Source organism: Dactylosporangium sp. NPDC049140 (assembly GCF_040648435.1).
In genome coordinates, this window is sequence record NZ_JBEZDS010000061.1 from 1 (window position 1) to 56,521 (window position 56,521).

Annotated in this window: 55 protein-coding genes (1 of these 55 cut by a window edge); 33 read left to right on the forward strand and 22 right to left on the reverse strand. The window is 73.0% G+C overall.

The window, feature by feature from the left end:
- Positions 1-582 (reverse strand): Glu/Leu/Phe/Val dehydrogenase dimerization domain-containing protein (locus tag AB0B76_RS51095; RefSeq protein WP_360391103.1); only part of this gene is annotated, 582 nt, incomplete at its 3' end.
- Positions 583-660: 78 nt separating this feature from the next.
- On the opposite strand from AB0B76_RS51095, the gene AB0B76_RS51100 reads away from it, so the two are divergent.
- Positions 661-1,119 carry an Lrp/AsnC family transcriptional regulator gene (locus AB0B76_RS51100; RefSeq protein WP_360391106.1) on the forward strand — a complete coding sequence of 153 codons (459 nt, stop codon included), beginning with the start codon at positions 661-663 and terminating at the stop codon, positions 1,117-1,119.
- Positions 1,120-1,138: 19 nt separating this feature from the next.
- The gene (locus tag AB0B76_RS51105) at positions 1,139-1,891 is read left to right on the forward strand and encodes an aminotransferase class IV (RefSeq protein ID WP_360391109.1); all 753 of its coding nucleotides are present in this window, start codon (positions 1,139-1,141) and stop codon (positions 1,889-1,891) included.
- On the opposite strand, the gene AB0B76_RS51110 is transcribed toward AB0B76_RS51105, so the two are convergent.
- Complete coding sequence (locus AB0B76_RS51110) at positions 1,888-2,469, reverse strand: XRE family transcriptional regulator (protein ID WP_360391112.1); 582 nt, start codon at positions 2,467-2,469, stop codon at positions 1,888-1,890. The genes AB0B76_RS51105 and AB0B76_RS51110 overlap by 4 nt on opposite strands.
- A 47-nt stretch (positions 2,470-2,516) precedes the next feature.
- Here AB0B76_RS51110 and AB0B76_RS51115 point away from each other — a divergent pair, with 47 nt between their 5' ends.
- A complete protein-coding gene (locus tag AB0B76_RS51115) occupies positions 2,517-3,380 on the forward strand; it encodes a class I SAM-dependent methyltransferase (RefSeq protein WP_360391115.1) in 864 nt (287 codons plus the stop codon).
- A 143-nt stretch (positions 3,381-3,523) separates the two neighbouring features.
- Here the strand turns inward: AB0B76_RS51115 and AB0B76_RS51120 are convergent, their stop codons facing one another.
- Positions 3,524-4,960, reverse strand: coding sequence for an IS1380 family transposase (locus AB0B76_RS51120; RefSeq protein ID WP_360391118.1), 1,437 nt, complete (start codon positions 4,958-4,960; stop codon positions 3,524-3,526).
- Between the two features lie 107 nt (positions 4,961-5,067).
- Here AB0B76_RS51120 and AB0B76_RS51125 point away from each other — a divergent pair, with 107 nt between their 5' ends.
- Entirely contained in the window at positions 5,068-5,622 is a 555-nt protein-coding gene (locus AB0B76_RS51125; protein ID WP_360391121.1) for a hypothetical protein, read from the forward strand.
- 144 nt (positions 5,623-5,766) lie between these two features.
- On the opposite strand, the gene AB0B76_RS51130 is transcribed toward AB0B76_RS51125, so the two are convergent.
- The gene (locus AB0B76_RS51130; RefSeq protein ID WP_360391124.1) at positions 5,767-6,516 is read right to left on the reverse strand and encodes a hypothetical protein; all 750 of its coding nucleotides are present in this window, start codon (positions 6,514-6,516) and stop codon (positions 5,767-5,769) included.
- 657 nt (positions 6,517-7,173) lie between these two features.
- Between AB0B76_RS51130 and AB0B76_RS51135 the strand changes: the two genes are divergently transcribed.
- The 5 genes from AB0B76_RS51135 (at position 7,174) to AB0B76_RS51155 (ending at position 11,388) form a co-directional block, all read left to right on the forward strand.
- Positions 7,174-7,461, forward strand: a complete 288-nt coding sequence (locus tag AB0B76_RS51135; RefSeq protein ID WP_360391127.1) for a hypothetical protein — start codon at positions 7,174-7,176, stop codon at positions 7,459-7,461.
- A gap of 21 nt (positions 7,462-7,482) precedes the next feature.
- A complete protein-coding gene (locus AB0B76_RS51140; RefSeq protein ID WP_360391273.1) occupies positions 7,483-8,937 on the forward strand; it encodes a tannase/feruloyl esterase family alpha/beta hydrolase in 1,455 nt (484 codons plus the stop codon).
- A 68-nt stretch (positions 8,938-9,005) separates the two neighbouring features.
- The gene (locus AB0B76_RS51145) at positions 9,006-9,569 is read left to right on the forward strand and encodes an AAA family ATPase (protein ID WP_360391130.1); all 564 of its coding nucleotides are present in this window, start codon (positions 9,006-9,008) and stop codon (positions 9,567-9,569) included.
- A gap of 95 nt (positions 9,570-9,664) precedes the next feature.
- The gene (locus AB0B76_RS51150; protein WP_360391133.1) at positions 9,665-10,780 is read left to right on the forward strand and encodes a histidine kinase; all 1,116 of its coding nucleotides are present in this window, start codon (positions 9,665-9,667) and stop codon (positions 10,778-10,780) included.
- Positions 10,744-11,388, forward strand: coding sequence for a response regulator transcription factor (locus AB0B76_RS51155; RefSeq protein ID WP_360391136.1), 645 nt, complete (start codon positions 10,744-10,746; stop codon positions 11,386-11,388). Before AB0B76_RS51150 ends, AB0B76_RS51155 begins: the two co-directional genes overlap by 37 nt.
- Positions 11,389-11,406: 18 nt before the next feature.
- Here the strand turns inward: AB0B76_RS51155 and AB0B76_RS51160 are convergent, their stop codons facing one another.
- Positions 11,407-12,429: a LacI family DNA-binding transcriptional regulator gene (locus tag AB0B76_RS51160; RefSeq protein WP_360391139.1), complete on the reverse strand. Its 1,023-nt coding sequence runs from the start codon at positions 12,427-12,429 to the stop codon at positions 11,407-11,409.
- 165 nt (positions 12,430-12,594) lie between these two features.
- Between AB0B76_RS51160 and AB0B76_RS51165 the strand changes: the two genes are divergently transcribed.
- Genes AB0B76_RS51165 through AB0B76_RS51195 form a run of 7 tightly spaced genes read left to right on the forward strand, consistent with a single transcriptional unit; the run spans position 12,595 to position 24,247 of the window.
- Positions 12,595-14,406 carry a beta-L-arabinofuranosidase domain-containing protein gene (locus AB0B76_RS51165; RefSeq protein ID WP_360391142.1) on the forward strand — a complete coding sequence of 604 codons (1,812 nt, stop codon included), beginning with the start codon at positions 12,595-12,597 and terminating at the stop codon, positions 14,404-14,406.
- Between the two features lie 25 nt (positions 14,407-14,431).
- On the forward strand, positions 14,432-17,734 hold the full coding sequence (locus tag AB0B76_RS51170) for a discoidin domain-containing protein (RefSeq protein ID WP_360391145.1): 3,303 nt from the start codon (positions 14,432-14,434) through the stop codon (positions 17,732-17,734).
- 2 nt (positions 17,735-17,736) lie between these two features.
- Positions 17,737-18,783, forward strand: a complete 1,047-nt coding sequence (locus tag AB0B76_RS51175) for a LacI family DNA-binding transcriptional regulator (protein WP_360391148.1) — start codon at positions 17,737-17,739, stop codon at positions 18,781-18,783.
- A gap of 22 nt (positions 18,784-18,805) precedes the next feature.
- On the forward strand, positions 18,806-20,071 hold the full coding sequence (locus AB0B76_RS51180) for a sugar ABC transporter substrate-binding protein (protein WP_360391151.1): 1,266 nt from the start codon (positions 18,806-18,808) through the stop codon (positions 20,069-20,071).
- A gap of 8 nt (positions 20,072-20,079) precedes the next feature.
- Positions 20,080-21,006, forward strand: coding sequence for a sugar ABC transporter permease (locus AB0B76_RS51185; RefSeq protein ID WP_360391154.1), 927 nt, complete (start codon positions 20,080-20,082; stop codon positions 21,004-21,006).
- A gap of 1 nt (position 21,007) precedes the next feature.
- Positions 21,008-21,787 (forward strand): carbohydrate ABC transporter permease, encoded by a 780-nt coding sequence (locus tag AB0B76_RS51190; protein WP_360391156.1) that lies wholly within the window; start codon positions 21,008-21,010, stop codon positions 21,785-21,787.
- 21 nt (positions 21,788-21,808) lie between these two features.
- Positions 21,809-24,247: a beta-L-arabinofuranosidase domain-containing protein gene (locus tag AB0B76_RS51195; RefSeq protein ID WP_360391159.1), complete on the forward strand. Its 2,439-nt coding sequence runs from the start codon at positions 21,809-21,811 to the stop codon at positions 24,245-24,247.
- A gap of 323 nt (positions 24,248-24,570) precedes the next feature.
- Here the strand turns inward: AB0B76_RS51195 and AB0B76_RS51200 are convergent, their stop codons facing one another.
- Positions 24,571-25,107, reverse strand: a complete 537-nt coding sequence (locus AB0B76_RS51200) for a CGNR zinc finger domain-containing protein (protein ID WP_360391162.1) — start codon at positions 25,105-25,107, stop codon at positions 24,571-24,573.
- 115 nt (positions 25,108-25,222) lie between these two features.
- Between AB0B76_RS51200 and AB0B76_RS51205 the strand changes: the two genes are divergently transcribed.
- Positions 25,223-26,770, forward strand: a complete 1,548-nt coding sequence (locus AB0B76_RS51205; protein WP_360391164.1) for an aminotransferase class I/II-fold pyridoxal phosphate-dependent enzyme — start codon at positions 25,223-25,225, stop codon at positions 26,768-26,770.
- A gap of 69 nt (positions 26,771-26,839) precedes the next feature.
- Here the strand turns inward: AB0B76_RS51205 and AB0B76_RS51210 are convergent, their stop codons facing one another.
- Complete coding sequence (locus tag AB0B76_RS51210; RefSeq protein ID WP_360391167.1) at positions 26,840-27,277, reverse strand: GNAT family N-acetyltransferase; 438 nt, start codon at positions 27,275-27,277, stop codon at positions 26,840-26,842.
- Between the two features lie 31 nt (positions 27,278-27,308).
- Between AB0B76_RS51210 and AB0B76_RS51215 the strand changes: the two genes are divergently transcribed.
- The gene (locus AB0B76_RS51215) at positions 27,309-27,635 is read left to right on the forward strand and encodes a hypothetical protein (RefSeq protein ID WP_360391169.1); all 327 of its coding nucleotides are present in this window, start codon (positions 27,309-27,311) and stop codon (positions 27,633-27,635) included.
- Between the two features lie 8 nt (positions 27,636-27,643).
- Here AB0B76_RS51215 and trxA read toward each other — a convergent pair whose 3' ends face one another.
- Together trxA and AB0B76_RS51225 are read right to left on the reverse strand one after the other, a co-directional pair.
- The gene (gene trxA / locus AB0B76_RS51220; RefSeq protein ID WP_360391172.1) at positions 27,644-28,084 is read right to left on the reverse strand and encodes a thioredoxin; all 441 of its coding nucleotides are present in this window, start codon (positions 28,082-28,084) and stop codon (positions 27,644-27,646) included.
- A 46-nt stretch (positions 28,085-28,130) separates the two neighbouring features.
- Positions 28,131-29,216 carry a hypothetical protein gene (locus AB0B76_RS51225; RefSeq protein ID WP_360391175.1) on the reverse strand — a complete coding sequence of 362 codons (1,086 nt, stop codon included), beginning with the start codon at positions 29,214-29,216 and terminating at the stop codon, positions 28,131-28,133.
- A gap of 126 nt (positions 29,217-29,342) precedes the next feature.
- Here AB0B76_RS51225 and lexA point away from each other — a divergent pair, with 126 nt between their 5' ends.
- Complete coding sequence (gene lexA, locus AB0B76_RS51230; RefSeq protein WP_360391178.1) at positions 29,343-29,951, forward strand: transcriptional repressor LexA; 609 nt, start codon at positions 29,343-29,345, stop codon at positions 29,949-29,951.
- Here lexA and AB0B76_RS51235 read toward each other — a convergent pair.
- Positions 29,937-31,262, reverse strand: coding sequence for a prolyl oligopeptidase family serine peptidase (locus tag AB0B76_RS51235; protein ID WP_360391181.1), 1,326 nt, complete (start codon positions 31,260-31,262; stop codon positions 29,937-29,939). The two genes, lexA and AB0B76_RS51235, sit on opposite strands and share 15 nt — an antisense overlap.
- Positions 31,263-31,405: 143 nt before the next feature.
- Here AB0B76_RS51235 and AB0B76_RS51240 point away from each other — a divergent pair, with 143 nt between their 5' ends.
- Positions 31,406-32,302, forward strand: a complete 897-nt coding sequence (locus AB0B76_RS51240) for a hypothetical protein (protein WP_360391184.1) — start codon at positions 31,406-31,408, stop codon at positions 32,300-32,302.
- Between the two features lie 154 nt (positions 32,303-32,456).
- Here AB0B76_RS51240 and deoC read toward each other — a convergent pair whose 3' ends face one another.
- From deoC to AB0B76_RS51255, 3 genes are read right to left on the reverse strand one after another with little or no spacing between them, the layout of a single operon-like run.
- Positions 32,457-33,155 (reverse strand): deoxyribose-phosphate aldolase, encoded by a 699-nt coding sequence (gene deoC, locus AB0B76_RS51245; protein ID WP_360391187.1) that lies wholly within the window; start codon positions 33,153-33,155, stop codon positions 32,457-32,459.
- Positions 33,152-33,880 (reverse strand): GntR family transcriptional regulator, encoded by a 729-nt coding sequence (locus tag AB0B76_RS51250; RefSeq protein ID WP_360391190.1) that lies wholly within the window; start codon positions 33,878-33,880, stop codon positions 33,152-33,154. Before AB0B76_RS51250 ends, deoC begins: the two co-directional genes overlap by 4 nt.
- A 39-nt stretch (positions 33,881-33,919) precedes the next feature.
- The gene (locus AB0B76_RS51255) at positions 33,920-35,959 is read right to left on the reverse strand and encodes an MMPL family transporter (protein ID WP_360391193.1); all 2,040 of its coding nucleotides are present in this window, start codon (positions 35,957-35,959) and stop codon (positions 33,920-33,922) included.
- Between the two features lie 134 nt (positions 35,960-36,093).
- Here AB0B76_RS51255 and AB0B76_RS51260 point away from each other — a divergent pair, with 134 nt between their 5' ends.
- Entirely contained in the window at positions 36,094-37,230 is a 1,137-nt protein-coding gene (locus AB0B76_RS51260; protein ID WP_360391196.1) for a sensor histidine kinase, read from the forward strand.
- Positions 37,227-37,904, forward strand: coding sequence for a response regulator transcription factor (locus AB0B76_RS51265; protein WP_360391199.1), 678 nt, complete (start codon positions 37,227-37,229; stop codon positions 37,902-37,904). The genes AB0B76_RS51260 and AB0B76_RS51265 overlap by 4 nt, the downstream gene beginning before the upstream one ends.
- A gap of 41 nt (positions 37,905-37,945) precedes the next feature.
- Here the strand turns inward: AB0B76_RS51265 and AB0B76_RS51270 are convergent, their stop codons facing one another.
- The 4 genes from AB0B76_RS51270 to AB0B76_RS51285 form a co-directional block, all read right to left on the reverse strand.
- Positions 37,946-38,569: a hypothetical protein gene (locus AB0B76_RS51270; RefSeq protein ID WP_360391202.1), complete on the reverse strand. Its 624-nt coding sequence runs from the start codon at positions 38,567-38,569 to the stop codon at positions 37,946-37,948.
- 4 nt (positions 38,570-38,573) lie between these two features.
- Positions 38,574-39,815, reverse strand: a complete 1,242-nt coding sequence (locus AB0B76_RS51275; protein ID WP_360391205.1) for a hypothetical protein — start codon at positions 39,813-39,815, stop codon at positions 38,574-38,576.
- A gap of 119 nt (positions 39,816-39,934) precedes the next feature.
- Positions 39,935-40,681 (reverse strand): LLM class flavin-dependent oxidoreductase, encoded by a 747-nt coding sequence (locus AB0B76_RS51280; protein ID WP_360391208.1) that lies wholly within the window; start codon positions 40,679-40,681, stop codon positions 39,935-39,937.
- Complete coding sequence (locus AB0B76_RS51285; RefSeq protein ID WP_360391211.1) at positions 40,678-41,421, reverse strand: SDR family NAD(P)-dependent oxidoreductase; 744 nt, start codon at positions 41,419-41,421, stop codon at positions 40,678-40,680. The genes AB0B76_RS51280 and AB0B76_RS51285 overlap by 4 nt, the downstream gene beginning before the upstream one ends.
- Before the next feature lie 40 nt (positions 41,422-41,461).
- Here AB0B76_RS51285 and AB0B76_RS51290 point away from each other — a divergent pair, with 40 nt between their 5' ends.
- Positions 41,462-42,916 carry a phenylacetate--CoA ligase family protein gene (locus AB0B76_RS51290; RefSeq protein WP_360391214.1) on the forward strand — a complete coding sequence of 485 codons (1,455 nt, stop codon included), beginning with the start codon at positions 41,462-41,464 and terminating at the stop codon, positions 42,914-42,916.
- A 4-nt stretch (positions 42,917-42,920) separates the two neighbouring features.
- Here the strand turns inward: AB0B76_RS51290 and AB0B76_RS51295 are convergent, their stop codons facing one another.
- A complete protein-coding gene (locus tag AB0B76_RS51295) occupies positions 42,921-44,204 on the reverse strand; it encodes a serine hydrolase domain-containing protein (RefSeq protein WP_360391217.1) in 1,284 nt (427 codons plus the stop codon).
- 94 nt (positions 44,205-44,298) lie between these two features.
- Between AB0B76_RS51295 and AB0B76_RS51300 the strand changes: the two genes are divergently transcribed.
- From AB0B76_RS51300 to AB0B76_RS51320, 5 genes are read left to right on the forward strand one after another with little or no spacing between them, the layout of a single operon-like run.
- Positions 44,299-44,697: a hypothetical protein gene (locus AB0B76_RS51300; protein ID WP_360391220.1), complete on the forward strand. Its 399-nt coding sequence runs from the start codon at positions 44,299-44,301 to the stop codon at positions 44,695-44,697.
- A 45-nt stretch (positions 44,698-44,742) separates the two neighbouring features.
- On the forward strand, positions 44,743-45,093 hold the full coding sequence (locus AB0B76_RS51305) for a molybdopterin oxidoreductase (RefSeq protein ID WP_360391223.1): 351 nt from the start codon (positions 44,743-44,745) through the stop codon (positions 45,091-45,093).
- Positions 45,090-47,528 carry a nitrite reductase large subunit NirB gene (gene nirB / locus AB0B76_RS51310; RefSeq protein WP_360391226.1) on the forward strand — a complete coding sequence of 813 codons (2,439 nt, stop codon included), beginning with the start codon at positions 45,090-45,092 and terminating at the stop codon, positions 47,526-47,528. Before AB0B76_RS51305 ends, nirB begins: the two co-directional genes overlap by 4 nt.
- Positions 47,525-47,821, forward strand: coding sequence for a Rieske (2Fe-2S) protein (locus tag AB0B76_RS51315; protein ID WP_360391229.1), 297 nt, complete (start codon positions 47,525-47,527; stop codon positions 47,819-47,821). Before nirB ends, AB0B76_RS51315 begins: the two co-directional genes overlap by 4 nt.
- Positions 47,822-47,838: 17 nt before the next feature.
- Positions 47,839-48,642 carry a hypothetical protein gene (locus AB0B76_RS51320; RefSeq protein WP_360391232.1) on the forward strand — a complete coding sequence of 268 codons (804 nt, stop codon included), beginning with the start codon at positions 47,839-47,841 and terminating at the stop codon, positions 48,640-48,642.
- 327 nt (positions 48,643-48,969) lie between these two features.
- Here the strand turns inward: AB0B76_RS51320 and AB0B76_RS51325 are convergent, their stop codons facing one another.
- Entirely contained in the window at positions 48,970-50,139 is a 1,170-nt protein-coding gene (locus AB0B76_RS51325; protein ID WP_360391235.1) for a HAMP domain-containing sensor histidine kinase, read from the reverse strand.
- Positions 50,136-50,786 (reverse strand): response regulator transcription factor, encoded by a 651-nt coding sequence (locus AB0B76_RS51330; RefSeq protein WP_360391238.1) that lies wholly within the window; start codon positions 50,784-50,786, stop codon positions 50,136-50,138. The genes AB0B76_RS51325 and AB0B76_RS51330 overlap by 4 nt, the downstream gene beginning before the upstream one ends.
- A 103-nt stretch (positions 50,787-50,889) precedes the next feature.
- Here AB0B76_RS51330 and AB0B76_RS51335 point away from each other — a divergent pair, with 103 nt between their 5' ends.
- From AB0B76_RS51335 to AB0B76_RS51345, 3 genes are read left to right on the forward strand one after another with little or no spacing between them, the layout of a single operon-like run.
- Complete coding sequence (locus AB0B76_RS51335; RefSeq protein WP_360391241.1) at positions 50,890-51,411, forward strand: hypothetical protein; 522 nt, start codon at positions 50,890-50,892, stop codon at positions 51,409-51,411.
- A complete protein-coding gene (locus AB0B76_RS51340) occupies positions 51,408-52,478 on the forward strand; it encodes a peptidoglycan-binding domain-containing protein (RefSeq protein ID WP_360391244.1) in 1,071 nt (356 codons plus the stop codon). The genes AB0B76_RS51335 and AB0B76_RS51340 overlap by 4 nt, the downstream gene beginning before the upstream one ends.
- Positions 52,475-53,674, forward strand: a complete 1,200-nt coding sequence (locus AB0B76_RS51345) for an ABC transporter permease (RefSeq protein ID WP_360391247.1) — start codon at positions 52,475-52,477, stop codon at positions 53,672-53,674. Before AB0B76_RS51340 ends, AB0B76_RS51345 begins: the two co-directional genes overlap by 4 nt.
- Positions 53,675-53,678: 4 nt before the next feature.
- Here AB0B76_RS51345 and AB0B76_RS51350 read toward each other — a convergent pair whose 3' ends face one another.
- Together AB0B76_RS51350 and AB0B76_RS51355 are read right to left on the reverse strand one after the other, a co-directional pair.
- Positions 53,679-54,329 carry a response regulator transcription factor gene (locus tag AB0B76_RS51350; RefSeq protein WP_360391250.1) on the reverse strand — a complete coding sequence of 217 codons (651 nt, stop codon included), beginning with the start codon at positions 54,327-54,329 and terminating at the stop codon, positions 53,679-53,681.
- A complete protein-coding gene (locus AB0B76_RS51355; protein WP_360391255.1) occupies positions 54,326-55,639 on the reverse strand; it encodes a sensor histidine kinase in 1,314 nt (437 codons plus the stop codon). Before AB0B76_RS51355 ends, AB0B76_RS51350 begins: the two co-directional genes overlap by 4 nt.
- A gap of 109 nt (positions 55,640-55,748) precedes the next feature.
- Here AB0B76_RS51355 and AB0B76_RS51360 point away from each other — a divergent pair, with 109 nt between their 5' ends.
- Both AB0B76_RS51360 and AB0B76_RS51365 read left to right on the forward strand, forming a co-directional pair.
- The gene (locus tag AB0B76_RS51360; protein WP_360391258.1) at positions 55,749-56,285 is read left to right on the forward strand and encodes a hypothetical protein; all 537 of its coding nucleotides are present in this window, start codon (positions 55,749-55,751) and stop codon (positions 56,283-56,285) included.
- Positions 56,282-56,521: the beginning of a peptidoglycan-binding protein gene (locus AB0B76_RS51365; RefSeq protein WP_360391261.1), read on the forward strand. The gene runs 852 nt beyond the window's last position; the window shows 240 of its 1,092 coding nt (coding positions 1-240); the start codon lies at positions 56,282-56,284; the stop codon falls past the right edge of the window. Before AB0B76_RS51360 ends, AB0B76_RS51365 begins: the two co-directional genes overlap by 4 nt.

Genomic DNA, 56,521 nt, shown 5'->3' on the forward strand with positions numbered 1-56,521 from the left:
GGCTGCACGGCCACGGTCTGGCTGCACTGGGCGTTGTCGGACGCGGACGCGGCCGCCTTGAGCGCCTTGGTCCCGCCGTGCACCGGCGTGCTCACCGTGGCCGAGGCCGATCACCGCGAACCGGTCCCCGCCGAGCACCCGCAGGGCGGCCATGACGCCGGTGGCGGTCGCGGGGGAGGAGTCGCCGCTCGCGTCCGGGCGGCAGAACACGTGCCGGGTCCGGGCGCCGATGACGGCCATGTCGTCGGGGCCGGTGCCGACGTCCGGGCCGGTGGCGTAGGCGCCGCCGAGCTCCTCGATCACGTCGCCGACGTCGTGCAGGACCGCGGTTCTGTCGAGGCCGGCGCCGCGGGGGAGTGCGACGACCGTCTTGCCGCCGCCGTGGTCCAGGCCCGCCACCGCGCACTTCGCCGTCATCGCGGCCGAGAGCCGCAGGGCGTCGGCGAGGCCGTGCTCCCACGTGTCGTACTCCTTGAGCCGGCAGCCCCCGAGCGCCGGGCCGAGCGCGGTCGAGTGGACCGCCACGATGATCGGCCGGCCGCTGCGTGGGCCCCGGCGAATCACGATGCGTTCGTGTTCCATGCGCCGACGTTAGGACCTGCACCGGTACTGGCGGCGAATATCCGAACGTCGTTCGGCAGGACGCGTAAAATCCCGGTCGTGGACGAACTTGATGCGGCGATCGTCGAGGAGTTGCAGCGCGATGCGCGCCAGACCAACCGGGACCTCGCCGCCGCGGTGGGGATCGCCCCGTCCACGTGCCTGGAGCGGGTGCGGGGCCTGCGCGAGCGCGGCGTCATCACCGGCTTCCACGCCGAGATCAGCCTGCCGGCGCTCAACCGGCACGTGCAGGCCCTGCTGCATGTGCAGATCCGGCCGCTGAGCCGCCAGGTCATCGAGGCGTTCAAGGCGTACCTGGGCACGCTGCCGGAGGTGCTGTCGTACTTCGTGCTCACCGGCGGCGACGACTTCCTCGTGCACGTGGCGGTGCCGAGCGTCGACGCGCTGCACGCGTTCCTGATGGACAAGTTCAGCAAGCGGCGCGAGATCGTGGGCTTCCGCAGCTCGGTCATCTACCAGCACGAGCGGACGAGCGTCGTCGCCGCGCTGGATCTCTGACGGACTATGGTTGGCGAGCGTGGAACCGATCAGGGTGGAGATTGACGGGCGCGAGCCGACCGTCGCGGATCTGTACCAGCCGCTGCTGTCCAACTACGGCCACTTCACCGCGATGCAGGTGCGCGGCGGCCGGGTCCGCGGGCTTGACCTGCACCTGGCGCGCCTGGCCGGGGCGACGCGCGAGCTGTTCGGCACGGACCTGGACACCGGCCGGGTGCGGGAGCTGCTCGCCCATGCCGTGCGCGGGGTGCCCGACGCTTCCGTGCGCATCAACGTGTACCGCCGCGAAGAACTCACGACAATGGTCTTCGTGCGGCCGCCGAACCGGCCGCCCGCGGAGCCGCTGCGGCTGCGCTCGGCGCCCTATGTGCGGCCCGCGGCGCACCTCAAGCACGTCGGCGGCTTCGGGCAGGGCTACTGGGGCCGCCGCGCCGAGGCCGAGGGCTTCGACGACGCCCTGCTGGTCGACCCGAGCGGCGCGGTGTGCGAGGCGGCGATCGCGAACATCGGATTTTTCGACGGTACCGTCGTGACGTGGCCGGACGCGCCGCACCTGCCCGGGATCGCCATGCAGCTGCTCAAGCCGCGCCTGCCGTCGAAGGACGCCCGGGTCGGGCTCGCGGACGTCGGCGCGTTCCGGGGCGCCTTTGTCGCCAACTCCATCGGCGTGGCCCCGGTCGCCGCGGTCGACGACGTGACCTTCGGCGTCGACGCCGTGCTGATGCGCCTGGTCGCCGACGCCGAGGCGAGCATCCCCTGGGACGCGATCTAGGGCAGCTTGCGCAGGTGGGTGCGGCGGCCGTCGTGGTCGAAGATGCCCAGGATCTCGGCCGGGCCCTCGTGCGAGCCGAACGCGTGCGGGACCATCGTGGAGAACTCGGCGGCCTCGCCGGTCTCGACGAGGATCAGGCGCTCGCCGAGGCGCAGCGCGATGGTGCCCGACAGCACCGTGAACCACTCGAAGCCGGGGTGGGCCTTGAGCTGGTCGGGGCCGGGCAGCGGCCGGTCGATGCGCATCTTGGCCACGGTGGTGCCGCCCGGGCCGGCCTCGTGCCGCAGCGTCCAGGTCGTGACGCCCCGCTGCGGCTCGTGGCGGGGGCGGATCACCACGTCGGCGTCGGCGGACTCGACGAGCTGGTCGAGGCTCGTGCCGAGCGCCCGGGCGATCGCGGTGAGCTGGTCGAGGCTGATGCGGCGGTGGCCGGTCTCGATGCGGCTGAGCGTCGACGGGCTGATGAAGCACGCCGCGGCCAGGTCGTCGAGGGACATGCCGAGCGCCGCGCGCAGCCCGCGGATGCGCTTGCGGACCAGCGCGTCGAGGTCCCCGCCGTCGCCTTCGTCTTGCTTCATACGCAAGATGCTATGCGATAGGCGCAAGGTCCGGCTACATTCGGTCCATGTCCACGCACGGTCACCACCACGATCACCACCACGGCCGCCACGCCCACGCCGGCCACGGTTCCCACGACGGCCTCGCCGAGCTGCTCGAGCTCGACGCGGCGGTGCTGCACGACTACCACGCCGGGATCGTGGCGTGGGTGGCGTCGCAAGGCCCGGCCCGCACGATCGCCGACCTCGGCGCCGGGACCGGGGCGGGCACCCTGCAGTTGCTCGCCCGGTTCGACGCGGCCACCGTCACCGCCGTCGACAGCGACGACGCCATGCTGCACCGGCTCGCCGCCAATGCCGCGGCGCGGGGCCTCGGCGAGCGGGTCCGCACGCTGCGGGCCGACCTCGACGCCGGCTGGCCCGCCGGCCTCGACGGGCTCGACCTCATCTGGGCGGCCAACTCGATGCACCACATGGCCGACCCGGCGCGCGTGCTGCGCGACATCGGCGCCGCGCTGGCCCCCGAGGGCCGGCTGGCCCTGTCGGAGCTGGACGCGTTCCCGCGGTTCCTGCCCGAGGGCGCCGCGGGCGGGATCGAGGAGCGCTGCCACGCGGCGATGGCCCGCCGGCGCGAGCAGGACATGCCGTACATGGGCGCCGACTGGTCCGCTCTCCTCGGAGGGGCCGGCCTCAAGGTCGAGTCCGAGCGGCGCTTCGAAGTGACGATGGAGCCCCCGCTGCCGGAGGCCGCGACCCGCTACGCGCACGCGTCCCTGAGCCGCACCCGCGAGGGCCTGGCCGACCTGCTCACCACGGACGACCTGGCGACGCTGGACGACCTGCTCGGCGACGGTGAGCGGTCCGTACTGCGCCGCGACGACCTGTCGATCCGCGCGGCCCGTACGGTCTGGATCGCGCGCCCGACCGCCTAGCCCCAGTCTTTCGCCAACTGTCGATCTAGGTTGTTCGGACCAGGGTTGATCTTTGCTGGGTGGTTTGGCTGGGTGTGGGCATGGTGAGTGCCCGGCTCTGGCCGGGCTGCTCCATCTGGTTCGTCGGGGTTGTGGTGCCGGGTTCAGGTGATCGGCTGGGGCAGCGCGGCGAGGCGAGCGAAGGCGGTGGCGAGATCTGCCGCCCAGGGCCAGGTTTCGGCGATGCGGAGCCTGGTCTGCCGCGCGGTGCGGGTGATCCGGGCGGCGACGTGCAGGATGCGGTAGCGCAGCTTCTTGGGTTCGGCGGCGGCGAGTTCGCCGTCTAGCAGGAGCATCTGGGTCCAGGCGAGTAGGTCGATGCCGGTGAGCGCGAGTTGCAGCCACGCCTGGTTGATCGCGAAGACCCGGGACGGGAACCGGCCCAGGCCGGTGTCCTTCCCGGTCCGGATCCGGTCTTCTACGCGGGCGTGGGCGCGGTGGCGGGCTTCGAGGTATTGGATGGGGCCGTTGGTGGGGTCGCCGGCCGGGGTGTCGGTGGCTATGACCTGATGGCGCATGCCTTCGATGGTGTCGAACAGCGACAGTTGGGCGCCGGCGTGCGGCCGTTCCCGGCGCACGATGAACCGGGTCCCGGCCGGATAGCCGTCGTCTGGGACCAGGCCGGTGAGTTCGCAGACCTGCGCACTGTCGCGGGGTTCACCGTCGGTGTCCACGGCTGGCACCCAGTCGCCTGGTCGCTGTTTGGCGGTCAGGATCGCCTGGCGGATCGGTTCGGTGATCGCCACCCCGACGGAGAAGCGGGTGTCCAGCCCGCGGTCACGCAGGCTGCGGATGTGGGCGAGCAGGCCGTGGGTGCAGCCGGCGGAGTCGGACCGGATCAGGATCGGGGTGCCGTGCCGGTGGGTGTCGGGGATCTGGGCGAGGGCGTCGTCCAGGACGGTGATGTGGTCGGCGGTGGTGTTCGACCCGGCCCGCCCCTCTCGCAGCATCCCCGCGAGGGCTTCGCGGGTGTTGTCCAAGAAACACAGCAACGGGTGATAGCCGAATGTGGACTTCCAGGTGGGGGTCGCCGACTCCTTGTCGGAGTGGCAAAGCACGATGGTGGCGTCCATATCGAGGACCAGGCCTGGCACCGTCGATCCCGCCGCGGTCGTCTGTGGCAGGCCGCCGTGGGTCTCGATCCGTTGCGCCCACGCGATTTCTCGTGCCTGAGCCCGGGCGCAGGCCAGCCCGCCGAGGAGCTGACCGTCTAGTTTGGACAACAGTCGCCAGGCGGTCGGGTCGGAGGCAACCGGCCCGAACAGCTGGGCCTGGTCCCGCAGGGTCGCCAGATCGGTGATGGCTTGCCCGCCGTCGGCGAGCATCACCGCCAGATCCACCGCGACCCGGCCCGGATCGTGACCGCCTCGACGCTGCCGCAGCACGGCCAGCACGTCACCGAACCGGCCGGTCAGGCCGGTCGCTTCGGCCACATCAGCCACGAGCCGGGCGCCGGCATGGCCAACCACACCCCGCCCGTCAGCACTCACCACGATCTTCGGATGCGTTCCGGTAGCCTGCACTCGGCGGGTGCCTTCCATGACGGACGATCAAGCCTTCGACAAGCCAGATCCTCCCAGACAGAGGGCACCGCCTCAGAGTTTGAATTCTTGCGGCCGGCCGACCGGCTGCGGCAGACTCCTGTTCCATGGGGGAGTTCGTAAGGTTCAGGCCCGAGCATTTGGCTTGGTGGGAGGAGAAGTTCCAGGCTCTGCCGGAGGCGGTCCTCGTGGACTATCTCAGGATCCTTCGAGCCGTTCATCGCCGCTACGAGGGCCGAAGGATCAAGTCGCCCGGTCTGGGCTACGAATGGGTGTTCATCGACGGTGAGGGGCGATTGCGGGTCGAACGCGTCGACTGGTCTCGCATTCATGCACTATCCCACGAAACCTTCAGGAACAGCCCGCCGGACGCCTATATCAGAGATTTGATGGGTGCTTTTCCCAACTACCGCTGTGGCGCCTTGGTATGCGGCAACGTCCACGGCAAGATTGGTTGGCCCTTCGGCCCCATCGTTGACGACGCGATCTGCGTCTATCCGTCGCATCGATCTCGGCATGGGGTTGACCACGGTTTCTTCTCTTTTCCTTTCGAGTGCAAAGGACGCTTCTTGCGGCGCACGCGGCTGGAGCCTCGCACGGTGGCGTTCATCGACGATGCGAGATGGACAGCGGGGTCACAGGGTCCTGAGCCCGCTTCCTGAGAGCTGTTCAGGGTTCGGATTGAGGCGAGGCCCGGTGTTGGCTGGCTGTGGCTTGTGGAAGTCGGATGTGGCTCGTTTCGTTGTGACGGATGCCGAGTGGGCTTTGATCCAGCGCTGGCACCCGGGCCATGATCGCCGAGGGCATCACCTCGGTGCCCGCCGCGACGGCGCAGACGAGGCCGCCGCGCAGATCGCCGACCAGCTCAACCGATCCGGCGCGGAGCTGACGAAGCTCGTCAACGCCTTCCGGATCTGAACAGTCCGGGATACCACGGCCGCCGGCACGAGGAGCGGACCGTGGTGGTCATCTGTTGGTCTGCGCGCTGCGCACGGGTGTCGACGCGGTGCTGCCGGCGGCATCGTCGGTGGGTTGGGGGCCAGCCGGGACGCCACCCACTGGGCGAGCGCGATGAACCAGCCGAGCAGCAGCAGCCACGGGTACCGGTCGGTGAGCTCGATCCGGCTGTTGGCGATTTGGTCCGCGAGCGGGAGTGCCGGTGGCATGAGGTGCGGGACGAGGTCAGCTGGGCCGAACACGGACAGCACGCTGACCAGGTTGAGGATCAGCAACGCTGCGGTGGTGCCGGCGGTGGTCGCTGCGCCCCAGGCGGCGGCCGGGCCGCGGCGTCGTTCGACGGCGATGCCGATCGTGGCCATGCCGAGGCTCCCGAAGACGACGGCGAGGCCCACGCCGGGCGGGATCGGGGGGTCCAGCACCGCCACCGCGGCCCAGGCGACGGCGATGGCTGCGCCGCCGGCCAGGCCGGTGAGCAGCGTCCGCGGGGTGGCCGGCGAGCGGTGCCCGGTCATCGCGAGCGCCCCGGCGAGGTAGCCGGCGAACATGACGGCGAGGACCGGCTCCCCGGCCAGGTCGGTGTTGTGCTGGTGGGCCATGAACCACGCCGCCTCGTCAGGCCGGTCGCTTCGGCCACATCAGCCACGAGCCGGGCGCCGGCATGGCCAACCACACCCCGCCCGTCAGCACTCACCACGATCTTCGGATGCGTTCCGGTAGCCTGCACTCGGCGGGTGCCTTCCATGACGGACGATCAAGCCTTCGACAAGCCAGATCCTCCCAGGCAGAGGGCACCCTCCCACTTTCTGATCATGACCCCCGGCCGCCTTCATGAACGATCCGGGCTAGCTCCCCGTCTCCGCCCGGCGTTGGACCCGGATCAAATTTATCGCTCTTCCTCCCTCAGAAAATTTCCAGCTTTTCGCTTTTGGCTTTTCGGCCGGCATCCCGTCGGAGCGTCCGCGGCCGAGCGCGCCGGCACGGCCACGTCTCCACCCGGACGCCACGGGATATCCGGCCAAGCGGACGACAGCCGGCACCACGGACTATGGCACTCTCGGACCGTGAGGGACGAAAGCGCGACACAGGTTTCTGTCCGCTCATTACCCGTCGTCAATGCAGATGATGACCAGCGTCCGATTCGGTATTGACACCTGTTCGCGGCCGTACTTTGCTTTCCGTATTCGTGTCGTGGAGTCGCAGGCGTGGCCGGGATCCCGCGATCACGCGTACGCCGCGAAACGGGGAGGACAGGCATGCGCGCTCGTGTACGGGGCCGGACGCCGGGACGCGCCATCCGCACCGCGAGATTCCGGGCGCTACCGGTCGTGCTCGCCGTCCTCGTGCTGGCCGGCGGTGGCCAGGCCGCGCCCCGCAGGGCCGTGGCCGGGATGTCCGGCGAGGCGGACGGTTCGGCCTCCGGCCCTCCCGTGGTGCTGCCGAGAATCGACTGCGCGGACCTCGCCGGGCAGGACCTGTCGGAGACGCCCGGCGCTCCGGCGGTCATCGGGTCCGCGACCGCGACGACCTCGCCGGGCGGCTAGGCGGCCTGCGAAGTCAAGGGGATCGCGGCGCCGCAGATCCAGTTCGACGTGCTCCTCCCCACCAAGACGTGGCGGCAGCGGTATCTGCAGACCGGATGCGGGGCGTTCTGCGGCAGTGTCGACATCTTCGCCGACGCGACGGACGGGTGCGTGCCACTGACCCGCGGCGACTTCGTCGTCGCCACCAACAACGAGGGGCATGTCGGCGTCTCCGGCTTCGACGCCACCTTCGGTGCCGACCCGCAGCTGCGGGTCGACTTCGGCTACCGGTCCGACCACGTCGTCGCGCTCGTCGCCAAGCGGCTCATCGCGCTCTACTACGGACAAGGCCCGCGCTACTCGTACTTCGACGGCTGCTCGCAGGGCGGCCACGAGGGGTTGACCGAGGCGCAGCGGTACCCGCGTGACTTCGACGGCATCGTCGCCGGCGCCCCGGCGTCGTTGCTCACGTCGCTCATCGTGTGGTCCGCGGGCTGGCACGCCACGGCGAACACCGACGCGCGGGGCCGGCCTATCCTGACCGCCGCCAAGCTTCCCGCGCTGCACGCCGCGGTCCTGCGCGAGTGTGACGCACGGGACGGCCTGGCCGACGGCCAGATCGACGACCCGAGGGCCTGCGCGTTCGATCCGCGGAGCCTGCGCTGCGCGACGGGAAGCGACAGTGCGAACTGCCTCACCGACGCGCAGATCGATGCCGTACGCAAGCTGTACGACGGGCCGCGCGACGAGCGGGGCCGGCGGATGTACCCGGGGGGTGAGCCCGTGGGCTCGGAAGCGAACTGGGCCCGCTGGGTCACCCCGACCGCCACCGGCGGCCCGGCCGTGGCCGAGGGCAACGCGACGAACGCGCTGAAGTACCTCGCCTACCCGTCCGCCCGGCCGTCGGCGACACTGCACGACCTGCACTACGACTCGGCGACGTTCTACGAGATCTACCAGCAGGCCGGCATCTACGACGCGAGCGACCCCGACCTGACGGCCTTCCGCGCCGCGGGTGGGAAGCTCCTGCTCTGGCACGGCTGGGCCGACCAGGCAATCTCGCCCTACGGAACGATCGCCTACTACCACGCCCTCACCGAGCGCATGGGCGGGACGGACGCCACGCAGCGGTTCGCCCGCCTGTTCGTGCTGCCGGGCGTCGCCCACTGCGGTGACGGTCAGGGACCGGACGCGATCGACGCGCTCACCCCCACCCTCGCCTGGGTCGAGAACGGCGTTGCACCCGACCGGCTCGTCGCCACGAAGCGCCAGGACGACACTGTCGTGCGGACCCGGCCGGTCTACCCCTATCCGACCGTCGCACGCTACGACGGCAGCGGCAGCACCGACGACGCGGCGAACTTCGCACCGACACCGCCGCCCACGCGCTACGAGGACGACATCCCCTGGCTCGGGTCGTTCCGCTCCGGCTACGAGCAGACCTGCGGCTGGCACGACGGCCGCTGGTCCTGCACCCCAGCGCCACAGCCGAGCTAGCGAGGGACGGATCATGACCGCGGCTATGATCGTCCCCGGATCGCTCTGGCTGGTTGGTGGGAGTGCGAATGCGGGTCGGGATTTCCGGGACGCACGGAACTGGGAAGACCACGCTGGTTGAGGCACTGTGCGCACATCTGCCCGGTCACGCCGCAGCCGACGAGCCGTACTACCTGCTCGAAGAGGAGGGCTACGAGTTTCAGTTCCCGCCGTCGCTCGACGATTACCGGGCTCTGCTGACCCGCTCCGTGCGGAGCCTGTGCGAGCCGTCATCCCCGTCCGACGTGATATTCGACCGGACACCACTGGACTACCTCGCATATATGGCAGCGGCCGGTGCGGACCCCGCCGAGGAGGTGGATGGTGCATTGTTGCGGCCGGCGTTCGCCAGTCTGGATTTGCTGGTCATCACGGTGATCACGCCCACGACGGAGCGGATGCTACCGGCAGCGGAGTTGCCCGGTCTTCGTTCGAGAGCGAACGCGATGCTGCTGGAGCTGGTGTACGAAGACCCGTTGAGTTCCTGGGCGGACACGCCGGTGCTGGAGCTGAGCGGACCGCTCGACAGCCGGTTGCACACAGTCCTGACCGCGCTGGAACAGGTCCGGCAGCAGGGCTCCGGTCGGCCTTGACAACGCTTTCCGTGTGGAGCAGTTACTGCGCGGACGGCGGCATGACCGGTTGCACGGTGTGGAATGCGTGTACGGCCGCGGCCTAGGGTGGTGTCGTGCGGCGCGGCGTGGTGAGCCTGGCCCTGCTGGTCCTCAAGGTGCCCGCGGTGGCCCTGCTCGCCGTGCCGCCGATCGCCTTCACGCACCTCTATGCCGCGCTGTCGTTCCCCGCGCTCGTGCTGCTCGTGGCCGGATCGCGCCGCCTCGCCGACGCGAGTCGCGTCCTGCACGGCCGGCTCGGGGTCGACATCGAGCGGCCCTACCCGCCGCGCCCGCGTATCGAGCGCACCGAGCAGGGCTGGTTCTGGACCGGGTACGACTACCACCGCAACCGTCCCGTCGCCGTCGTCTCGCTGTGGTTCAACTGGGTCGCCCGCGACCCGGCGACCTGGCGGGACCTGGTGTGGCTGGCGGCCGACCCGGTCGTGGGCACGCTGCTGTGGCTGACCGGGCCGCGCAACCACGGCCGGTGGACGCGGGCGCTGCTCGCCCCGACCGGCAGCGCGCGGCTCAACGAGCGCGTCCGGCAGCTCACCGACACCCGCGCCGAGGCCCTCGACGCCCAGGCCGCCGAGCTCGAGCGCATCGAGCGCGACCTGCACGACGGCGCCCAGGCCCGGCTCGTGGCCATCCAGCTCACGCTGAGCCTGGCCCAGCGGGCGCTGCGCGCCGACCCCGACGGCGCCGACGAGCTGCTGCGCGAGGCGCGGGCCACGGCCGGGGACGCGGTACGGCAGCTGCGGGACCTCGTGCACGGCATCCGCCCGCCGGTGCTGACCGAGCGGGGGCTCGTCGACGCGCTGCGGCTGCTCGCGCTGGAGCATCCGCTCGCCGTGACGGTGGACGCCGACCTGCCGGGCCGGCCCGCCCCGCCGCTGGAGTCCGCGGTGTACTTCGCCGCCGCGGAGCTGCTGACCAATGTGGCCAAGCACGCTCGTGCGGGTACCGTCGAAATGCAGCTGATCCACAGTGGAGGGACACTGCGGCTCGCCGTCACCGACGACGGGATCGGCGGCGCCGACGCGGCCGGCGGCACGGGCCTGGCGGGCGTGCGGCGGCGGCTGCGGCCGTTCGACGGTACGCTCACCGTCGACAGTCCCCCCGGCGGCCCGACGACCGCCATCCTGGAGGTGCAGTGCGCGTTGTCCTCGCCGAGGACCTCTACCTGCTGAGAACCGGCATCGAGCGGATGCTGACCGGCTACGGGTTCGAGGTCGTCGCCGCCGTCGACAACGGCCCGGACCTGCTGACCGCCCTGCTGGAGCACCGGCCCGACGTCGCCGTGGTCGACGTGCGCTTACCGCCGACCAACACCGACGAGGGGCTGCGGGCCGCGCTCGCCGCCCGCCGCGAGGTGCCGGGGCTGCCGGTGCTCATCCTGTCGCAGTACGTCCAGCAGCTCTACGCGCGCGAGCTGCTCGCCGGCGGCGGCGGGGTCGGGTACCTGCTCAAGGACCGCGTCTCCGACACCGACGAGTTCGTCGACGCGCTGCGGCGGGTCGCGGCCGGCGGTACCGCCGTCGACCCCGACGTCATCGCCCAGCTCCTCGCCCCCGGCCGAGCCCCGTCGGGGCTGACCGAGCGGGAGCTGGACGTGCTCGCCCTCATGGCGCAGGGCCTGTCCAACGCGATCATCGGCAAGCGGCTGTTCCTCAGCGAGGGCTCGGTCAGCAAGTACACGACGCAGATCTTCGCCAAGCTCGGCCTCGACCAGTCCCCGGACACCCACCGCCGGGTGCTCGCCGTGCTGGCCTATCTCGACACCAAACCGGCCGCCTGAGCCACCGAAAAGTTTTCGTCAGCGGGCCGGGGCGACGCCCGTGGACTCGCGGACGACCAGGCGGCCCGGCTGGCGGACGACGCCCTCGTGGCGCACGCCGTCCAGGACCGCGAACAGGTGCTGCACCGCCGTCGCCCCCAGCTGCTCCAGGTTGAGGTCCACCGTGGTCAGCGGCGGGCGGCACTCGGTGGCGAAGACCTCCCAGTTGTCGTAGCCGACCAGGGCCACGTCGTCGGGGACCGATCGGCCCAGCTCGCGCAGTGCCTCGGCGGCGCCGGAGGCGATCTGGTCGTTGCCGCAGAAGATCGCGTCGACGTCCGGGTGGGCGGCCAGCAGGCGGGCGGTGGCGTGCCGGCCCCAGCGCTGCGACCACTGCCCGAACAGCGGGTCGCCGGCCGGGGCGAGCCCGGCCGCGTCCAGGATCTCGGCGAACGCGGCGGCGCGGTCGCGGGCGGCGCGGTAGCCGGGGTCGCCGGTGATGTGGGCGATCCGCTTGCGGCCCAGCGACACCAGGTGCTCGACGGCCAGGCGGGCGCCGCCGGCGTCGTCGGCGATGACGGAGAGGTCGGCGGGGTCGTCGGACTCGCAGTACGCGTAGACGACCGGGACGGGGATGTCGCGGGTCAGCGACGGGCGCACGTCGTTGGCGTCGCCGAGGATGATGAACCCGTCGACCTGGCGGGCCAGCAGGGTGCGGATGTAGTGCCGGCGGCGGATCGCGTCGCCGCGCGCGTCGCACAGCAGCACGCTCATCTGCTCGTTGCCCAGCGCGTTCTCGGCGCCGAGCAGCACCGGGATGGCGAACCGGGCCGCGGACAGCTCGTCGGTGAGCAGCCCGATCGTGCGGGTGTTGCCCGAGATCAGGCCGCGTGCCAGCACGTTGGGCTGGAACGACAGCTCCTCGGCGGCCTGTTGTACCCGCCGGCGGGTCGCCGGGGCCACCTCGCCGCGCGAGTTGAGCGCCTTCGACGCCGTCGCGATCGATACCCCGGCCCGCTTGGCGACGTCGGTCAAGGTGACCTGCGCGCGCTTTCTGCCCACGTCAGACGCATCCTTTCGAAAACTTTTCGAGGAGCATAGCGAACGCGGCGACCCGTCACAACTGTCACACATATTGGACCACCGGAAATAGACCGTTGACAGGGCCGTAACCTGCTGCCACCATTCCCGAAAAGGTTTTCGAGCGTGTTGAGAAAGGTGGTGGCCGTGACAGCCCATCCGGGACCTGTCGCGCCCGCGCGCGGGGCGCTGCGGCCCGTCGGTACGCACCAGGTGCGTTTCACCGGCGGGTTCTGGGGACAGCGCCAGGCGGTCAACGGCACCGCCACCATCGAGCACTGCAAGTTCTGGCTGGACCGCCTCGGCTGGACGGGTAACTTCCGCGACCCCGACGCCTCGCTGCGCCGCCGCGGCCGCGAGTTCTCCGACTCCGAGGTGTACAAGCTGGCCGAGGCGGCCAGCTGGGAGACCGGCCGGCCCGGTGGCACCGACCACCGCGAGCTGCTGGCCGAACTCACCGCGCTCGCCGCCGGGGCCCAGGCCGCCGACGGCTACCTGCACACCGCCTACGGGCGGCCGGGGCAGCCGGAGCGGTACAGCGACGCCAACTTCGGCCACGACCTCTACTGCGCCGGGCACCTGCTGCAGGCCGCCGTCGCCGCCGCGCGCACCGGCGCCGCCCCGGAGCTGCTGCAGGTCGCCTGCCGGGTCGCCGACCACGTCTGCGAGCGGTTCGCCGACGAGGGCTTCGACGGCCACCCCGAGGTCGAGCCCGGGCTCGTCGAGCTCTACCGGCTCACCGGCGAGCGCCGGTACCTCGACATGGCCGCCAAGTTCATCGAGCGGCGCGGCCACCGCAGCCTCCCCGAGCACGAGTTCGGCTGGCGGTACTTCCAGGACGACACCCCGATCCGCGACGCCGAGGTGTTCGGCGGCCACGCGGTCCGCGCGCTCTACCTGGCCTGCGGGGCCGTCGACGTGGCAGTGGAGACCGGCGACGACGAGCTGCTCGCCGCCGTCGTCCGCCAGTTCGGCCGGACCCTCGCCCGGCGCACCTACATCACCGGCGGCATGGGCTCACGCCACCTCGACGAGGCCTTCGGCGACGACTTCGCCCTGCCGCCCGACCGGGCCTACTCCGAGACCTGCGCCGGCGTCGCCACCGTCATGCTCGCCCACCGGCTGCTGCTGGCCACCGGCGACAGCGGCTACGGCGACATCGTCGAGCGGGTGCTGCACAACGTCATCGCCGCCGCGGTGGCCGACGACGGCCGCTCCTTCTTCTACGCGCACACCCTGCACCAGCGCACCCGCGCCGAGGTCCCGTCGGCCGAGCACGAGCAGCTGCGCTTCGGCGGCGGCCAGCGCGCGCCGTGGTTCGAGGTGTCCTGCTGCCTGACCAACGTCGCCCGGCTCACCGCCTCCCTCGGCACCTACTTCGTCACCGAGGACGAGGAGGGAGTGCAGATCCATCAGTACGCCCCGATGACCGTCGAGGCCGCCGGCCTCCGGCTCGAGGTCGAGACGGCCTACCCCGAGGACGGCACCGTCACGGTCACCGTCGTCGAGGCGCCGGCCGCGGAGCGCACCATCGCCCTGCGGGTGCCCGGCTGGGCCGGCGGCGGGCAGCACGTCGAGCGGCGCGTCTTCGCCGCCGGCGAGCAGCTGCGCCTCGAGCTGCCGGTGCGGCCCCGCTGGACGTTCCCCGACCCGCGTGTCGACGCCGTGCGCGGGTGTGCCGCCGTCGAGGTCGGCCCGGTCGTCATGTGCGCCGAGTCGATCGACCAGGAGGACGGCGTCGACCTCGACGAGCTGCAGGTCGACACGTCGGTCGCCCCTGAGTACGGCGCGGTGAAGGGACGCGCCATCCGGCCGGTCGAGCTGGTCTGGCCGTACCGCGACCGGACCACGACGACCGAGCGCCCGGAGCCGATCGTCGTGCCGCTCGTGCCGTACCACCGCTGGGCCCGCCGCGGCGCGTCCGCCATGCGCGTCTGGCTCCCCACCACACCGTCGTAACACCGATCGCATTGGAGGTGACGCGATGCCACACCCCCGCTGGAAGTCCAGGCTGGCACTCGCGTTGACGACCACCCTGACCGCCTCCGTCGCCGTTGTCGTCACATCCGCCCCGCCGGCGGCAGCGGCCCAGACCATCGGCTATCCCACGTTCACCGGCTCGTCCTCGATCCCGGCCGCGCCCGTCGGCTACACCACCGGCAACATGATGCAGACCATCTACAACGCCGAGAGCGGCGGCACCGACTTCTGGGTCGACCGCCTTCTCGGCCGCAGCGGCGGCAGCGACCCCGCCGACGCCGACGGGGCCATCCTGATGACCCGCGGCCGCGCGCTGTTCATGAAGACCTACAACCCCGGCGTGCTCGGGTTCGCCGGACATGTGGCGTACTGGGAGAGCATCAGCGACGCCAACGCGTACTCGGTCACCGCCAGCCCGGGCACGTTCACGGAGCAGACCGCGCAGCGCTTCCAGGCGCCCAGCTACGCCAAGAGCGTCTTCACCAGCGGCTCGGTCGCCATCACCCAGCAGAAGTTCATCACGAACAACAACGTCGCGGTCACCAACCTGTCGATCAAGAACAACGGCACCGCGTCGACCACACTGACGCTGCGGGCCGTCTCGCCGTACGCGACCAGCGGCAGCGGCAACGAGCTGACCGGCTCGACGGGCACCAAGAACAGCCTGACCACGCTCACGACCAAGCTCTCCGGTGACGGCTTCGCGGCCTCCTCCGGCGGGCTGAACCGGTCGATCACCATCGCGGCCGGCGCCACCGCCACGGCGAAGGTCGTCATGGGCTTCATCGCCAGCGAGATCCCGGAGTCGTCCACCGAGTACACGGCCTACGCCGGCTACGACAACGCCACCGCGTTCGCCACCCACGTGCGCGCGTACAACAAGTGGTGGGCGGACAACATCCCGTTCTTCGACTCGCCCGAGCCGGCGCTGACGAAGAACTACTTCTACCGCTGGTGGCTCATGCGGTTCAACAACCTCGACGCGAACATCCCGGGGCAGACGTACCAGTTCCCGACCTCCGTCGAGGGCGCGCTCGGCTACAACAACGCCATCGCGCTGACCCAGCCCATGCACATCGACGACCTGAAGTACCTGCGCACGCCGCTGTACGCGTACGGCGACTGGCTCTCGGTCGGGCAGGTCTCCAAGAACGGCCGGTTCGTCGACAACCCCGGCGACCCGGAGAACTGGTCCAACAGCTACACCCAGTACATCGCCGAGGCGGCCTGGCGCAGCTACCAGATCCACGGCGGCCAGCCGGCGCTCGCCCAGAACCTCGCCAAGTACGCCGAGGGCGACGTCAAGGGCCAGCTCGCGACGTACGACACCAACAACAACAAGCTCATCGAGTACGACTGGGGCGCGCTGACCGGCAACGACGCCGACGCGGTGTCGTTCCACTGGCGCTCCGGCAACATGGACCGCGGCGAGGCGGCCTACCAGTACAGCGGCGCCCGGGCGGCCGCCCAGGCGTACGCGGCGGTCGGCAACACGGCCAAGGCGAACGAGATGAACGCCCTCGCCGACCAGATCGGCGCCGCGATCGTCAACGTGCTGTGGAACCCCAGCCACAACCTGTTCGAGAACCGGATGGCCTCCGACGGGGCGTTCAACCCCTGGAAAGAGATCAACATCTACTACCCGTTCGCGGTCGGCGCCATCCCGAACACCACGCAGTACAAGCAGGCGCTGCGGCTGTTCGACGACCCGGCGCAGTACCCGATCTTCCCGTTCTACACCGCCGACCAGGCGGACAAGGCGGCCTCGGGCACCGGTAGCAACAACTTCTCCACCATCAACTCCACGGTGCAGTTCCGGCTGCTGAGCTCGGCGCTGCGCAACTACCCGACGACGTACCTCACCAACGACTGGTACAAGAAGCTGCTGTACTGGAACGCCTGGGCGCAGTACGTGAACGGCAACGTCGCGTACCCCGACGCCAACGAGTTCTGGGCGAACTGGAACGGCTCGTCGATCACCTACCGCTCGTGGATCCACCACAACATCCTGGGCAGCAGCAACTGGACGATCATCGAGGACGTCGCGGGGCTGCGGCCGCGCAACGACGCGAAGGTCGAGCTGTCCCCGATCAACATCGGGTGGGACCACTTCACCGTCAACAACCTGCGGTACCGCAACGCCGATCTCACGATCGTGTGGGACGACCCGGCCGACGGCGTGACCCGCTACCCGGGCGTGCCCCAGGGCTACAGCATCTTCATCAACGGCACCCGGGTCGCCACCGTGAACTCGCTCGTGCCGTTCACCTGGGACCCCGCCACCGGCACCGTCACCACCACCGGCACGGTCGCCTACAGCCAGGCGTACACCAGCCTGCAGTCGCCCACCCAGGTCGTGCAGACCGACAGCCGCGTCGTCGACATCATGGCCAAGGCCGGCGTCGACAACGCCACCACCCCGCCGACCAACCTCGTCACCGGCGCGACCGTCTCGGCCTCCTACACCGGGTCGGGCTCGTCCACCGGCGGCGCGAGCGACGGCTACCCGACCAACGAGCCCTTCTGGGGCGCCGGCGGCTCGCCGAACAGCCAGGACTGGTACGAGGTCAACTTCGGCCAGGCCCGCACCGTCAACGAGGTCCGGCTGTATTTCAAGGACAGCCGCCCGGCCTCGGCGACCTACCGGGCGCCGTCGTCGTACGACATCCAGTACTACAACGGCACGGCCTGGGTCAGCGTCCCCAGCCAGGCCAAGAGCCCGGGCACCCCGAAGGGCAACTACAACCTGGTCACCTTCCCGGCGGTCAGTGCCCAGCGGGTCCGCGTGCTGGCGACCAACGCATCCGGGGCCAAGACCGGGCTCACCGAGATCAAGATGTACAACCGCGGCGGCACCCAGCCGCCACCGGTCACCAACCTCGCCCTGTCGGCCACGCCGTCCTGCTCCTTCACGTCCTCGTGGGAGAGCTGCGCGGCGATCAACAACGGCGACGAGCCGGCCAGCTCCAACATCGGCGCCGCCAACGACGGCTCCCGCTGGGGCACCTGGCCCAACACCGGCACCCAGTGGGCCGAGCTGCAGTGGGCCTCGGCCCAGTCGGTGAACAAGGCGCAGGTGTACTTCTTCGACGACGAGGGCGGCATCGACATGCCCTCGGCGTGGAAGTTGCAGTACTGGGACGGCTCGGCGTACGTCGACGTGCCCGGGGCGAGCTCGTACACGCTGACCAAGAACGCGTACAACACCGTCACCTTCACCGGGGTCTCCACGACCCGGCTACGAGTCCAGCTGACCGCGACGGGCACCTCCTCCCTGGGGCTGCTCGAGGTCAAGGCGTTCGGCTGAGCATGCACACCGTGCGGAGACCACCGGCGATGCGGGACGTCGCCCACCTCGCCGGGGTCTCCCACCAGACCGTCTCGCGGGTGGTCAACGACCATCCCAACGTTCGGTCGGAGACCCGGGCCCGGGTCCTGGCCGCGATGCGGGCGCTGGACTACCAGCCCAACGTCGCGGCCCGGACCCTGGCCACCAACCGGAGCCAGACCGTCGGGCTCGTCACGTTCGACACGACCCTCTTCGGGCCCTCGTTCATGGTTCACGCCATCGAGCGAGCGGCCCGGGAGGCCGGTTACTTCGTCAGCATCGCCAGCGCCCGGGAGCCCGATGTGCCACAGGTCCGCGACGCCATACGGCGCCTGCGCGAGCAGGCCGTCGAGGGGATCGTCACGCTCGCGCCGGTCGCGGCGGCCTGGACGGCGCTGCGCCAGGAGCCGCTGGACGTGCCCATCGTCGGGCTGGGCATCGTCGGCACGGACGGCGAGGACGCCGGCGTGCCGATGGTCGCCATCGACAACACCGCCGGCGCGGCCCTGGCCACCCGGCACCTGCTGGAGCTCGGGCACCGCACCGTGCACCACATCGCGGGGCCGGCCAACTGGCCGGAGGCCCGCGAGCGGCGGGCCGGGTGGCGGGCCGCGCTGGAGGACGCGGGGCGAGCGGCCCCCGCGCCGCTGGCCGGGGACTGGAGCGCCGCGGCCGGGTACGCCGCCGGACTCAGCCTCGCCGAGCGGCCCGAGGTGACCGCCGTGTTCTGCGCCAACGACCAGATGGCGATCGGGGTGCTGCGGGCCCTGCACGAGGCCGGGCGCCGCGTGCCCCGCGACGTCAGCGTCGTCGGCTTCGACGACGTCCCCGAGGCGCCGTACCTCCTGCCGCCGCTGACCACCGTCCGGCAGGACTTCGCCGAGCTCGGCCGGCACAGCCTGGCCCTGCTCGTCGACCAGATCTCGACGGGCTCCCGTGGCGGCGAGCAGTTCCGCTCGGCGCCGAGCCTGATCGTGCGCAGTTCCACCGCCACACCCTTGCATCTTGAGAACGCTCACAAACAATGAATGGCCTAGGGAAGGAACGAGCGTGAAACGCTGGATGGGCAGCATCGTCGCTGCGACGTTAGTGCTCGGCGCCGCCGCGTGCGGCGACGACAAGGCCGCGGAGGCTCCCGCCAACGCGGACAGTGGGGCATCGCTCACACTGTGGACGCGCGCCGCGACCGAGACGCAGTCCAAGGCCTACGCGGCCGCCTACAACGCCACCCACAAGAACCAGGTTCAGGTCACCGCGTACCCGAACGAGGAGTACCCGGCCAAGCTCGCCTCCGCCGCGGGCGCCAAGGCCCTGCCGGACCTGTTCGCCTCCGACGTCGTCTTCGCGCCGCAGTACGCGTCCCAGGGCCTGTGGACCGACATCACCGACAAGTTCAACGCGCTGCCCTTCAAGGACAAGGTCGCCCCCGCGCACGTGCGCAACGGCACCTGGAACAAGAAGGTCTACGCGGTGCCGCACACCATCGACATGTCGGTGATGCTGTACAACAAGGACCTCTTCACCAAGGCCGGGCTCGACCCGGAGAAGCCGCCGACGACCCTGCAGGAGTTCGCCGACGACGCCCGCGCCGTGGACAAGCTCGGCGGGGACGTCAACGGCACCTACTTCGGCGGCAACTGCGGCGGCTGCAACGTGTTCACCATGTGGCCGTCGGTGTGGGCCGCGGGCGGTGACGTCATGAACGAGGACGGCACCACCAGCAACATCAACGGCAAGGAGATGTCCGACGTCTTCGCGCTGTACCGCAAGCTCTACGACGAGGGCGTGGCCGCCCCCGCGTCCAAGGACGAGGCCGGCCCGACCTGGCTCGGCGCCCTGCAGAGCGGCAAGATCGGCATCGCCCCCGGCCCGGCCGCGTGGCTCGGCCTGATCGAGGAGAAGGCGAACTTCAAGCTCGGCGTGGCCCCGATCAGCGGCCTCACCGGCGGCGAGTCGACGTTCGTCGGCGGCGACGCGATCGGCATCGGCGCCACCAGCAAGCACGCCACCGAGGCGTGGGACTTCCTCGCCTGGACCCTCGGCGACGAGGCCCAGGTGGAGGTCATCGCCAAGGGCAAGGGCGTGCCGGTGCGCACGGACCTGGCGTCGAACAAGTACTCGTCCAGCGACCCCCGGGTCGTGAAGATCAACGGCCTGATGGGCAAGGGCAAGACGCCCTACGCCAAGAACTTCAACGCCACCTACAACGACCCCCAGAGCCCGTGGGTGACCGCCTTCCGCGGCGCGCTGTACGGCGACGCGAAGAAGTCCCTCGACGACGGCGCCACCGCGCTGACGGCCTCGCTGAAGAAATAAGAGACACCATGACCCTGCTCGTCGACGAGCGGCCGGCGGTCACCCCGCCGGCCGCCCGGCCCCGCCGGCGGCTCAACCGGCAGTGGGTGGGCGCGCTCTACGCCGCGCCCACCGCCTTCATGGTCGGCATGTTCTTCCTCGTCCCGCTCGGCCTGGTGGCGTACATGTCGCTGCACCACTGGCCGCTGCTCGGCGCCCCGGAGCTCAACGCGCCGGAGAACTACGCCGGCATGGCCGACGACGAGCTGCTCGCCACCGCGGCCTGGTTCACGCTCAAGTACACCGTCGTGGTCACGGTGCTGCTCTTCGCGCTGTCCTTCGGGCTGGCGCTGCTCGTGCAGCACCCCGGCCGCGGCATCGGGCTGCTGCGCACCGCGTTCTTCATCCCGGCCGCGGTCGGCTTCGCGAGCGCCTCGCTGCTGTTCCTGGGCCTGCTCAGCGACGAGATCGGGCCGGTCAACGACATCCTCGAGAAACTGGGGCTGCTGCACGGCTACGTGTCGTGGACCAGTGGCAGCCCCAACAGCGCGCTCGGCTCCGCGGTCGGGCTCGTGCTGTGGCGCTTCGCCGGCTTCAACATGCTCATCCTGCTCACCGGGCTGCAGTCGATCCCGGTCGACGTGTACGAGGCCGCGAAGCTGGACGGGGCGACCCGCTGGCAGACGTTCCGGCGGATCACGGTACCGCTGATGCGCCCCACCCTCGCGCTCGTCACCACACTCATGGTCACCGGCTCCCTGCTCGCCTTCGACCAGTTCTGGATCCTCACCCGCGGCGGGCCCGACAACAGCACGACCTCGCTGGTGATGGTCATCTACCGCAAGGCGTTCATCGAGCTCGACCTCGGCTCCGCCGCCGCGATCTCGGTGGTGCTGCTCTTCGTCCTGATCGTGTTCAACGTGGTGCAGCTCGGCATGCTGCGCAGAAGGGGCTGACATGCGACGGCTCACCGGCGCCGCCCTGGCCATCCTGTTCCTGTTCCCGCTCGCCTGGAGCGCCTTCGCCTCCGTGCGCACGAAGAGCGGGTTCGGGCTGGAGAACTACTCGCGGCTGTTCACCTCCGACAACGGCATCCACTTCCAGCACGTGTTCAACTCCGTGGCGGTCAGCGCCCTCACCGTCGGCGGCACGCTGCTCGTGAGCGGCCTCGGCGGCTACGCGTTCGGCCGCTTCGACTTCCCCGGCAAGAACGCCCTGTTCCTGCTCACGCTCGCCATCCTGATGGTGCCCTACGCGACAATTCTCATCGCGTTGTACGTCCTGCTGGGCTGGATCGGCCTGCAGGACTCGATCATCGGGCTCAGCCTCGTGCTCATCATGTTCCAGCTGCCGTTCTCGGTGTTCATGATGCGCAACTCGTTCGAGGCGGTGCCCAAGGAGCTCGAGGAGGCGGCGCTGCTCGACGGCTGCGGCACCTTCCAGGCTCTGGTCCGCGTCATGCTGCCCGCGGTGAAGCCGGGCCTCATCACCGTCGGGCTCTTCGCCTTCCTCACCTCGTGGAGTGAGTTCTTCGCCCCGCTGATCCTGCTCAACTCGACCGACAAGTTCACCATGATGCTCGCTGTGGTGAACATGCGCACCGCCACGTTCGGAGCCATCGACTACGCCGCACTGGAGGCCGGCGTGACGTTCATGGCGGTGCCCTGTCTGGTGCTGTTCCTCATCCTGCAGCGCAGCTACGTCCGCGGTTTCATGTCGGGGGCGCTGCGCGGCTGACCCCCACCCTGGAGGAGCCCCATGCCCACCCGCCGCACCATTCTGGCGGTCTCGACCGGCGCGGCCGCCACCGCGCTGGTCCGCCCGGGAATCGCCCTGGCGGCAACCAGGTCAGACATCGGTGTCTCGGCCTACGCGTTTCCCTTGAGCTCGGTCCAGCTGCTGTCCAGCCCGTTCACCGCCAACGCGGGCCGGACGCAGTCGTACCTGCTGTTCCTCGACAACGACCGGATGCTGCACACCTTCCGGCTCAACGTCGGGCTCTCCTCGTCCGCCACCGCCTGCGGCGGCTGGGAGTCGCCCACCACCGAGCTACGCGGCCACTCGACCGGCCACCTGCTCAGCGCGCTCGCCCAGGCCTACGCCGGCTCCGGCAACACCGCCTTCAAGACCAAGGGCGACCAGCTCGTCACCGTGCTCGCCCAGTGCCAGGCCCGGGCCGCCACGGCCGGGTACAACACCGGCTATCTCAGCGCCTTCCCGGAGAGCTTCATCGACCGGGTCGAGGCGCGGCAGTCGGTGTGGGCGCCGTACTACACCCTACACAAGATCATGGCCGGGCTGCTGGACATGCACCTGCTCGCGGGCAACGCGCAGGCGCTGACCGTGCTCACCGGCATGGCGTCGTGGGTCAAGTTCCGCAACGACCGGCTCACCCAGACCCAGCGCCAGAACATGCTCGACACCGAGTTCGGCGGCATGAACGAGGTGCTGACCAACCTGTACCAGCTCACCGGCGACGCCAACCACCTCGCCGCCGCCCAGCAGTTCGACCACGCCGAGATCTTCGACCCGCTGGCGAGCAACACCGACGCGCTGAACAACTACCACGCCAACACCCAGATCCCGAAGATCATCGGGGCGATCCGGGAGTACCACGCGACCGGCACGACCCGCTACCGCGACATCGCCGTGAACTTCTGGGACATCGTCACCAAGCACCACACGTACGCGATCGGCGGCAACTCCAACGGCGAGTACTTCAAGGCCCCGGACCGCATCGCCAGCGAGCTGTCGGACACGACGGCCGAGTGTTGCAACGTGTACAACATGCTCAAGCTGACCCGGCAGCTTTTCCTCACCAACCCGGCCCGCGCCGACTACATGGACTACTACGAGAAGGCGGTGTACAACCAGACCCTCGCCTCCCAGGACCCGAACTCCTCGCACGGGTTCCAGTGCTACTACGTGCCGCTGCGGGCGGGCGGCATCAAGACCTACAGCAACGACTACAACAGCTTCGTGTGCTGCCACGGCACCGGGATGGAGAGCAACACCAAGTACAACGACTCCATCTACTTCCACGACGGCGGCAGCACCCTGTACGTCAACCTGTTCATCCCGTCGGTGCTGACCTGGTCGGCCCGCGGCGTCACCATCCGCCAGGACACCACGTTCCCGGACGCCGGCGCGACCAAGCTCACCGTCACGGGCTCGGGCACGTTCACGGTGAAGGTGCGCATCCCGGCCTGGGCCACCGGCGCCCAGCTGAAGGTCAACGGCACCGCCCAGGCCGCGCCGCAGCCCGGCACCTACGCGACAATCGCCCGCACCTGGGCCTCGGGCGACGTCGTCGACCTGACGCTGCCGATGGCCCTGACCCGGGAGTCCGCCAACGACAACAGCACCGTGCAGGCGGTCAAGGTCGGCCCGATCGTCCTCGGCGGGCTCTTCGGCACCAACAACCTCTCCGCCCTGCCGGTCCTCGACCCCGCGACGCTCACGGCCACATCCACGCCGCTGCAGTACACCGCGAACGGCGTCACCCTCCAGCCCTTCTACAAGGTGCACGGCCAGCGGTACTCGGTCTACTGGTCGGTCACCGGCGGCGGTCCGACGCTGCCCGCGTTCGTCGCCTACTACCCCTTCGACAACAGCGCCGCCGACGCCACGGGCAACGGCAAGACGGCGACGCTCAGCAACACGACGTACACCACGGGCCGCACCGGCTCGGCGGTCGGCCTCAACGGCACCAACGGCTACGTGTCGCTGCCGGCCGGGATCCTGAACGGCGCCACCGCGTTCTCGATCGCCCTGTGGGTGCGCATCGACACCCTCACCAGCTGGACCCGGGTCTTCGACTTCGGCACCGGCACCGGCGTCAACATGTTCCTGACCCCGCGCTCCAGCGCCGGCACGGCCCGCTTCGCCATCACCACCGGCGGCGCGGGCGGCGAACAGCGCATCGACGCCCCGGCCGCGCTGCCGGTGGGCGCCTGGACCCACGTGGCGGTGACCCGCAGCGGCAACCTCGGCATCCTGTACGTCAACGGCGCCGAGGTCGCCCGCAACGCGTCGCTGACCCTGAGCCCGTCGAGCCTGGGCAACACGACGCAGAACTGGCTGGGGCGCTCGCAGTACGCCGACCCGTACCTCAGCGGCGCCATCGACAGCGTGCGGCTCTACAGCCGCGCCCTGACCGCCTCGGAGGTGGCCGGCTTCAACTCCGCCGGGAACTGATGTCTCTCCGCCCCCGCCCGCGCTGCCGGGCGGGGGCGTCCGCGGGCACAATGGCGCCATGAGGACGGGGGGCGTGGCCGCCACGGCGGCCTGACCGCACGACCCGGTCAGGGGTACGCCGACAGGACGACCGGCTCCCCACTTCCGCGACGCCGGGCGACCCGAGCGGGGCGGCGATCCGAACCGGCGGCGCGGGAGCCGGAGCTGCCGGTGGCGGTATTGCGGGTGGGGCGGCAAGATCGGCGAGTTCGTCGGGGGCTGGATCGGCGGCTGGTTCTGAGGCGTGTTCCGCCAGGTGAGGTCGCCAGTCCCCACGCTGCTCGTCAGGTCCCGGAACCAGCCCGGCGCGCGCGGTACGACGCCGCCTTGACGCGGTTGCCGCACTCCTCCATGCCGCACCAGGCGCGGTTGCCCGCGCGGGAGCGGTCCACGAACAGGCGCGTGCAGTCCTCGCCCGCACACTCGCGGATCCGTGGGCGGGTCTCCAGCAGGGTCAGGGCCGCGCCCGCGATCGCGGCGGCCAGGGCCGGTGCGTCGCCGGTACGGCGTACGCCCTCGGCGGTCAGGGCCGCGCGCGGGCCCGGGCGGGCCGCGGCCCGGTTCAGGACGCGCACGTCGGCCGGGCGGGGCGGGGCCGCGGCCGGGTGCAGCAGGCGGTAGACGGACTCGCGCAGGGTCAGCAGGTCGTGCAGCTCCTCGGCGTCCACCCGGGGCGGGCGGGTCAGCACGCCGGCCTCGACGGCCCAGCGGGCGGCGTCGGCGCCGGTTGGCAGCAGCTCGTCGGGCTCGGCGCGGCGGCGCCATTTGCGGGTCGCGGCGAAGTCGAGGGCCAGGTCGCCGCTGACGAACACGAACGTCACGTCACCACCATGGCAGGTGACGACGCCCGGGGCAAGCCGGCTTGACAGGGGATTGCGGCCGGGCGCAAGCTTCCCTCCGTCACCGGTCAAGGCGGTGACGGAGGGAGGCGCAGGGGTGATCACCGTCGAGGAGTACCTGGACGCGACCGGGCGGGCGCTGTCCGGGATGGCCGGGATCGTGGGCGGGCTCGGGGACGAGCTGGCGAGCACGCGGCCGCCGGTGCAGGGGGCCAGCTCGCCGTACGCGCTGCTGACGCACTGCCTGGGCGTGGTCGACTACTGGGCCGGGGCGCTCGTGGCCGGGCGGGTGGTCGAGCGCGACCGCGACGCCGAGTTCACCGCCTCCGGGCCCGTCGCGCCGCTCATCGCGCGGGTGGACGCGACGCGGGTACAGCTGGCGGCCGATGCGCGCGCGGCCGACTTCGCGGCGCCGCTGCGGGCGGTGCCCGACCAGAGCTTCCTCGGGCCGGCCGGCATCGCGACGCAGGGGGCGGCGCTGCTGCACGTGTACGAGGAGCTCGCCCAGCACCACGGCCAGATGGAGATCCTGCGCGACCTCCTCCGGCCGCAGTCCACAGTCGACACGGCCCGGCTGCGGCGCGGCACCGGGGTCAAGTGGGGCGCGGTCGCGCCCGACACGATCGGGGCCTGGGTCGCCGACATGGACCTCGGGGTGGCGCCCGCGGTACGACATGCGCTGCTCGATGCCGTCGACCGGGAGGACTTCGGCTATCCGCACTGGCCGGACGGCGACCCGGTGCCGGCCGCGTTCGAGGCGTGGATGGCCGGCCGCCACGGGTGGACGCCGAGCGGCGGGCACACCCGCGTGTTCACCGACGTGCTGCAGGTCCTCCAGGTGATGATCGAGCAGACCACGCGGCCCGGCGACGGGGTGGCGATCCACGTGCCCGCGTATCCGCCGTTCCTGGCCGCGATCGTCCGCAGCGGCCGGCGGATCGTCCCGCTCGGACAGTCCCCGATGGACGGTGTGCGGCTGCTGGTGCTCGTGAACCCGCAGAACCCCAGCGGCCGGGTGTACCGGCGCGCCGAGCTCGAGGCGGTACTGGAACTGGCCGAGCGGCACGACCTGCCGGTGCTCGCCGACGAGATCCACGCCGACCTGGTGTACGCCCCGCACCGGCACATCCCGTTCGCGGCGCTGGGCCCGGAGGCGGCCCGGCGTACCGTCACCACGACCTCGGCGACGAAGGCCTTCAACCTCGCCGGGCTGCGCTGCGCGGTCGCCCACGTCGGCCCGCCCGCCCTGCGCGCCCGGCTCGACGCGATGCCGCCCGACATCTTCGGTACCCCGAGCACCCTCGGCCGCCTCGCGACGGTGGCCGCGTGGCGCGACGGCGCCGGCTGGCTGGAGCGGCTGCGGGCCACGCTCACCGCGAACCGGGCCGCGGTCAGCGCCTGGGCGGGCGGGCTGCCGCTGCGGTACACCGAGCCGGAGGGCACCTACCTCGCCTGGCTTGGCGGCCTGCGGGCCCCCGCGCCGGCGGCCTGGCTGGAGGAGACCGCCCGGGTGCGGCTCAGCGAAGGGGCGGAGTTCGCCGAGGGTACCGACATCGACACCGGCGACTGCGCCCGGCTGAACTTCGCGACAAGCCCCGCGGTGCTGGCCGAGATCCTCGAACGCCTCACGCCGCGGCTCCGCTGAGGGGAGGCGCCCGGGGCGGTGCCGTGCCCCGGACGCTTCCGCACGTGACACTGTACGGTTACCCGTCGGTCAGTCCAACGCCCGGCTCATCCAAACGGAGTCGTCGGCGGTGAACCCGTGCCGCGCGTAGAAGCCGCGGACCCGGTCGTTGTGCGCCTCGGTCTCCAGGAACATGACGGCCGCGCCCGCCTGCGCCGCGGCCGCGAGCACCCGTTCGAGCAGCGCGGCCCCGGCCCCGTGGCCGCGCTCGCGCACGTAGATCTCGTCGAGCAGCGCCTCGCGCCCGCCCGACTCGAGGCTCCAGCCCCACGTGACGACCGCGTACCCGGCGGCCGCCCCGACCAGCCAGACCTGGCCGTGCGCGTCGCCGTCGAGGAGCGGGCCGAGGGCGCGGCTGACCCGCGGCTCGTCGTACTCGTGCCCGTCGGCGGCGCAGAACTCCCGCACGAGCGGCAGGATCGCGGCGAGGTCGGCGGGCCCGGCGCGGTACACCCGGATGTCGGCCACGGCGGACAGCCTACGCGTGGGAGACTGGGCCGTGCCCGCACCACTGATCGTCGCCGTGCTCATCGCGCTCGTGTACGCCGGGCTGATCGCCGCGCACGCCCGGCTGATCCGCCGCGACCGGCGCCGCGGCGCCTACGAGCCGCGGGCCGCGCTCTGGCTGGCGTCCCGCTTCGGCCCGCTGCCGCCGCCGCGCGCACGGTTCGCCGCGCGGGCGGGCGCACGGGCCGCGGCGCCGGACGCCGACGGGCTGGCCGCCGCCGAGTGGGAGGCGATCGAGGGCCTGCTGCGCGGGGATCTGGAGCGATCGGCGTACCGGGCCGCGATGGCCGACGTCGCCGCCCGTGCCGCGGTCCGGTAGCGCCCGCCTCAGGCGGTCTTCGTCGCCTGGAGGGTGCGCTCGACCCAGCCGCGCAGCGCCGCGGGCGAGGCGGCCCCGGCCTGGCGGGCGATCACCCGGCCGTCCTTGACGATCAGCAGTGTCGGCACCGCGCGCACGTCGAAGCGGCGCTGCAGGCCGGGCGCGTCGTCGACGTTGACCTTCACGAGCTTCACCGCGCCGGCCAGCTCGCCCGCGACCTGTTCGAGGGCCGGGCCGACCATCCGGCACGGGCCGCACCACGGGGCCCACAGGTCCACCAGGACGGGCGTGGTGGAGCGCTCGGCCACCTCGCCGAACGTGGTCTCGTCGGCGTCGACGATCCAGGGCACCGCCGCGCGGCACTTGCCGCACACGGGCTTGCCGGAGGCGGCCGCCGGCACGCGGTTGCGCTGCCCGCACCGGACACAGGAGACGATCCGCGAACTCATGCCAGATGTGACGCCCGGCCCCGGCCGCGCATTCCCCGGCCGGGCGTCAGAGGCGGGCCGGGTCGACGCCGAGCGCCACGGACCGGGCGGCGATGGCGGCGGTCAGGGCGGCCGCGATGCCGGGCGGCTGGCCGATGGAGCGCAGCCGGGCCAGCTCCCGCAGGGCGGCCAGGGTGCTGAAGCGCTCCAGGGCGTGGATGCCGGCGTGCGCGAGCATCTGGCTGCGCGGGCCGTGTCCGGGGATCTTTTCGCCGCTGTACTGCACCAGCCGCCCGATCGCGGCGACGTCGTCCTCGTGCGGCGGGGTGACGGCGAGCAGGTACAGCAGGCCGCGCAGGGCCCGCGCGTTGTACGGGTCGGGGACCTCGTTCGGGTCCCAGCGCTCCGCCGAGCGCAGCGCGATGGTGCGGGGCCGGGGTACGAGGGCGAACCAGCGGCGGATCAGGGTCCGGGTCTCGTCGCCGCCGAGCTCCGGTAACAAGGTCCGGGCGCGCAGGGCCCAGCGGGAGGCGGGCTTCGCGCCGGAGGCGGCCAGCGCGTGGGCGAGCAGCGCGGGGCCGGGCGTCTCGGTGTCGGCCGCCTCGGCCCACGCCTCGCCGACGTTGAGCCGGCCGGCCGTGCGGTCCAGCCAGGGCTGCATCGGCGCGCGGTACCAGGCCGGCCAGTGCTTGTCGCCCTCGTGCGCGGTGCGCCGCATGACCGCGAGGAGGGCCGGCGGGCACGCGCCCGTCTCGCGCTCGGCGACCTCGGCCAGCACCGCGAGGGTCTCGGGCACGGCGGCGGTCCAGACCGAGACGGCGTCGATGAGGTACCGGCCGGCGCGCCAGGAAAGCCCGTCGGCGCTGATGCCCTCGAGGAGCTGCACCAGCAGGCGTTCGGTGCGCACCGGCGGGGTCGCGGCGGTGGCGCGCTCGATCACCCGCAGGATCAGCCCGGAGCGGCGGCCGTCGGGCAGCGCCTGCAGCTCGGCGCGGACGGTCGCCCCGTCGAAGGCCCAGCGGTCGTCGTTCGCGGCGGCGAGGTCGACGAGCTCGGCGGCCAGGCCGTCGTCGTCACCGGCCCCGGCGAGCGTGCGGATGTGCGCGACGCGGTCCGGGTACGTGTCCCGGGACACCAGTGGCCTGTCGAGCATGGCGGTCAGCATAAGCCTCGCGGCCGTCGATGTACTGGGCCGAACAGCGCGCGGGCCGTCCCACGGATGGATCAAATCTTGTCGCGATTCGTACACCTGATCGAAGCTCTGCGGTATCGTGCGGACATGACGAGCCCGCGGCAGCAGAGCATCCTGGCGGTCATCCGCGAGTCGATCGAGCGGCGCGGATATCCGCCGACCGTGCGCGAGATCGGCGCGGCGATCGGGCTCGGCTCGCCGTCCTCGGTCGCGCACCACCTCAAGGCAATGGAGAAGCTCGGCCTGATCCGCCGCGACGCGCACGGGCCGCGCGCCGTCGACATCCGCGGCCCCTACGACGGCGCCGCCCACGGCACCGACCCGGGCGTGGCGGTGCCGCTCGTCGGCACCATCGCCGCCGGTGGCCCGATCCTGGCCGAGCAGGTGCCCGACGACGAGCTGACGCTGCCGAGCACCCTGGTCGGGCACGGCACGCTCTTCGCCCTGCACGTCAAGGGCGACTCGATGATCGAGGCCGCGATCTGCGACGGCGACATCGTGGTCGTGCGCCAGCAGCAGGTGGCCGAGAACGGCGACATCGTCGCGGCGATGCTCGACGGCGAGGCGACCGTGAAGTCGTACCGCAGCCGCGACGGGCACGTGGAGCTCGTGCCGCGCAACCCGGCGTACCAGGTCATCCCCGGCGACGACGCCACCATTCTCGGCAAGGTCGTGGCCGTCCTACGCCGCGTGTGACGGGCAGGCGGGGCCGAAGTTCGGCCGGTCCGACAGCGTGAACCGGCAGCCGAAGCGCGGGTCGGCGACCGCGCGCGGGTCGAGGATCGCGTCGCCCGCCGGGTGGTGGCCGGTGCGGACCCACCGGGTCAGGTCGTCGAAGCCCTGCTCCAGCTCCGGCTGCGTGAACTCGCAGTGCCCCAGCGCCCGGATCGCGCGCGACACGAACAGGTTCGAGCGGCCGTTGGCGCGGGCGCGCTCGGCGTACACCTGCTCCATCTTGATCGGCACGAACAGGTCGCCGACCGTGTGCATCGACAGGGTCGGCACCGGCGGGCGGCCGTCCACGCGCGGGACGCCGCTCAGGTCGCGGCTCGGGCTGTCGGTGCGGTCCACGCGCAGCACGTCACGGTTGAGACGCAGCTCGTCCCGCGTCAGCCACGGGCTCGCGTCCTCCTGGTACACCGTGAACCGGTTCGAGGTGACGTTGCCCTTCGCGATCCCGATGGTGCCGGCGGTCAGCCCCGGGTACAGGCCGAACAGGAACGGCACCGTGGTCAGCGGCGGGATCGAGGGCAGCGCGTTCCAGTAGGCGAAGGCCTGGTCGAACCCGGGCCGGGTGCCGCCGCTGCGCTGCTCGACCACGTCCGCCCAGCGCCCGTCGAGGCGGGGCAGCTCCTGGCGGACCTGGGCCTCGTACGCGACCGGGTCGGCCGGGAACGTGACCTTGACGCCGGTGAGCGCGGCCGCGGTGAGGTTCGCGTCGAGGAAGTAGTCGAACAACTCCGCATCGCCGAGCACGCCGCAGACCGGCATCGCGCCGACGAACGCCCGCGGGTAGTGCTCGATCGCCACGGCGGTGACGTGCCCGCCCATCGACTCCCCGGTCATGTACACGTCCCGGGCCCGGGTGCCGGTGCGGTTCTTGAACAGGTCGATGAGGGCGTAGGAGTCGCGCACGCCCTGGCCGACGTCGTAGCCGTTGGTCTGGTACCCGGAAGCGGCCCAGGCGAAGCCGCGCGCCAGGTAGTGGGCCCGCAGCGACGGGCTGTTGACGAAGACGGTCCTGCCGGCGCCCCGGTAGCCGTGGGCGTACACGACGAGCTCGCCGTTCCAGTGTGACGGTTTCTCCAGGCGGTAGGCGGCGCCGTTGAGGATGCCGGTGTACACCGCCGAGCCGGCGACGGGCACGAAGGGCGTGCCGTCCGGGTCGCAGGCGGGGTCGACGACGGTGTAACCGGGCTGGGTTGTGCTCGCGACGGGCGGTGCGCACGCGGGCGGAGCGGCGTGCGCGTTCCCCGGGAACGTGAGGAGGCCGAGCAGAACGGCCATGATGGCAACGCTGCGCATCCCACCATCACACGACCATTGATCGACAAATGTCAACGCCCGGTTTTTGTGTCAGGCACGCGACGTAAACCGGCACGCATGATCCCGCGTCAACCGTGCACCTCGAAACAGGAAGGAGCACGATCATGCGTCGTTCCCTGCTCGCCGCCGCGGCCTGCGCCGGTCTGGTGCTGGCCCTGCCGGCCACCGCCCAGGCCGCGGACCTGCCCGCCCCGACGAGCACCTCTCCCGTCGCCGGAGCACCCTCCGGCCCCGGGCAGCCGGTCCTGACCGGCATCCGCACCGGGCGCCACGACGCCTACGACCGGACCGTCTTCGACTTCACCGGCGGCACGCCCGGCTGGCGCGTCGAGTACGCCCCGCTGGTCGAACAGGGCCGCGGGAACACCATCCCGGTCGCGGGCGCCACCACCCTGCTCGTCGTCTTCACCGGCACCGGCGTCCCGGCGGTGAACCTCGGCACCGTGTACGACCCGAACCTGCCGACCCTGCGCCAGATCAAGTCCGGCGGGTACTTCGAGGGCCACGCGAGCTTCGGCCTGGGCGTCAACGATCGCGTCGGGTTCCGCGTGCTGGTCCTGACCGGCCCGGACCGCATCGCCGTGGACGTGGCCCACCAGCCGACGGACCCGTTCGGGTCCGGGCCGTTCGTGTACTCCGGCGACGCCCCGGACGCACTCGTCGACGCGGTGCGGTCGGGGAGCCACCCGGGGTACGACCGGATCGTCTTCGACATGGCGGGCGACCGGCGACCGACGCTCGACGTGCGGTACACCGGCAGCGGCCCGGTCATCCGCGTGCTCTTCACCGGCGCCGGCTCCGCGACGACGTCCCCGCACGCCTCACATGCCGCGAGCATCCCGGACACCGTGAACATCGGCCTGCCGGCGCTGCGCTCGGTGCACTTCGACGTGCTGGGCGCGGGCCTCATGACCGCGGACATCACGACGGCGGCCGCGCACGGCTTCCGGGTCATGCTGCTGGACACCCCGACCCGGGTGGTAGTGGACATCGCCTACTGAACAGAGCCCCCGCCCGGCCCGCGGGCGGGGGCCGCTTCGGGCATGACGAGCAGCGCCGTGACCACCGCGGCGGCGGCGATCGCGGCGAGCCGAGCACCAGGAAGCCGCCGGTTCGCCGTGTTCTGGTCTGGCGGAAATCGGACCTCGCGCTCGGTCAGTAGCCGTCGTCCGAGGGCGGCGGGGCAAGGCGTTCGCCGCGTTCGCGGGCGGCGAAGTCGTCGAGGATCGTCTCGGTGGCGGTCGCGCCGAAGCGGGTGGCGCCGGCCTCGTGCAGGGTCAGCAGCGTGTCGAGGGTGCGGACGCCGCCGGCGGCCTTGACCGCGATAGACGGGGACACGGCGGCGCGCATGAGGAGGATGTCGGCCAGGGCGGCGCCGCCCGGGGCGAAGCCGGTGCTGGTCTTCACGAAGTGTGCCCCGGCCTGTTCGGCGATGCGGCAGCCGGTGACCTTCTGCTCGTCGGTCAGGTAGGCGTTCTCGAGGATGACCTTCACCACGCGGCCCTGCGCGGCGGCGACCACCGCGGCGATGTCGTCGCGGACGTAGGCGGTGTCGCCGTCGCGCAGCCGGCCGATGTGCAGGACCATGTCGATCTCGTCGGCGCCGGCCTCGACGAGGGACCGGGTCTCGGCCGCCTTGACGGCGGTGGTCGTGTCGCCGTGCGGGAAGCCGGCGACGGTGCCGACGAGCACGCCGGTGCCGGCGAGGGCGGTCACGGCGAACGGGACGTCGGACGGGCGCACGCAGACCGAGGCGGTGGCGCGCCGGGCCGCGATCTCGCAGCCGTGCGCGACGTCGGCGATGGTCAGCTCGGGGCGCAGCAGGGAGTGGTCGATCATCTTGGCGACGTTCATGACGGTGCTCCGGTCGTGGGCGGCTGCACGTCGAAGGTGACGTGCAGGGCATAGCGGGAGCCGACGTAGCGGCTGACGGTGTACTCCAGCGGCGCCGCGTGCTGGTCGACGATGAGCCGCGTCTCCACGAGGAGCGGCTCGGCCGCGGGCACGTGCAGGCGCTCGCCGTCGGGGCCGGCCGGCTGGGCGGTCAGGGTCGACGAGCCGAGGGTCGGTCGCAGCCCGAGGTCGTGCAGGGCGCGGTGCAGGGAGCCGCGTTCCAGGTCGGCGTCGAGCAGGGCGGTCAGGTGCGCGGGGAAGCAGGCGTACTCCACCGCGAGCGGCGTCCGGTCGGCCCGCCGCACGCGGGCGATCGACACCACGCGCGGTGCCGCCGCGGTCAGTTGCAGCGCGGCGGCCTCCTCCGCGGTGGCCGCTCGGAGCCCCGCCGCGAGCAGCCGCGACGAGGGGGTGCGGCCCCAGCTGCGGACCTGGTCCTGGAAGCTCATCAGCGTGCCGGCCGCGCGGGGTGCGGGGCGCTGCCGCACGAACGTGCCCCGGCCCTGGATGCGCTCGATCAGCCCGTCGGTCTCCAGCGCGTTGAGCGCCGCGCGCATCGTCATGCGCGCGACGCCGAACTCCTCCGCGAGCGCCGCCTCGGCCGGCAGCGGGTCGCCCGGCCGGGCCCCGTCCAGCCGGGCCCGCAGCTCCCGCTCGATCCGCACGTACAGCGGCGCCTTCGTCATCGGATGGTCCTCCAGGTCATCTAGACAACCTAGATGATGTCAGACGGACCTCTCCAGGGCAATCTCGGGCAGGCGGCGGGCCAGCGGGGCGGGCAGCCACCACGCGTGCCGCCCCAGCAGCTGCATGACCGCCGGCACGATCAGGCAGCGGATGACCACGGCGTCGAGCAGCACCGCGGTGGCCAGGCCCAGGCCGAACTGGCGCAGCATCCGGTCGGGGCTGAGCAGGAACGAGCCGAACACCAGCACCATGATCGCCGCGGCGGCCGTCACCACCTGGCCGGTCGTGGCCAGGCCCTCGGTGACCGCGTCCGCGGGGTCCCGTTCGCGGCGCCAGGCCTCGTGCATGCGGGCCAGGAGGAAGACCTCGTAGTCCATCGACAGGCCGAACACGATCGCGAAGATCATCACCGGGACGTAGGCCTCGACCGGGCCGGGGCGCTCGCCCAGCAGGCCGTGCTGGAAGACGACGGTGACCACGCCCAGGGCGGCGCCGACGCTCAGCAGGTTCAGGATCGCCGCCTTGATCGGGATCAGCACCGAGCGGAACACCACGAGCAGCAGCAGGGCCGACACGGCGACCACGACCCCGACGAACGCCGGGAGGCGCCCGGCGACCGCGCCGGCGAAGTCGACCACCGCCGCCGTGGAGCCGCCGACCAGGAACGTGGCCCCGGTCCGGGCGGCGACGGGCGGCAGCACCTCGGCGCGCAGGCGGCCGACCAGCTCGGTGGTCCGCTGGTCCTGGGGGCCGGTCGTGGGAAAGACGATGACTGTGGCGGTACCGCCGGCAGAGGCCTCGGCCACGCCCGCGGTGCCGGCGATCGCCTCCCGGGCGGCGTCCGCGGCGCCGGAGCCGCCCTGCACGACCACGACCAGCGGGCCGTTGAAGCCGGGCCCGAAGCCGGTGCTGAGCAGGTCGTACGCGCGACGGGTGGTGGTATCGGCCGGGTCGGTGCCGGAGTCGGCGAACCCGAGGCGCAGGCCGAGCAGTGGCGCGGTCAGGGCCAGCAGCGCGATCGCCGGCAGCACGGCCGCGAGCCACGGGCGGCGCTGGACCGCGCCGGACCAGCGCCGCCAGCGGTCGCCCTTCGGGGCCCGTTTACGCACGGACCGTTCGACGCGGCCTCCGAACACGGCCAGCAGGGCGGGCAGCAGCGTCAGGGCGGCGAGCATGGTGACGAGTACTGTGGCCGCCACCGCGACCGCGACGCCCTGCAGTGAGCCGAGGCCGAGCACCACGAGGCCGAGCAGCGCCACGATCACCGTGCAGCCGGCGAAGAACACCGTCCGGCCGGCGGTGTCCAGGGCGCGGCGGACCGCCTCCTCGCGCGGGTGGCCGGCGAGCAGCTCGGTGCGGTACCGGGAGAAGACGAGCAGCGCGTAGTCGATGCCCACGCCCAGCCCGACCAGGATCAGCAGCGGCGTGGTGAAGTCGGCGACCGTGGCCACGTGCGAGGCCAGGGTGACCAGCCCGATCGCGCTGCCGACGGCGAACACCGCGATGATGATCGGCAGGGTCGCGGCGAGCAGCGAACCGAACATGAGCACGAGGATGACGAGCGCGGCCAGCAGCCCGGCGCCCTCGGCCGCCCCGCCGCCGGACTCCTGCGCGCCGCGCACGGCGTCGCCGCCGAGCTCGACCTGCAGCCCGTCGCCGGCCGCCCCGCGGGCGGTGTCGATGACGCGGCGCACGTCGGCCGTGGGCACGTCCTGGGCCTGCCCGTCGAGGGTGACGGTGGCATAGGCGACGGTACCGTCGCCGTTGGCGACCGGTTCGCGCACGTCGGCGACGTGCGGCAGGGTCCGCAGCCGCTCCAGCATCGGGCCGGTGCGCGCCCGCTGCCCGGCCAGCCCGCCGTTCGCGTGCAGCACGACCTGCACGGTCGCCCCGGCCTGGGCCGAGCCTTCCAGCGCCTCCAGCGCGCGCTGCGACCCGGTTCCGGGCAAAGAGAAATCGTTGTGGTACTCCGCGCCGGCCACCCGGGCCCCGAAGGACACCGCCCCGAGCACCAGCACCCATGCGGCAAGCGCCAGCCAGCGCCGCCGATACGCCCAGCCTGCGATTCGCTCGAACACCCGGCGACCGTACGAATGACACGCACCGCCCCGAAACACCCCGTGGTAGCCATGCGCCGTACCCCCGTGGGGGGATGGCCGGCTCGGTCCCCGGCACGATCCGACCGGCTCGCGGGCCGCCTACGCTGGGGCTCATGGCCCATCCCGGAGCGCGGCGGACGGTGGCCGGCGGCCTGCTCGCCGCCGGGGCGCTGGCGGCGACGCTGGCCGTCCTCGCGGCCGGCGGCTTCGGCACCCCCGACCCGCAGTCCCGCCACCTCGACGCGCTCGGGGTCGTCCTCGCCGTGGTCGCCGCCGCCCCGCTCGCGGTGCGCCACCGGGCTCCCGGCGCCGCCTACGCGGTCAGCGCCCTCGGGAGCGTCGCGCTGCTGCGCCTCGGCTACCCGCTCGACGCGCCGGTGGCCACGTGCGCGGCCGCCTACTCGGTGGCCCTCGCCTACAGCGGCGCCCGCCCCGGGCCGCGCTGGCTCGCGCTCGCCGGCGTCAACGCGTTCGTCCCGGCCGTCGCCCTCGCCTACGCGTCCATCGGCGTGCGGGTCTGGGACATCTCCACCGAGCTGCTCGCGTGGGCGGCCACCTTCGCCGGGCTCTGGGTCGCCGGGGACCGCAGCCGGCTGCGCGACCTGCGGCTGGCCCAGGTCCGCGCCGACGCCGAGCGCGAACGCCGGCTCGCCGCCGCCGACGAGCGCACCCGCATCGCCCGCGAGCTGCACGACTCGGCCGGCCACGCGATAAACGTGATCCTGGTCCAGGCCGGGGCGGCCCGCCTGCTGCAGGACCGCGATCCGCGGCGGGCCCGCGAGGCCCTCGGCACCGTCGAGTCCGTCGCCCGCGAGACCATCGCCGACATCGACCGGCTGGTGCGGGCCCTGCGCGACGACCGGCAGGACGTGCCCGCCGAGCCGGGCGCGCTGCACGAGCTGATCGACCGGCACCGCGCCGGCGGCCTGCGCATCGACGCCGACCTGCCCGAGCCCGTCCCGCCGCTGCCGCGCAGCGTCGCCTGGGCGGCGTACCGAATCCTGCAGGAGGCCCTGACCAACGCGGCCCGGCACGGGGCGGGCACCGCGGCGGTCGCGGTCCGCTCGGCGCCGGACCGGCTGGAGATCGACGTGACAAACCCGGCCCCGGCCCGGGCGCCGCGCGGCGAGGGCCCCGGCGGCCACGGCATCGTCGGCATGCGCGAGCGCGCCACGCTGCTCGGCGGCACCCTGCACGCGGCCGGCGCCGACGGTCAGTTCCGGCTCTCGGCCGTCCTCCCGCACCGATGACCGCCCCGCTGCGCGTGCTCGTCGTCGACGACGACCACCTCATGCGGGCCGGGCTGTGCGCGGTGCTGTCCGTGGACGAGTCGCTGCAGATCGTGGCCGAGGCCGCCAACGGCGCGGAGGCGGTCGAGCGCGCGGTGGCGCTGCGCCCGGACGTGGTGCTCATGGACATCCGGATGCCGGTGCTCGACGGCATCGAGGCGACCCGCCGCATCGCCGCCGCCGCGCCGGCCGTGCGCATCCTCATCCTCACCACGTTCGAGGACGACGACTACGTGCTCGGCGCCCTGCGCGCGGGCGCGGCCGGGTTCGTGCTCAAGCGCATCCAGCCCGAGCAGCTCATCGCCGGCATCCACACCGTCGCCGGCGGCGACAGCCTGCTCGCGCCGCAGGTGACCCGCGCCGTCGTGGCCCACCTGACCGGCGCGGCCGAGCCCGACCCCCGCGTGGCCCGGCGCCTGCAGCAGCTCACGCCGCGCGAGCGCGACGTGCTGACCCTGATCGCCCAGGGACTGTCCAACGGGGACATCGCCGCGGCCCTGGTCATCGAGGAGTCCACGGTCAAGACCCACGTGAAGCGGATCCTGGCCAAGCTGGAGCTGCGCGACCGCGTCCACGCCGTGATCCTGGCCTACGAGACCGGCCTGATCCGCCCGGGCCTCAGAACTTCGGGATGACGGCGGCGAGCGCGCTCACCACGTAGGCGGCCCGGGGCCGGTCAGCCGAGGGCGACGAGCAACACCCCGGCGAGCAGCACGAGAACGGCGACCCCGAGCACGATGAACACGGGCCACAGCGAGCAGCCCGGCCGTCGTCCGGGCCCGGAACCGGAGTCGGAATCGGTCCCCGGGCCGGGCCCGGGTTCGCCGACCGGCCTCGGCGGCACGACGGCCGGCGGCCCGGCGGCCGGCCCGGAGTCCACGGCGGGGGCCGGGGCCCCGGTACCCAGGGCGTGCGCGGCGATGGGCAGGTCGTGGCGTTCCCCGTCGAGCAGGAATCGCCGGTACACGGTCAGCGCCGCCCGCTCGCCCGCGGCGAACGTGTCCGGGTCCACGTCGGGCCGCTCGCCGTCGACGAGCACCCCGACGGCCAGGGTGATCGGCCGGTTCACCCGGTCCAGCAGCGCGGCGCCGGCGTCGTCGGTCGCCGCGACGGTGCGGAAGAACATCGTGTGCGTGGCGCCGTACGGCCGGCGCAGCAGCCCGCCCGGTGTCTCGGCGGCGTCGTCGGGGCGGGGGACCAGGTCGCGGTAGCGGCCGTCGGGGACCAGGAAGGCGGGCGCGACGATCGTCCGGGAGGTCGTCGTGCGCCCCCGGCCGACCAGGAACGGCCACGCCTCCACGGCGTCAGTGTGGCACGGAGCCGGGCGCCGACAACATCGAGGCCGGTTCGCGCGCCTCGAACGCGTCGAGGTGCCGGCGCAGCTCCCGCGCGATGTAGTACAGGGCGCTCTCCGGGCTGGTCACGCCCCGGATGTCGCGGGCCCGGACGCGCTGGGCCTGGCGGTGCACCGAGCGGTACGTGCGCGCGGCCGGGGTGCCGAGGATCTTGACCGCCTCCTTGCCGCCGGTGGCCATGAACGTCACGATCGTGCGCAGGTTGATCGCGATGCCGGTGAGGCCGATCCGCAGGTCCGGCGCGTCGGCCGCGGCCAGCCGTTCGCGCAGCGAGGCCCCGGCCTTCTGCACGCCGTCGCCGAGCCGGTCGTTCCCCGTGGGGTCGGGCCGGGCGGCGCGCAGCTGCTCGGCCGCGTGCGCGGCGATGTCGTTGACGGCCGCGACGAACGGGATGATCACGTTGACCGGCTCCGGCTCGCCGCCCGTCGCCTTCTCCACGGTCCAGTCGTCCTTGAGCACGGCCAGGCCGCCGACCGAGCTGACCGGGATGAGCCGGACGGTGCCGACCGCCGAACGGCGCCCGCCGCCCTCGGCCGTCCGCGCCCCGATCAGCCGCTCGAACCCGGACGCTCGCACGCCGAGGAGCCGCGCCCGCACGTCGGCGAGGGTGTACCGCCCGGCGAACAGGTCCCACTTGGTGATCACGAAGTGCACCGGCGCGCTGCGCCCCTCCATGAATTCGACCACCGGGCGCACCTGTGTGGTCAGGAACGACTCGGCGGCCGGGTTGCCCTCCATGTACTGCAGCAGCCGCAGCCCGTCGATGACCCCGACGAGCGCGTGCGCCTGCTCGGCCCGCGCGGCCAGGGCCCCGACGAGCTCGGCGGCGTGCTCGTCGCTGTCGGACACCCACTCGCCGGCGTAGTCGACGTACGAGACGTTGAAGACGGTGTAGTTGTACAGGCGGGTGCGCTGCCCGAGCAGGCGGCGCGTCCACGTGACCGAGACGCGGAACGCGTACTCCCGCATCGGGTCGAACGCGAGCGTGCTCGGCGGCCAGGCGCGCTCGGACGGGTCGCAGATGCGCTGGTACAGCCGCCGCAGTGCGGACCGCGGGGCCGGGTCCTCGATGACGGCGGACAGGTGCCGGCCCAGCGCGGCCTGGTTGCCCAGCGCGTGGTTCATCGCGGCGAGGTACACCGTCTTGCCCGACTCCGGCGGCCCGATTGTGACGATGTGAAAGGTGTCCATGGCACCCGCCAGTCTCCGGGTCGCCCGCGTCGCGGGGCAAGCGGTCGTCCGGGTCGGTCGTCCGGCCCGGCGGTGGAGCGCGTTCCGGCTCGGGTTCGCGGACCCGTCGCGGTCAGGTGCTACCGACGCGGCGGGCCGGCCGCGACCCGGGTCGCGGCGGCGGAGAGGTCGCCGCGCCACCAGCCGAGGGCCTCGATCCACCAGGTGACCCCGGCCGTGGCGTAGGGCGCGAGCCGGTCCGCGTCCGCGGGCCCGTCCGTGAACCCCTCCAGGGCCAGGTCCTTCCCGGGCACGAACGCCGCGCAGCCCTCGACGCCGGCCACCGGTACCGGTGCCGAGCGCTGGTCCTCGAAGATCGGCATGGCCCCGTCGAACCGGGCGGCCCGGCGCAGCCCGGCGGTGCGCGGCCAGAAGGCGCCGCACCAGATCGGGACCGGCGGGGCGCCCGCGGAGCGCCACAGGTCCTGCAGCCGGTCGAGGCGCAGGTCCATCTCCCGGCCGCGGGCGCGCAGGCCGGGGTCGAGGCCGAACTCGGTGTACTCGCGGTCCATCGAGCCCAGCGTGGCCACGAGCGTCAGCCGGCGGCCGGACAGCGCGTCGATCGCCGCGGTGTCCTGGGCGACCTCCTGCACCTGGCGGCGCGGGACGGCGACGGTGAGGAGGATCCGGACGCGGGTCGTGGCCGCGGCGATCGCGGCGGCGGCGACGGTCGGGCTGGTGACCGGCCAGCCGGGCTCGTGGTACAGCACGTGGTCCCACAGGTGCACCCCGTCCCACCCGTGCCGCTCGGCGGCGACGGCCAGGTCGAGCAGCGCCCGCACGTCGCCGAACGGTCCGACGGTCGGCAGGCCGATCGCGTACCTCACGGCAGCCGCACCCCGGACAGCGCCGCGCACGCCGCGAGCAGCCCGTCCTGGTAGCGCACGTCCCGCGCGGCGGCGTTGGGCCGCAGGTCCTGGCGGCGCTTGAAGTACCGGCCGGTGACGAGCGCGTCGCCGGCCCCGGTGGCCAGCCACACCTGCGTCTCGGCCCCCTCCGGCAGGTTGTCGGTCGCGTTGGGGCCGCCGAGCTTCGTGCGGATCCAGCCGGGGTCGACGGCGTTGCTGTACACCTCGGGCCAGCGCCGTGCGACCGCGAACGCGAGCGCCACGTCGTGCAGCTTGGAGTCGCTGTACGCCTGCATCCCGTGCCAGGGCTTGCGCTCGTACTGCAGGTCGGCGAGGTCGGCGACGCCGACGGACTCGAGGCCGCTGGTGAGGTACACGATGCGCCGGGGGCGTGGCATGAGCGCGGTGAGCACGTACGGCGCGAGCACGTTGACCTGGAAGATCCGCTCGATGCCGTCGCCGGTCTCGCGGCGCTCGTCCTGCCCGCCGATGCCCGCGTTGTGGATGACCACGTCGAAGGCCCCGGCGGTGCGGCCCATTTCGCGGGTCTGCCCGAGGTCGGCCAGGTCGGCGACGAGCACCTCCGGCTTGTCTCCGAGCGCCGCGGCGCGCTCCTCGCTGCGGGCGTGGAAGACCACGTCGTGCCCGAGCCCCTGCAGGGTGCGGGCCGTCTCCAGCCCGATGCCGTCAGTCGAACCGGTGACCAGAATGCGCGCCATAGGTTCCTCATCCTAGCCGTACCGCGATAGCGTCCTGGGCATGCAGGAGCGGGCGGCGCGGACGTTGGAGCGGCTCTCGGAGTTCTACGCGGCGCCGGCCGCGCCGCTCGGGGGCGATCCGGCCGAGCGGGCCCTCGAGCTCTTCCGCGAGGTCGCGACCGCCGTGCCCGCCTACGCGGCGTTCCTCGCCGGGCACGGCGTCGACCCGGCGGCGGTGCGCACGGCCGGCGACTTCGCGCGGCTGCCGATGGTCACCAAGGAGTCGTACCTGCGCAGGTTCCCGCTGCCCGAGCGCTGCCGGGGCGGGCGGCTCGACGTCAACGACACCGTCGCGGTGTCGTCCGGGTCGTCCGGGCAGCCCACGGTGTGGCCGCGCTCGGTCGTCGACGAGCTCGCCGTGGTCCGGCGGTTCGAGGACGCGCTGGTCAACGGGTTCGGGTCCGGCGCGTCGAGCACCCTCGTCGTGGTGTGTTTCGCGCTCGGCAGCTGGGTCGGCGGGATGTACACCGCGGCCGCGTGCCGGCACCTCGCGGCCAAGGGGTACCCGGTCACCGTGGCCACGCCCGGCAACAGCGTCGAGGAGATCCTGCGTGTGGTGGCCGAGCTGGCGCCGCGGTACGAGCGGACGGTGCTGGCCGGATATCCGCCGTTCGTGAAGAACGTCGTCGACGAGGGTGTGCGCCGGGGCGTGGACTGGCCCGCGTTCGGGGTGCGGATGCTGCTGGCCGGCGAGGTGTTCTCCGAGGAGTGGCGGGACCTCCTGGGGCGCCGGGCCGGGATGGGCGAGCCGGACCGCGGCTCGGCGTCGCTGTACGGCACCGCCGACGCCGGCGTGCTCGGCAACGAGACGCCGCTGAGCGTGCGCGTGCGCCGGTTCCTCGCCGGGCGGCCCGAGCTGGCCCGGGAGCTGTTCGGCGACTCGCGGCTGCCGACGCTGGTGCAGTACGACCCCATGACCCGCTTTTTCGAAACGCACGAGGGGACCCTGCTGTTCACCGGCGACGGCGGCGTGCCGCTGATCCGGTATCACATCGCGGACGAGGGCGGGCTGCTGGCGCACGCGGAGCTGGTCGCGTTCTGCCGCGCGCACGGGTTCGAGCCGGGCGACGGCGACGACCGGCCGTTCGTGTACGTCTTCGGCCGCTCGCTGTTCACGGTGTCGTACTTCGGCGCCAACGTGTACCCCGAGAACGTCACCGTCGCCCTGGAGCACCCCGACATCGCCGACGACGTGACGGGCAAGTTCGTCCTGCAGGTGCGCACCGAGGCCGACGAGGAGCGCCGCCTCGCCGTCGTCGTGGAGCGCGCCCCGGACCGGCCCGCGCCCGACACCGCGCTCGTGGCGGCGGCGATCCGGCAGGCGCTGCTGCGGCTCAACAGCGAGTTCGCGAACTACGTGCCGCCGACGTACCAGACGCCGGTCGTGGAGCTGCGCGCGCCGGGCGACCCCGAGTGGTTCCCGCCCGGGGTCAAGCACCGCTACAGCCGGGCGTGACCGCTCAGGCCCGGGTGGCGCGCACCGCCGGATAGCCGGTCGGGCCGAAGGAGACGTTGTCGCCCGGGTGGATGACGAGCTCGTCGCCGTCGGCTTCGCAGCGGTACGTCCGGATGAACGGTCCGTCCACATAGGCCACCCGCAGCGTGAGGACGTTGCCCTCCCAGGCGCCGGTCGCGGCGGTGGCGCCGTTGGGCACCCAGGCGCCGGGCGCGTACGGGTGCTCCTGGGTGCCGGCCGCGTCCTCGAACACGACCCGGCCGGGGGCGAGCGTCACCGCGCGGATCGTCGGCACCCGCTCGTGGCTGGGCCGCCAGTCGTCCGGGTGGGCCTGGCGCGGCACGGCGACGACGAACCGTCCCTCCACGGTCGACGGTCCACCGGGGACGGCCGGCAGCACCAGGTTCGCGGTCGCGTCCGGGTCCGGCGCCAGGTCGTCGAGGAGGTGCTCCCAGGCCAGGTCGAGCACGCGCTGCATGTCGGTGGTGCCCGCGGTCATCGCCAGCACCGCGTCCCGATCGGGGATCACGACGCAGAACTGCCCGAAGGCGCCGTCGCCGCGGAACGCGTTGTGCCGGCAGCGCCAGAACTGGAACCCGTAGCCCTGGTTCCAGTCCGGCAGGTCGCCGCCGCCGTCGTCGTTGTCGGCCTGCGTGCGGGTCGCCTCGGCGGCCCAGCCGGGCGGCAGGATGCCGTCGGGGTCGTGCAGGTACAGCTGGCCGAACCGCGCGATCTCGTGCGTCCGTGCGAACATGCCCCAGCCGGCGACGTCGCGGCCCTCGGGGCACTGCTCCCACGTGACGGGCCCGAAGCCCAGCGGGTCGAACAGCCGCGGCCGCAGGTAGTCGACCAGCCGCTGCCCGGTGAGCCGCTGCACGATGGCGCCCAGGGCGTAGGTGGCGGGGGTGTTGTACAGCCAGTGCGTGCCGGGTTCCTTCTCGACCGGCGTGTCGAGGAACGACGTGAGCCAGTCCCGGCCGGAGAGCTGGGGCTCGATCACGTGCCCGGTCGTCATCGCCAGCAGGTGCCGCACGAGCAGGCGCGGGTCGCCCCGGCCGTCGCAGTGCGCGGCCACGGGGTCGTCGACCGACAGCAGGCCCTCGGCGACCGCGAACCCGGCCGCGGTGCTCGTGAAGCTCTTGCTGAGGGAGAACAGGCGGTGGGGGCGGTCCAGCGTGTACGGGTGCCAGGCGCCCTCGGCCACCACATCGCCGCCGCGCCGGAACACCAGGCTGTGCAGCGCGTCGACGTCTCGCTCGGCCGCTGCGATGAAGGACCGCACACTCATGGTCAACACTCTATCGTTTCCCGTTTCCCAGGCATTTGCCCGTTTTGGTCCGTAACGTCGGTCGTGGAAGGCTCCGACCGGAGGGAGACGAGCGGTGAATCGTACGAAGGGAGCGGCGCTGCTGCTCCTCGGCGCCCTGGCCGCGACCCCGACCGTGGACGGCCTGGGGGAGGAGGCGGTCGGGCTGCGCATGACCAGCAGCACCGACATCGGCCTCTCGATGACGGCCGGCATCGTCGCCGTGCGCCGCGGCGACTACGTGACCGGCGTCGCGGGCCCGCGGGTCGTGGCACCAGGGGTAGCCGCCGAACAGCTCGTCCGGCCCGCGCAGCGCCATGGTGGCCGTCATGGCGCGCAGCGTCGGCCGGTGCGCGCGAACCTCACGGTCGAGGCCGACCCACCCGACGATCCCGCACTCCACCAGCACAGCACACCCGGCGGGCCTCTCCACGGCGGATCCGCCGTTGTGAGCAGACCGGGCAGGCGGCGGTAACAAGCGGGCGACGGCCTGGCAACACCGCGTGGCCACCATGGCGGCATGCGCAGCACTCCACGTTTCCTGCAAGGCGTCTACCGCTTCGAGGGCAAGGGACTGGACGCGCCGGCACTGCTCGACGCGGCGCTCAGTTACGTGGTGCCCGACGGGGTCACCATGCAGCCGGTGTACCTTCGCGCCGGCAACGCCGCCGCCGAGCTCGTGTGCCTCGTGCTCGTGCGGGACGGGCGGCCGATGCGGTACTTCCCGGTCGGCGCGAAGGACGGCACCCACGTGGCCCTGCGGGTCGTGGAGGACCTCGAGCCCGGCACGAGCATCGAGCTGCACGCCGCCGCGCCCGCCGGGGTCTGCGCGACCGTCGTCGTCGACCTCGGGCTGGTGGAGATCGCATGACCAAGGCGAGGCTGGTCGTGGTCGGCAACGGGATGGCCGGCGCGCGGGCCGTCGAGGAGATCCTCAAGCGCGGCGGCGCTGAGCAGTTCGACATCACGATGTTCGGGGCGGAGCCGTACGGCAACTACAACCGCATCCTGCTGTCCAACGTGCTCAGCGGCGCCGAGGACGAGTCCGGCATCTTCCTGAACGACCTGGAGTGGTACCGCGAGAACGGCATCGAGCTGCGCGCCGGCGTCCGCGTCACCCGCATCGACCGCTTCGCCCGGGTCGTGCACGCCGAGGACGGCACCGAGCGCGCGTACGACAAGCTCATCATCGCCACCGGCAGCAGCGCCCACATGCCCGCCATCCCCGGCATCCGCCATCCGAGCCGCGGCTACCACCAGGGCGTCTTCGCGTTCCGCACGCTCGACGACACCCGCGCCATGGTCCGCTACGCGCGCCAGCACGAGCGGGCCGTCGTCATCGGCGGCGGGCTGCTCGGCCTCGAGGCCGCCCGCGGCCTGCAGGCGCACCTGCCGCACGTGACGCTCGTGCACTCCGGCGGCCACCTCATGCACGCCCAGCTCGACGCGCAGGGCGGGGCGATCCTGCGGCGCAGCATCGAGGCGCTCGGCATCGAGGTCATCACCGGCGCCCGCACCACCGAGATCCTCGGGCGCACCGCCGTCACCGGGGTACGGCTGCGCGACGGCCGCGACCTGCCCTGCGACGTCGTGGTCATCGCGGCCGGCATCCGCCCCGACGCCGAGCTCGCCGCGGCCAGCGGGCTCGTGGTCGAGCGCGGCATCGTCGTCGACGACCACCTGCAGGCCCTCGACGAGCCCGACATCTACGCCGTCGGCGAGTGCGTGCAGCACCGCGGCGAGACCTACGGGCTCGTCGCGCCGCTGTGGGAGCAGGCCCGGGTGCTCGCCGACCAGATCACCGGGGCCGACCCGTCCGCCGAGTACCACGGCACCCGTACCGCCACCAAGCTCAAGGTCGCCGGCGTGGACGTGGCCTCGATGGGCCTGCGCGAGAGCGAGCGCGACGACGACGAGACGCTGGTCTTCGCCGAGCCGGGCCGCGGCGTCTACAAGAGCGTCGTGATCCGCGACGGCCGGCTCGTCGGCGCCACCCTCGTCGGCGACGTGCGCCGCGTCGCCTTCCTGACGCAGGCGTACCACGAGGGCTCGCCCCTGCCGCCCGAGCGCGCCGAGCTGCTGTTCGGCAGCGGGATGTCAGGCGCGTCCGACGACGCCGCGGCCGTGGCCGAGCTCGCCGACGACGTGCAGGTCTGCAACTGCAACGGCGTCACCAAGAAGATGCTGGCCGAGCCGAAGTTCCCCACCGTGGGCGCGGCGATGGAGGCCACCCGCGCCGGCAAGGGCTGCGGCTCCTGCAAGTCCCTCGTGGCGCAGATCGTCGAGTGGGCCGCGGGCGGCGCGGTCGCCGAGGACCCGTCGGCGTCGTGGTACGTGCCGGGGGTACCGCTGGACAAGGACGCCCTGATGACGGCGATCCGGGCTCAGGGCCTGCGCTCGGTGTCGGCGGTGTTCGCGGCGCTCGCGCCCGGCGGGGCCGAGGACGCCAAGAGCAAGATGGGGCTCGCCTCGCTGCTGCGCATGATGTGGGGCGCCGACTACGTCGACGAGCGCGACGCGCGGTTCATCAACGACCGCGTGCACGCCAACATCCAGCGCGACGGCACCTTCTCGGTCGTACCGCAGCTCAAGGGCGGCGTCACCACCCCGGCCCAGCTTCGGCGCATCGCCGAGGTCGCGGAGAAGTACGAGGTGCCGATGGTGAAGCTCACCGGCGGGCAGCGCATCGACCTGCTGGGTGTGCGCAAGGAGGACCTCCCGGCGATGTGGGAGGACCTCGACATGCCCTCCGGCTGGGCGTACGGCAAGTCCTTCCGCACCGTCAAGACCTGCGTCGGCGCCGAGTTCTGCCGCTTCGGCCTGGGCGACTCGACCGCCCTCGGGATCGCGATCGAGGAGCGGTACCAGGGGATCGAGGCCCCGGGCAAGCTGAAGCTCGCGGTCACGGGCTGCCCGCGCAACTGCGCCGAGGCCTACGTGAAAGACCTCGGCGTCGTGGCCATCGAGGGCGGCCGCTGGGAGCTGTACGTCGGCGGCGCGGCCGGCGCGCACGTGCGCAAGGGCGACCTGCTCACCACCGTGTCCACGGCCGCCGAGGTGCTCACGCTGACCGGGCGTTTCATCCAGTACTACCGGGAGTCCGCGAACTGGCTGGAGCGCACGTACTCCTGGGTCCCGCGGCTGGGCATCGACCACATTCGCGCGGTCGTGGTCGAGGACGCGATGGGCTGGGCGGCCCGCCTCGACGAAGCGATGTCCGCTTCCGTGGCGGCGTACCGCGACCCGTGGCTGGAACGGCGCGCGGCCGCGACGCCGGGCCAGTTCCAGTCGGTGGCGCAGCCGTGACCGTCCTCGGCCCGCTGACCGACATCCCGGTGGGCGAGGGCCGCGCCTACGACGTCGACGGCGCGGTCGTCGCCGTCTTCCGCCTGCGTGACGGGACGGTGCGCGCGGTTTCGGCGGTGTGCCCGCACGCCGGCGGCCCCCTCGCCGACGGCCTGACCGACCTGCGGCAGGTGGTCTGCCCGCTGCACCAGCACGCCTTCGACCTGACGACGGGCTGCTCGACCACGGGCCAGCCGAGCCTGACCGTGTACCCGGCCGCGGTCGACGCCGAGGGGCAGGTCGTCATCGGCTGATCCCGCAGAATGGGGACATGCGCCACATCGCCCTGCTCCTCGTGCCGGTCCTGCTCGGTGCGTGCGCCGCGCCCGGGCCGGCGACGCCCCCGCCCGACCCGAGCGCGTCCGCCACCTGGACCACGTACCAGGCCGAGGTGAGCGGCGTGACCCCCGGCCCCGGCGACAGCACGGTCACCGTCGAGGTCAGGGCGCTCGCCGGCCGCGAGGGCTGCTCACGCGACGTGCGGGTGACGAACCAGCAGGAGGAGAACGGCGTCATCTTCGCCAGCATCGTGCAGGACTCCGCGGAGTCGGCCACCTTCGGTGCCTGCCCCACCTTCACGCCCGTCCGGGTCACGATCACCGCGAAGGAGCCGATCGGCCGCCGCCCGCTGACGCTCAACGAGCAGGCGTGGGCGCTGCGCGGCGGGGCGTACACCCGCTGCTCGGAAGATCTGGGTTGTGACCCGCCGGCGGACCGCTGCGACCCGGTGTGGACGCGCGCGGCCGTCCGCGGCCTGGACGTGTCGCGTCACTCGCAGGGCAGCGTCGAGGCCTGCGACGGCACCTGGCTCGTCATGACGGTGCCCGACGACCCGGCGGCGTGCGGCGCCGAGCCCCGCCCCGGCTGCACGGTCGACACGGCCGTGCGACGGTACTTCCTGCACAACGAGCCGGCCGGCTGGACCGTCGTCGCCCAGACGACCACCGGCGGTTGCGACGCCGTGCTGCGCGCGGAGCCGAGCTTCCCCCGCCGCTTGTGCACGGACCTGAAGCCGACCGGCCGCTACGTCACCACGGCACCGACCGGGCCGTCCGGTGCCCCACCGGGCGGCTGAGGAGTGTGCAGTCGGCGCGCCTGGCCGAGGCGGACCTCAGGCCCAGAAACCCGGCGCCGTCATGGCGCCGGGTCTCCCAGGTGCCGGTGTGTGGTCGCCTCGCGGCGAGTGGCGCGACGTGGCTCCAGCCGAACGGTAGTCCACGACGGCATTTGTAGTTGCGGCCCGGGGACACAAGCACACCGACAAGGGGCACAACCACGGCCGGGCCGAGATCATTCCCGGAGGAGCGATAGCGCGGGGTAGGGCCGCGATAGCGCGCGCCGGAGCCCGGGCGATCCAGTGGGACTGCCCCTGTCCGGACATCCCCGACCAGCGGTTCGACGCCTACGTGTACCCGTAGACCGGCAGCGTGACGGCGACCGTGAGGCCGCCGTCCGCGTTCGGGGTCGCGGTGATCGTGCCGGCGTGGGCGTGCACGATGGAGCGGACGATCGCCAGGCCCAGGCCGGTCGACGAGGCGCCCGCGGCACGGCCGGAGACCAGTCGCTGGAACGGCTCGAACAGCCGGTCGATCGCGGCGGGCGGGATTTCCGGGCCGCTGTTGCGGACGCTGACGACAGCCCGCCTGTCGCCCCGGCCGGTGACGACCTCGACCCAGCCGCCGTCGTGGTTGTGCCGGACGGCGTTGTCGACCAGGTTGCCGACCAGCCGGTCCAGCAGCACGGGGTCACCGGCGACCGGAGCGGGGCGCAGGTCGCAGGTCACGGCGAGCCCGGCCCGGTCGGCCTCCTCGTCGGCGCTGCTCACCGCCGCGGCCGCCGCCGAGGCCAGGTCGTACGGTTCGGTGGCGATGACGCCGCTGTCGCTGCGGGCCAGCGCGAGCAGGCCGTCGAGCATCCGCTCGGCGCGGGCGGTCGCGGTGAGGACCCGGTCCGCCGTCGCCCGCCACTGCTCGGGCGTGCTCCGTCGCTTCGCCAGCTGCACCTCCATCCCGCTGCGCACGATCGCCAGCGGGGTGCGCAGGTCGTGCGCGGCGTCGGCGACGAACCGGCGCTGGCTGGCGAAGGCCGCCTCCAGCCGCCCGACCATCTCGTCGAACGTGTCGGCCAGCTCCTTGAGCTCGTCCTGGCGGCCGGTGAGGGCGATCCGCTCGTGCAGCCGGTCCTGCGAGATCCGGCGCGTCGTCGCGGTGAGCATGCGCAGCGGCCGCAGCAGGCGCCCGGCGACGATCCAGGAGATCGCGAGGCCGGCGACCGCGGTGACGAGCAGCCCGATCGCGGACGCGCCGGCCGTACCGAGCAGGGTCTGACGGCGCAGGGCGGCGATCCGGGCCGCGTCGAGGTCGGCGCTGCGCAGCTTCTCGTCCCAGCCGGAGCCGGCGTCGGGCGCGGCGCGGCGCATCTGCGCCAGCTCGGCCGCCGTCGGGTCGTGGATGTTGTTGTACAGCGTGTGGTACAGCAGCCAGTAGTTGAGCGCCAGCAGGGCCGCGGAGGTGACCACGAGCACGATCGCGTAGACCACCGTCAGGCGCAGCCGGATCGACGGGTGTCTCACAGCCGGTACCCCGATCCCACGACCGTCTCGATGAGCGGCGGGTCGCCGAGCTTGCGCCGCAGCCGGGCGACGGTGACCCGTACGGTGGCCGTGAACGGGTCCGCGTGCTCGTCCCAGGCCCGGTCCAGCAGCGCCTCCGAACTGACCACGGCGCCGTCGGCGCTCATCAGGATCTCCAGCACCGCCAGCTCCTTGGTGGTCAGCGGGACCGTGCGGCCGTCGCGGGTGACGGCGCGCCGGGCGGTGTCGAAGGTGAGCCCGGCGCGGCGCAGCACCCGCGGCGCGTTGGTGGCCCGCCTGGCCAGCGCCCGGATGCGCAGCACCAGCTCGGCGAAGACGAACGGCTTGGGCAGGTAGTCGTCGGCGCCGAGGGTCAGCCCGGCGACGCGGTCCGCCGCCTCGCCGGCCGCGGTGAGCATGAGGACGCGCGCGGTGCCGTCGGCCGCCGCCAGCGCGGTGCACACCTGGTCGCCGTGCAGCCGCGGCAGGTCGCGGTCCAGCACGACGACGTCGTACGGGTTGGTCACCGCCTTGTGCAGCCCGTCCAGCCCGTCGGCGGCGACGTCGACCGCCATGCCCTGGTCGCGCAGCCCGTCGGCGACCTGCTCGGCCAGCAGCGGCTCGTCCTCGATGAGTAGCACTCGCACGGCGCACCCTCCACAACCCGGCCATTGTGCGCGGTCGGGGGTTACACCAGCGTTACAGGCGCCGCAACGGTACCGTTGCGGCCGCTGCGCTGCACTGGAGCGCATGACGAGGGGTGGGCGGATCGCCGTCCTGTTGCCACTGCTGCTGGCCGCCGCGGCCGCGTGCACGAAGGCGGACGACGGCAAGGACGTGGCGAGCGCGGGCGGTGGGGCGACGCCGGCGGCGACCGCGTCGCTGAGCGTCCAGGAGCAGGGCCTGCGGCACGCGCGGTGCATGCGGGAGCACGGGGTCCCGGAGGCCGACCCGGTGGTCAACGCGGCCGGCGGCGTCCGCATCGGCGGCGGCTACGACAAGAGCGCGATCGACGCCGACGTGCTGGCGCGGGCGACCGAGGCATGCAAGTCCTTCGAGGTCGGGACGAGCGCCGACGACCTGGCCCTGAAGGTCGGCGCGGCGCGGGAGGAGGCGCGCTGCATGCGGGCCCACGGCGTGGAGGAGTTCCCGGACCCGGAGCCGAACCTCGAGCACAACGTCCCCGAGTCGGTGCTGCGCGATCCGCAGTACGACGAGGCGGCGGCGGCCTGCATGCGCCACGGCGGCCAGTCGCCCGCCCCGTCGCGGTGAGCCGCCGTCCGCGCGGCGCCACGGCCGCGCTGTGGGGCCTGGGCGTGCTGACGGCCGGCGTGGCCGCCGTGGCCGCGGGCGGGTTCGGGTTCCGCGGCGGCGGCCCCGGCCCGGGCCCCGCGGCCCGGCCCCCGGCGACCGCCGAGGTGACCCGGCAGACCATGCTCGACACCGACGAGCAGTCCGGAGAGCTCGGCTACGGCGCCCGGACGACCCTCGCGGGCCGGATCGACGGCATCGTCACGAAGGTGCCGCTCGCCGGCGACGTCGTCACCCGCGGGCAGGCGGTGTACCGGGTCGACGACACGCCCGTCGTCCTGCTCTACGGCGACATCACGGCGTACCGGACCCTGGCCCCCGGGGTCACCGGCCCGGACGTGCGGCAGCTCGAGGAGAACCTCACGGCCCTCGGCTACGCGGGCTTCACCGTCGACACCACGTACTCCGCGAGCACCGCCACCGCCGTGCGGCGCTGGCAGCACGACCTGGGCCTGCCGCCGACCGGGGCGGTCGAGCTGGGCCGGGTGCTGTTCGCGCCGGGCGAGATCCGCATCGACGCGGTCACCATGGGCGTGAACCGCACCACGGGCGGCGGCGACGAGATCCTGCAGTACACCGGGACCGGCCGTCGCGTGACCGTCCTGCTGGACGTGTCCGACCAGCGGCTGGCCCGCACCGGCGTCGCCGTCGGGGTGCGGCTGCCCGACGGGCGGTCGGTACCGGGCCGGGTCGAGCGCGTCTCGACCGTCGTCGAGCAGCCGCCGGGCGCCGCCGCGGCGCCGCGGACCCGGATCGAGGCGCTCGTGGCGCTGGCCGACCCGGCGGCGGCGAACGGCATCGACGCCGCCGTGGTCACCGTCGTGTTCACCGCGGACCGGCGCGAGAACGTGCTCACCGTGCCGGTCGCCGCGCTGCTCGCCCTCGCCGAGGGCGGGTACGGGATCGAGGTCGTCGACGGCGCCGGCACGCACTACGTCCGGGTGCAGACCGGGCTGTTCGCCGGCGGCCGGGTCGAGATCAGCGGCGACGGGGTGCGCGAGGGCCTGACGGTGGGGATGCCGGCGTGACGCGCCCGTCGCCGTCCCGCCTGGCGCCCGGTGACCTCCTGCGGGCCGGCAGCGCCGGGCTGCAGGCCCGCCCGGCCCGGGCGCTGCTCTCCGCGCTCGGCATCGCCATCGGCATCGCCGCGATGGTCGCCGTGGTCGGCATCTCGTCGTCCTCGCAGGAGCAGCTCGACCAGCGCCTGGCCGCCCTCGGCACCAACCTGCTCACCGTCGCGCCCGGCCACACCATCGACGGGCAGCGGGCGAGCCTGCCGGCCGAGGCCGAGCCGATGATCGGCCGGATCGGCCCGGTCACGGCCGTCGCGGCCACCGGCGCGGTCGACGGCGCCCACGTGTACCGCTCCGACCGCATCCCGAAGGCCGAGACCAACGGCCTGGTCGTGCTGGCCGCCCGGCTGGGCCTGCCGCGGACGGTCGGCGCCACCGTCCGCGCCGGCACCTGGCTGAACGCGGCCACCGGCCGCTATCCGGCGGCCGTGCTCGGCGCGACCGCGGCCGACCGGCTCGGCGTCGGCCGGCCCGGCCCGCAGACCGAGATCCTCGTCGGCGCCGGGCGGTTCACGGTGATCGGCGTCCTCGCGCCGGTCGCGCTCGCCCCCGAGCTGGACACCGCCGTCCTGGTCGGCTGGGACATCGCCACCGGGGCACTGGGCTTCGACGGGCACGCGACCACGGTGTACACCCGCAGCGAGGAGAGCCGGGTCGAGGCCGTCCGCGCCGTCCTGGCCGCCACCGCCAACCCGCGGGCGCCGGGCACCGTCGCGGTCTCCAAGCCGTCCGACGTGCTGGCCGCCCGCCGCGCCGCCGATGAGACCCTCAACGCCCTGCTGCTCGGCCTGGGCGCGGTGGCGCTGCTGGTCGGCGGGGTCGGGGTGGCGAACACGATGGTGATCTCGGTGCTGGAGCGCCGGTCGGAGATCGGCCTGCGCCGGGCCCTCGGCGCCACCCGCGGCCACATCCGGCTGCAGTTCCTCGCCGAGTCGCTGCTGCTGTCGGCGCTCGGCGGCTGCGGCGGCGTGCTGCTCGGCGTCGCCGTCACCGCCGGGTACGCCGCCTACCAACGCTGGCCGGCGGTCGTGCCGCCGTGGGCCACCGCGGGCGCGGTCGCGGCCACGCTGCTGGTCGGCGGCCTGGCCGGCCTCTACCCGGCGCTGCGGGCCGCGCGCCTGTCGCCGACGGAGGCCCTCGCCGCGCCCTGAGGGGCTACACCAGGCCGCTCTGGTGGGCGTAGATGACGGCGTGGATGCGGTCGCGCAGGCCGAGCTTGGCCAGGATGCGGCTGACGTGGGTCTTGACGGTGCCCTCGGAGATGGCCAGCCGGTCGCCGATCTCCTGGTTCGACAGGCCCTCGGCGATGCGCTCGAGGACGTCGCGCTCGCGGGCGGTCAGCGTGGCCAGCGGCGCGGTGTCGACGATCCGCGGGCCGGTGGCGACGAAGTGCTGGACGAGGCGGCGGGTGACGGTCGGCGCGGCGACGTTGTGCCCGCCCGCGACCGCCCGCACGGCCTGCAGCAGCTCGCCGTCGAGGGTGTCCTTGAGCAGGAAGCCGGCCGCGCCCGCGCGCAGCCCCGCGTAGACGTACTCGTCGAGGTCGAACGTCGTCAGGATGATCACGTGGGGCGGCTCGTCCGGGTCGAGGCCCGCCCGGATGCGGCGGGTCGCCTCGATGCCGTCGATGCCGGGCATCCGCACGTCCATGAGGACCACGTCCGGGCGGGTGCCGGCGACGACGGTCAGCACCTGCAGGCCGTCGGCGGCCTCGCCCACGACCGCCATGTCGTCGGTACCGTCGAGAATCATGTGAAAGCCGGCCCGGACGAGCATCTGGTCGTCGGCGATCACGACGCGGATCACGCGACGAGCTCCGCGGGAACGGTGGTGACCGGGAGCCGGGCCCGCACCTCGAATCCGCCGCCGTCCGCGGGGCCGGCCCGCAGGTCGCCGCCGAGGGCGTGGACCCGTTCGGTGATGCCGCGCAGGCCGTTGCCGGGCACGGGTGGCGGTACCGCCGCGCCGTTGTCCGCCACCCGGACGGTCACCCCGGTGTGGTCGAAGTCGAGCCCGACCGTGCAGTGCGCCCCGGGCGTCGCGTGCTTGAGCGAGTTCGTCAGCGCCTCCTGGACGATGCGGTAGGCCGCCAGCTCGACGACGGCCGGCAGCGTCGCCGGCTCCCCGGTGACCCGGAAGTCGACCGGCGTGCCGCTGTCCCGCACCCGGTCGACCAGGCCGGGCAGGGTGGCGAGGCTCGGCTGGGGGGCCAGCTCGGCGTGCGGCTCGGTGCGCACCAGCCCGAGCAGGCGGCGCATCTCGGCGAGGGACGCGCGGCCGGTCGTGACGATGTTGGCCAGCGCCGCCTCCGTGCGCTCCGGCTGGCGGTTCAGCACGGCCTTGGCCCCCTGCGCCTGCACCACCATCACCGACAGGCCGTGCGCGACGACGTCGTGCAGCTCCCGGGTGATGCGCCCGCGCTCGGCGGCGACGGCGAGCGCGGTGCGCTGCTGCTGCTCGCGCTCGAGGTCGTCGGCGCGGGCCTGCAGCGTCGCGAGATGGGCCCGGCGGGTCCGCGTGCTGTCGGCGACCGCCCAGGTCGCGGCCAGCAGCAGGGCGGGCACGCTTACCGACCGGACGACCCCCAGCAGCAGCGGCAGGGCGTCGCCGTGGGTGATGGCGTACGCCGTCTTGGCCGTGCGATCGCCGAAGCCGGCCGGCGGCCCGCCGTAGTTGCCGGTGAACAGCCCGGTCATGTTCGAGAAGCCGCCGGCGAACAGCACGGCCTCGGCGCCGGCCAGCGCGGCCACGACGGTCCGGCGGGCGTGGTGCGACCCGGCCAGCGTGTACATCGCGACCAGGACGGCGACGTCCATCGGCGGCGACTTCATGAAGCCGTCGAGCATGTGGACGGTCGCCGAGCCCGACGCCAGGAGCAGCGCCGTGAACGGGCGGCGGTGCCGCAGCGGGATCGCGACGGCGGCCGGCACGCCGGCCAGGCACCACCAGAAGACGTGGGCGTGCCAGGCCGTCACCGAGCCGAACGTGTCGAGCACCTTGACGTCCGGCCGGTTGAACAACAGGAAGGCGTCGCTCCAGAGCAGGGTCGCGGCGGCGAGCACGACGACGAGCGCCACGTCCAGAAGGATCCGGCGGCGCTCCGGACTGTGCGGCATCGGCCCAGCCTACGTGGGTGCGCGGGGCCGGACATCCGTCGAACGACAGATGCCGGGGTCGGCCGGCGGCCAGACGCGCACGGCGGTTCCGGCGACGATCCTGGGCGGTATGACACGTCGACCGTTCGTGGTGATCGCCCTGCTGGCCGTGCTGGCCGGCGGCGCGTCCGCCTGCTCCTCCGGCTCCGGCGGCCCGGGGGCGTCGCCGAGTGCGAGCTTCGACTCGGAGCGGGCGCTGAGCATCGGGCGCCGGTTCGCGCAGTGCGCCCGGGACCACGGTTACCCCGCCTTCCCCGATCCGGTGATCCAGAACGGCGACCTCGCCTGGCCGGGCGAGGTGCCCGACCTCAAGGAGCAGATCCGCACCATCATGGAGCAGCCCGAGTGCAAGGCGATCATGGACGAGTCGATTTCGCTCGGCGATCCCCACCGGGACACGACGCCCAGCGCCCAGGACATGGAGAAGCTGCGCGCGTTCGCCAAGTGCATGCGCGACCAGGGCATCGAAGGCTTCCCCGACCCGAAGCCCGACGGCACCTTCCCGCTCGTCGGCACGCCGCTGGAGCAGGAGGGCAAGTCGGAGCGGGTACTCACCGCGATCGACGCCTGCAAGCACCTGTACGACAAGAAGATCGCGATCTCGTGAAGGGCCGCCCGTGGACGGTCGTCGCCGCGGTGCTCGCGGTGGCGGCCGGGCTTATCGGCTGGGCGGTGACCCGCAGGCCCTCGGCCGCGCCGGTCGCCGCGCCGCAGCTGCGCACGACGACCGCGCCGGTGGCCCGCGGCGACGTGACGGCCCGCGTCCAGGTCGCCGGCACGCTGGGCTTCGACGGCACGTACACCATCGTCAACCAGCTGCCCGGCGGCGTGGTGACCGCCGTG

Coding starts and splice junctions, on each gene's coding strand:
- AB0B76_RS51145 (WP_360391130.1), top strand. CDS start 9,006: ATGCGGGTCGGGATTTCCGGGACGCACGGAACTGGGAAGACCACGCTG.
- AB0B76_RS51250 (WP_360391190.1), bottom strand. CDS start 33,880: ATGACGAAGGCGCCGCTGTACGTGCGGATCGAGCGGGAGCTGCGGGCC.
- AB0B76_RS51355 (WP_360391255.1), bottom strand. CDS start 55,639: ATGCCGCACAGTCCGGAGCGCCGCCGGATCCTTCTGGACGTGGCGCTC.
- trxA (WP_360391172.1), bottom strand. CDS start 28,084: ATGAGTTCGCGGATCGTCTCCTGTGTCCGGTGCGGGCAGCGCAACCGC.
- AB0B76_RS51175 (WP_360391148.1), top strand. CDS start 17,737: ATGCACACCGTGCGGAGACCACCGGCGATGCGGGACGTCGCCCACCTC.
- AB0B76_RS51125 (WP_360391121.1), top strand. CDS start 5,068: ATGGGGGAGTTCGTAAGGTTCAGGCCCGAGCATTTGGCTTGGTGGGAG.
- AB0B76_RS51115 (WP_360391115.1), top strand. CDS start 2,517: ATGTCCACGCACGGTCACCACCACGATCACCACCACGGCCGCCACGCC.
- AB0B76_RS51265 (WP_360391199.1), top strand. CDS start 37,227: ATGACCGCCCCGCTGCGCGTGCTCGTCGTCGACGACGACCACCTCATG.
- AB0B76_RS51285 (WP_360391211.1), bottom strand. CDS start 41,421: ATGGCGCGCATTCTGGTCACCGGTTCGACTGACGGCATCGGGCTGGAG.
- AB0B76_RS51195 (WP_360391159.1), top strand. CDS start 21,809: ATGCCCACCCGCCGCACCATTCTGGCGGTCTCGACCGGCGCGGCCGCC.
- AB0B76_RS51130 (WP_360391124.1), bottom strand. CDS start 6,516: ATGGCCCACCAGCACAACACCGACCTGGCCGGGGAGCCGGTCCTCGCC.
- AB0B76_RS51135 (WP_360391127.1), top strand. CDS start 7,174: ATGCGCGCTCGTGTACGGGGCCGGACGCCGGGACGCGCCATCCGCACC.
- AB0B76_RS51260 (WP_360391196.1), top strand. CDS start 36,094: ATGGCCCATCCCGGAGCGCGGCGGACGGTGGCCGGCGGCCTGCTCGCC.
- AB0B76_RS51120 (WP_360391118.1), bottom strand. CDS start 4,960: ATGGAAGGCACCCGCCGAGTGCAGGCTACCGGAACGCATCCGAAGATC.
- AB0B76_RS51275 (WP_360391205.1), bottom strand. CDS start 39,815: ATGGACACCTTTCACATCGTCACAATCGGGCCGCCGGAGTCGGGCAAG.
- AB0B76_RS51335 (WP_360391241.1), top strand. CDS start 50,890: ATGACGAGGGGTGGGCGGATCGCCGTCCTGTTGCCACTGCTGCTGGCC.
- AB0B76_RS51185 (WP_360391154.1), top strand. CDS start 20,080: ATGACCCTGCTCGTCGACGAGCGGCCGGCGGTCACCCCGCCGGCCGCC.
- lexA (WP_360391178.1), top strand. CDS start 29,343: ATGACGAGCCCGCGGCAGCAGAGCATCCTGGCGGTCATCCGCGAGTCG.
- AB0B76_RS51240 (WP_360391184.1), top strand. CDS start 31,406: ATGCGTCGTTCCCTGCTCGCCGCCGCGGCCTGCGCCGGTCTGGTGCTG.
- nirB (WP_360391226.1), top strand. CDS start 45,090: ATGACCAAGGCGAGGCTGGTCGTGGTCGGCAACGGGATGGCCGGCGCG.
- AB0B76_RS51235 (WP_360391181.1), bottom strand. CDS start 31,262: ATGGCCGTTCTGCTCGGCCTCCTCACGTTCCCGGGGAACGCGCACGCC.
- AB0B76_RS51190 (WP_360391156.1), top strand. CDS start 21,008: ATGCGACGGCTCACCGGCGCCGCCCTGGCCATCCTGTTCCTGTTCCCG.
- deoC (WP_360391187.1), bottom strand. CDS start 33,155: ATGAACGTCGCCAAGATGATCGACCACTCCCTGCTGCGCCCCGAGCTG.
- AB0B76_RS51295 (WP_360391217.1), bottom strand. CDS start 44,204: ATGAGTGTGCGGTCCTTCATCGCAGCGGCCGAGCGAGACGTCGACGCG.
- AB0B76_RS51290 (WP_360391214.1), top strand. CDS start 41,462: ATGCAGGAGCGGGCGGCGCGGACGTTGGAGCGGCTCTCGGAGTTCTAC.
- AB0B76_RS51320 (WP_360391232.1), top strand. CDS start 47,839: ATGCGCCACATCGCCCTGCTCCTCGTGCCGGTCCTGCTCGGTGCGTGC.
- AB0B76_RS51360 (WP_360391258.1), top strand. CDS start 55,749: ATGACACGTCGACCGTTCGTGGTGATCGCCCTGCTGGCCGTGCTGGCC.
- AB0B76_RS51305 (WP_360391223.1), top strand. CDS start 44,743: ATGCGCAGCACTCCACGTTTCCTGCAAGGCGTCTACCGCTTCGAGGGC.
- AB0B76_RS51225 (WP_360391175.1), bottom strand. CDS start 29,216: ATGCTCGACAGGCCACTGGTGTCCCGGGACACGTACCCGGACCGCGTC.
- AB0B76_RS51170 (WP_360391145.1), top strand. CDS start 14,432: ATGCCACACCCCCGCTGGAAGTCCAGGCTGGCACTCGCGTTGACGACC.
- AB0B76_RS51110 (WP_360391112.1), bottom strand. CDS start 2,469: ATGAAGCAAGACGAAGGCGACGGCGGGGACCTCGACGCGCTGGTCCGC.